General features: G+C 64.2%; 58 protein-coding genes (2 of these 58 only partly in view). 15 read left to right on the top strand and 43 right to left on the bottom strand.

What is annotated here, in order from left to right:
* The 20 genes from JJJ17_RS18120 to JJJ17_RS18025 form a co-directional block, all read right to left on the bottom strand.
* Positions 1 to 51, bottom strand: the beginning of a protein-coding gene (locus JJJ17_RS18120) for a C40 family peptidase (protein ID WP_200689002.1). 384 nt of this gene lie to the left of the window's left edge; 51 of the gene's 435 nt are visible here — the first part of the coding sequence; the start codon lies at positions 49 to 51; the stop codon falls past the left edge of the window.
* Positions 44 to 874: a DUF2163 domain-containing protein gene (locus JJJ17_RS18115; RefSeq protein ID WP_200689001.1), complete on the bottom strand. Its 831-nt coding sequence runs from the start codon at positions 872 to 874 to the stop codon at positions 44 to 46. The genes JJJ17_RS18120 and JJJ17_RS18115 overlap by 8 nt, the downstream gene beginning before the upstream one ends.
* Positions 871 to 1,503, bottom strand: a complete 633-nt coding sequence (locus JJJ17_RS18110) for a DUF2460 domain-containing protein (RefSeq protein ID WP_200689000.1) — start codon at positions 1,501 to 1,503, stop codon at positions 871 to 873. The genes JJJ17_RS18115 and JJJ17_RS18110 overlap by 4 nt, the downstream gene beginning before the upstream one ends.
* Positions 1,504 to 1,513: 10 nt before the next feature.
* Positions 1,514 to 2,164, bottom strand: a complete 651-nt coding sequence (locus JJJ17_RS18105) for a phage tail tape measure protein (protein ID WP_200688999.1) — start codon at positions 2,162 to 2,164, stop codon at positions 1,514 to 1,516.
* 12 nt (positions 2,165 to 2,176) lie between these two features.
* On the bottom strand, positions 2,177 to 2,380 hold the full coding sequence (locus JJJ17_RS18100) for a rcc01693 family protein (protein WP_200688998.1): 204 nt from the start codon (positions 2,378 to 2,380) through the stop codon (positions 2,177 to 2,179).
* The gene (locus JJJ17_RS18095) at positions 2,377 to 2,688 is read right to left on the bottom strand and encodes a gene transfer agent family protein (RefSeq protein ID WP_200688997.1); all 312 of its coding nucleotides are present in this window, start codon (positions 2,686 to 2,688) and stop codon (positions 2,377 to 2,379) included. Before JJJ17_RS18095 ends, JJJ17_RS18100 begins: the two co-directional genes overlap by 4 nt.
* A complete protein-coding gene (locus tag JJJ17_RS18090) occupies positions 2,688 to 3,116 on the bottom strand; it encodes a phage major tail protein, TP901-1 family (protein ID WP_200688996.1) in 429 nt (142 codons plus the stop codon). Before JJJ17_RS18090 ends, JJJ17_RS18095 begins: the two co-directional genes overlap by 1 nt.
* 13 nt (positions 3,117 to 3,129) lie before the next feature.
* Positions 3,130 to 3,549 carry a DUF3168 domain-containing protein gene (locus tag JJJ17_RS18085; protein WP_200688993.1) on the bottom strand — a complete coding sequence of 140 codons (420 nt, stop codon included), beginning with the start codon at positions 3,547 to 3,549 and terminating at the stop codon, positions 3,130 to 3,132.
* Positions 3,546 to 3,881, bottom strand: a complete 336-nt coding sequence (locus tag JJJ17_RS18080; protein WP_200688992.1) for a head-tail adaptor protein — start codon at positions 3,879 to 3,881, stop codon at positions 3,546 to 3,548. The genes JJJ17_RS18085 and JJJ17_RS18080 overlap by 4 nt, the downstream gene beginning before the upstream one ends.
* Positions 3,881 to 4,492 (bottom strand): head-tail connector protein, encoded by a 612-nt coding sequence (locus JJJ17_RS18075; protein WP_200688991.1) that lies wholly within the window; start codon positions 4,490 to 4,492, stop codon positions 3,881 to 3,883. Before JJJ17_RS18075 ends, JJJ17_RS18080 begins: the two co-directional genes overlap by 1 nt.
* Before the next feature lie 149 nt (positions 4,493 to 4,641).
* Positions 4,642 to 5,805, bottom strand: a complete 1,164-nt coding sequence (locus JJJ17_RS18070) for a phage major capsid protein (RefSeq protein ID WP_200688990.1) — start codon at positions 5,803 to 5,805, stop codon at positions 4,642 to 4,644.
* A 53-nt stretch (positions 5,806 to 5,858) separates the two neighbouring features.
* A complete protein-coding gene (locus JJJ17_RS18065; protein WP_234464185.1) occupies positions 5,859 to 6,386 on the bottom strand; it encodes an HK97 family phage prohead protease in 528 nt (175 codons plus the stop codon).
* Between the two features lies 1 nt (position 6,387).
* Entirely contained in the window at positions 6,388 to 6,612 is a 225-nt protein-coding gene (locus JJJ17_RS18060; RefSeq protein WP_200688988.1) for a GTA head formation protein, RCAP_rcc01685 family, read from the bottom strand.
* Positions 6,612 to 7,790, bottom strand: a complete 1,179-nt coding sequence (locus JJJ17_RS18055) for a phage portal protein (protein WP_200688987.1) — start codon at positions 7,788 to 7,790, stop codon at positions 6,612 to 6,614. Before JJJ17_RS18055 ends, JJJ17_RS18060 begins: the two co-directional genes overlap by 1 nt.
* A 103-nt stretch (positions 7,791 to 7,893) precedes the next feature.
* Complete coding sequence (locus tag JJJ17_RS18050; RefSeq protein WP_200688986.1) at positions 7,894 to 9,234, bottom strand: DNA-packaging protein; 1,341 nt, start codon at positions 9,232 to 9,234, stop codon at positions 7,894 to 7,896.
* Positions 9,185 to 9,583, bottom strand: a complete 399-nt coding sequence (locus JJJ17_RS18045) for a permease (RefSeq protein ID WP_200688985.1) — start codon at positions 9,581 to 9,583, stop codon at positions 9,185 to 9,187. The genes JJJ17_RS18050 and JJJ17_RS18045 overlap by 50 nt, the downstream gene beginning before the upstream one ends.
* A gap of 309 nt (positions 9,584 to 9,892) precedes the next feature.
* Positions 9,893 to 10,333, bottom strand: coding sequence for a hypothetical protein (locus JJJ17_RS18040; RefSeq protein ID WP_200688984.1), 441 nt, complete (start codon positions 10,331 to 10,333; stop codon positions 9,893 to 9,895).
* 99 nt (positions 10,334 to 10,432) lie between these two features.
* The gene (locus JJJ17_RS18035; protein ID WP_200688983.1) at positions 10,433 to 10,882 is read right to left on the bottom strand and encodes a hypothetical protein; all 450 of its coding nucleotides are present in this window, start codon (positions 10,880 to 10,882) and stop codon (positions 10,433 to 10,435) included.
* 189 nt (positions 10,883 to 11,071) lie between these two features.
* Positions 11,072 to 13,480, bottom strand: coding sequence for a DUF3772 domain-containing protein (locus JJJ17_RS18030; RefSeq protein ID WP_200688981.1), 2,409 nt, complete (start codon positions 13,478 to 13,480; stop codon positions 11,072 to 11,074).
* Between the two features lie 7 nt (positions 13,481 to 13,487).
* Positions 13,488 to 14,519 (bottom strand): cysteine synthase A, encoded by a 1,032-nt coding sequence (locus JJJ17_RS18025; protein WP_200688979.1) that lies wholly within the window; start codon positions 14,517 to 14,519, stop codon positions 13,488 to 13,490.
* Between the two features lie 379 nt (positions 14,520 to 14,898).
* Between JJJ17_RS18025 and modA the strand changes: the two genes are divergently transcribed.
* Genes modA through modC form a run of 3 tightly spaced genes read left to right on the top strand, consistent with a single transcriptional unit; the run spans position 14,899 to position 17,433 of the window.
* Positions 14,899 to 15,648, top strand: coding sequence for a molybdate ABC transporter substrate-binding protein (gene modA / locus JJJ17_RS18020; RefSeq protein ID WP_200688977.1), 750 nt, complete (start codon positions 14,899 to 14,901; stop codon positions 15,646 to 15,648).
* Between the two features lies 1 nt (position 15,649).
* Positions 15,650 to 16,348: a molybdate ABC transporter permease subunit gene (gene modB, locus JJJ17_RS18015; RefSeq protein ID WP_200688975.1), complete on the top strand. Its 699-nt coding sequence runs from the start codon at positions 15,650 to 15,652 to the stop codon at positions 16,346 to 16,348.
* Positions 16,345 to 17,433, top strand: a complete 1,089-nt coding sequence (gene modC / locus JJJ17_RS18010; RefSeq protein WP_200689066.1) for a molybdenum ABC transporter ATP-binding protein — start codon at positions 16,345 to 16,347, stop codon at positions 17,431 to 17,433. Before modB ends, modC begins: the two co-directional genes overlap by 4 nt.
* Here modC and JJJ17_RS18005 read toward each other — a convergent pair.
* The 11 genes from JJJ17_RS18005 to JJJ17_RS17955 all read right to left on the bottom strand — a co-directional run bounded on the left by JJJ17_RS18005 (position 17,373) and on the right by JJJ17_RS17955 (position 31,145).
* Positions 17,373 to 18,224 (bottom strand): metallophosphoesterase family protein, encoded by an 852-nt coding sequence (locus JJJ17_RS18005; RefSeq protein ID WP_200688970.1) that lies wholly within the window; start codon positions 18,222 to 18,224, stop codon positions 17,373 to 17,375. The two genes, modC and JJJ17_RS18005, sit on opposite strands and share 61 nt — an antisense overlap.
* Positions 18,221 to 19,189 (bottom strand): diacylglycerol/lipid kinase family protein, encoded by a 969-nt coding sequence (locus JJJ17_RS18000; protein ID WP_200688968.1) that lies wholly within the window; start codon positions 19,187 to 19,189, stop codon positions 18,221 to 18,223. The genes JJJ17_RS18005 and JJJ17_RS18000 overlap by 4 nt, the downstream gene beginning before the upstream one ends.
* A 58-nt stretch (positions 19,190 to 19,247) precedes the next feature.
* Positions 19,248 to 19,448: a formate dehydrogenase subunit delta gene (locus JJJ17_RS17995; RefSeq protein WP_200688967.1), complete on the bottom strand. Its 201-nt coding sequence runs from the start codon at positions 19,446 to 19,448 to the stop codon at positions 19,248 to 19,250.
* Positions 19,438 to 20,262: a formate dehydrogenase accessory sulfurtransferase FdhD gene (gene fdhD, locus JJJ17_RS17990; RefSeq protein ID WP_200688966.1), complete on the bottom strand. Its 825-nt coding sequence runs from the start codon at positions 20,260 to 20,262 to the stop codon at positions 19,438 to 19,440. The genes JJJ17_RS17995 and fdhD overlap by 11 nt, the downstream gene beginning before the upstream one ends.
* Positions 20,263 to 20,266: 4 nt before the next feature.
* On the bottom strand, positions 20,267 to 23,173 hold the full coding sequence (gene fdhF / locus JJJ17_RS17985; protein ID WP_200688964.1) for a formate dehydrogenase subunit alpha: 2,907 nt from the start codon (positions 23,171 to 23,173) through the stop codon (positions 20,267 to 20,269).
* Between the two features lie 4 nt (positions 23,174 to 23,177).
* Positions 23,178 to 23,405, bottom strand: a complete 228-nt coding sequence (locus JJJ17_RS17980) for a DUF4287 domain-containing protein (RefSeq protein WP_200688962.1) — start codon at positions 23,403 to 23,405, stop codon at positions 23,178 to 23,180.
* Positions 23,402 to 24,919 carry a formate dehydrogenase beta subunit gene (locus tag JJJ17_RS17975; RefSeq protein ID WP_200688960.1) on the bottom strand — a complete coding sequence of 506 codons (1,518 nt, stop codon included), beginning with the start codon at positions 24,917 to 24,919 and terminating at the stop codon, positions 23,402 to 23,404. Before JJJ17_RS17975 ends, JJJ17_RS17980 begins: the two co-directional genes overlap by 4 nt.
* Positions 24,916 to 25,392, bottom strand: a complete 477-nt coding sequence (locus JJJ17_RS17970; protein WP_200688958.1) for a formate dehydrogenase subunit gamma — start codon at positions 25,390 to 25,392, stop codon at positions 24,916 to 24,918. Before JJJ17_RS17970 ends, JJJ17_RS17975 begins: the two co-directional genes overlap by 4 nt.
* A gap of 84 nt (positions 25,393 to 25,476) precedes the next feature.
* A complete protein-coding gene (locus JJJ17_RS17965; protein WP_200689064.1) occupies positions 25,477 to 26,364 on the bottom strand; it encodes a LysR family transcriptional regulator in 888 nt (295 codons plus the stop codon).
* 296 nt (positions 26,365 to 26,660) lie between these two features.
* Entirely contained in the window at positions 26,661 to 29,789 is a 3,129-nt protein-coding gene (locus JJJ17_RS17960; RefSeq protein ID WP_200688956.1) for an efflux RND transporter permease subunit, read from the bottom strand.
* 54 nt (positions 29,790 to 29,843) lie between these two features.
* Complete coding sequence (locus JJJ17_RS17955; RefSeq protein WP_200688954.1) at positions 29,844 to 31,145, bottom strand: efflux RND transporter periplasmic adaptor subunit; 1,302 nt, start codon at positions 31,143 to 31,145, stop codon at positions 29,844 to 29,846.
* 292 nt (positions 31,146 to 31,437) lie between these two features.
* On the opposite strand from JJJ17_RS17955, the gene JJJ17_RS17950 reads away from it, so the two are divergent.
* Positions 31,438 to 32,187, top strand: coding sequence for a WecB/TagA/CpsF family glycosyltransferase (locus JJJ17_RS17950; RefSeq protein ID WP_200688952.1), 750 nt, complete (start codon positions 31,438 to 31,440; stop codon positions 32,185 to 32,187).
* A gap of 96 nt (positions 32,188 to 32,283) precedes the next feature.
* On the opposite strand, the gene JJJ17_RS17945 is transcribed toward JJJ17_RS17950, so the two are convergent.
* Positions 32,284 to 32,964, bottom strand: coding sequence for a sugar transferase (locus JJJ17_RS17945; RefSeq protein WP_200688950.1), 681 nt, complete (start codon positions 32,962 to 32,964; stop codon positions 32,284 to 32,286).
* Positions 32,965 to 33,578: 614 nt separating this feature from the next.
* On the bottom strand, positions 33,579 to 35,027 hold the full coding sequence (guaB, locus tag JJJ17_RS17940) for an IMP dehydrogenase (protein ID WP_200688948.1): 1,449 nt from the start codon (positions 35,025 to 35,027) through the stop codon (positions 33,579 to 33,581).
* A gap of 287 nt (positions 35,028 to 35,314) precedes the next feature.
* On the opposite strand from guaB, the gene JJJ17_RS17935 reads away from it, so the two are divergent.
* From JJJ17_RS17935 to JJJ17_RS17925, 3 genes are all read left to right on the top strand, one after another.
* Complete coding sequence (locus JJJ17_RS17935; RefSeq protein WP_200688945.1) at positions 35,315 to 36,490, top strand: OmpP1/FadL family transporter; 1,176 nt, start codon at positions 35,315 to 35,317, stop codon at positions 36,488 to 36,490.
* A gap of 195 nt (positions 36,491 to 36,685) precedes the next feature.
* Complete coding sequence (locus tag JJJ17_RS17930; RefSeq protein ID WP_200688940.1) at positions 36,686 to 37,549, top strand: ATPase; 864 nt, start codon at positions 36,686 to 36,688, stop codon at positions 37,547 to 37,549.
* Between the two features lies 1 nt (position 37,550).
* A complete protein-coding gene (locus tag JJJ17_RS17925) occupies positions 37,551 to 38,474 on the top strand; it encodes a homoserine O-succinyltransferase (RefSeq protein ID WP_200688939.1) in 924 nt (307 codons plus the stop codon).
* A gap of 27 nt (positions 38,475 to 38,501) precedes the next feature.
* Here JJJ17_RS17925 and lepB read toward each other — a convergent pair whose 3' ends face one another.
* Positions 38,502 to 39,134, bottom strand: a complete 633-nt coding sequence (gene lepB / locus JJJ17_RS17920) for a signal peptidase I (RefSeq protein ID WP_200688938.1) — start codon at positions 39,132 to 39,134, stop codon at positions 38,502 to 38,504.
* Positions 39,135 to 39,202: 68 nt separating this feature from the next.
* Between lepB and ppk2 the strand changes: the two genes are divergently transcribed.
* The 4 genes from ppk2 to JJJ17_RS17900 all read left to right on the top strand — a co-directional run bounded on the left by ppk2 (position 39,203) and on the right by JJJ17_RS17900 (position 42,853).
* Entirely contained in the window at positions 39,203 to 40,093 is an 891-nt protein-coding gene (gene ppk2 / locus JJJ17_RS17915; RefSeq protein WP_325168835.1) for a polyphosphate kinase 2, read from the top strand.
* The gene (locus JJJ17_RS17910; protein ID WP_200688937.1) at positions 40,090 to 40,950 is read left to right on the top strand and encodes a TPM domain-containing protein; all 861 of its coding nucleotides are present in this window, start codon (positions 40,090 to 40,092) and stop codon (positions 40,948 to 40,950) included. Before ppk2 ends, JJJ17_RS17910 begins: the two co-directional genes overlap by 4 nt.
* A gap of 14 nt (positions 40,951 to 40,964) precedes the next feature.
* A complete protein-coding gene (locus JJJ17_RS17905; protein WP_200688936.1) occupies positions 40,965 to 41,708 on the top strand; it encodes an SDR family oxidoreductase in 744 nt (247 codons plus the stop codon).
* Between the two features lie 104 nt (positions 41,709 to 41,812).
* Positions 41,813 to 42,853, top strand: coding sequence for an ABC transporter substrate-binding protein (locus tag JJJ17_RS17900; protein WP_200688935.1), 1,041 nt, complete (start codon positions 41,813 to 41,815; stop codon positions 42,851 to 42,853).
* Positions 42,854 to 42,945: 92 nt separating this feature from the next.
* On the opposite strand, the gene JJJ17_RS17895 is transcribed toward JJJ17_RS17900, so the two are convergent.
* The 5 genes from JJJ17_RS17895 to JJJ17_RS17875 all read right to left on the bottom strand — a co-directional run bounded on the left by JJJ17_RS17895 (position 42,946) and on the right by JJJ17_RS17875 (position 47,805).
* Positions 42,946 to 43,659 carry an ABC transporter ATP-binding protein gene (locus tag JJJ17_RS17895; protein WP_200688934.1) on the bottom strand — a complete coding sequence of 238 codons (714 nt, stop codon included), beginning with the start codon at positions 43,657 to 43,659 and terminating at the stop codon, positions 42,946 to 42,948.
* Positions 43,656 to 44,420, bottom strand: coding sequence for an MlaE family ABC transporter permease (locus JJJ17_RS17890; protein WP_200688930.1), 765 nt, complete (start codon positions 44,418 to 44,420; stop codon positions 43,656 to 43,658). The genes JJJ17_RS17895 and JJJ17_RS17890 overlap by 4 nt, the downstream gene beginning before the upstream one ends.
* Positions 44,417 to 45,433, bottom strand: a complete 1,017-nt coding sequence (gene alr, locus JJJ17_RS17885; protein ID WP_200688929.1) for an alanine racemase — start codon at positions 45,431 to 45,433, stop codon at positions 44,417 to 44,419. Before alr ends, JJJ17_RS17890 begins: the two co-directional genes overlap by 4 nt.
* 341 nt (positions 45,434 to 45,774) lie before the next feature.
* Complete coding sequence (locus JJJ17_RS17880) at positions 45,775 to 46,641, bottom strand: glycosyltransferase family 25 protein (protein ID WP_200688928.1); 867 nt, start codon at positions 46,639 to 46,641, stop codon at positions 45,775 to 45,777.
* Between the two features lie 93 nt (positions 46,642 to 46,734).
* Positions 46,735 to 47,805, bottom strand: a complete 1,071-nt coding sequence (locus JJJ17_RS17875) for an AbrB family transcriptional regulator (RefSeq protein WP_200688927.1) — start codon at positions 47,803 to 47,805, stop codon at positions 46,735 to 46,737.
* A 196-nt stretch (positions 47,806 to 48,001) separates the two neighbouring features.
* On the opposite strand from JJJ17_RS17875, the gene JJJ17_RS17870 reads away from it, so the two are divergent.
* Entirely contained in the window at positions 48,002 to 49,102 is a 1,101-nt protein-coding gene (locus tag JJJ17_RS17870; protein ID WP_200688926.1) for an NADH:flavin oxidoreductase/NADH oxidase, read from the top strand.
* 6 nt (positions 49,103 to 49,108) lie between these two features.
* Here JJJ17_RS17870 and JJJ17_RS17865 read toward each other — a convergent pair whose 3' ends face one another.
* A complete protein-coding gene (locus JJJ17_RS17865) occupies positions 49,109 to 50,017 on the bottom strand; it encodes a hydrogen peroxide-inducible genes activator (RefSeq protein ID WP_200688924.1) in 909 nt (302 codons plus the stop codon).
* Positions 50,018 to 50,112: 95 nt separating this feature from the next.
* On the bottom strand, positions 50,113 to 50,397 hold the full coding sequence (locus tag JJJ17_RS17860; RefSeq protein WP_234464183.1) for an ArsR/SmtB family transcription factor: 285 nt from the start codon (positions 50,395 to 50,397) through the stop codon (positions 50,113 to 50,115).
* Positions 50,398 to 50,490: 93 nt separating this feature from the next.
* On the opposite strand from JJJ17_RS17860, the gene JJJ17_RS17855 reads away from it, so the two are divergent.
* Positions 50,491 to 51,309 (top strand): alpha/beta fold hydrolase, encoded by an 819-nt coding sequence (locus JJJ17_RS17855; protein ID WP_200688920.1) that lies wholly within the window; start codon positions 50,491 to 50,493, stop codon positions 51,307 to 51,309.
* Positions 51,310 to 51,361: 52 nt separating this feature from the next.
* Here the strand turns inward: JJJ17_RS17855 and JJJ17_RS17850 are convergent, their stop codons facing one another.
* A complete protein-coding gene (locus JJJ17_RS17850; protein ID WP_234464182.1) occupies positions 51,362 to 52,477 on the bottom strand; it encodes a DUF6456 domain-containing protein in 1,116 nt (371 codons plus the stop codon).
* A gap of 216 nt (positions 52,478 to 52,693) precedes the next feature.
* Here JJJ17_RS17850 and JJJ17_RS17845 point away from each other — a divergent pair, with 216 nt between their 5' ends.
* Entirely contained in the window at positions 52,694 to 53,020 is a 327-nt protein-coding gene (locus tag JJJ17_RS17845; protein ID WP_200688918.1) for a DUF6477 family protein, read from the top strand.
* Positions 53,021 to 53,029: 9 nt separating this feature from the next.
* Here JJJ17_RS17845 and JJJ17_RS17840 read toward each other — a convergent pair whose 3' ends face one another.
* Positions 53,030 to 54,604, bottom strand: a complete 1,575-nt coding sequence (locus JJJ17_RS17840; RefSeq protein ID WP_200688916.1) for a helicase HerA-like domain-containing protein — start codon at positions 54,602 to 54,604, stop codon at positions 53,030 to 53,032.
* A 497-nt stretch (positions 54,605 to 55,101) separates the two neighbouring features.
* Between JJJ17_RS17840 and JJJ17_RS17835 the strand changes: the two genes are divergently transcribed.
* Positions 55,102 to 55,654, top strand: the 5' portion of a protein-coding gene (locus JJJ17_RS17835) for an invasion associated locus B family protein (protein WP_200688914.1). It continues 329 nt past the right edge of the window; the window shows 553 of its 882 coding nt (coding positions 1-553); the start codon lies at positions 55,102 to 55,104; the stop codon falls past the right edge of the window.

The raw sequence follows: 55,654 nt of genomic DNA, 5'->3' as shown, positions 1-55,654 counted from the left end.
CAGATAGGGCGTGCCCAGCCAGCCGCGCGCCAGTTCGACCACATCAGCCATTGCGACCCGCCCCCGGAGCCATCAGCCAATCTTCGTTCGGCAAATGAGGAAAGCCACGAAAGTTCATGAAATTGTTAAACTTCAACCGACAGGTCGCAGCCCGTTTGTCGCACCCCGCCGTGATCGCCACCACGTCGCCCACGACCGGCGCGATGCCAAAAGACTGCCACAACTCGATCTCGCGCTGCCCGCCGGGCAAGGCACGGTCGTTCTTCACCGCTGCCGAAAGCCCCTCGGCCCCGCCGTCCAGCACTGACATCACACCACGCTCAAACCAGCCTTGCTCATAGGCCGGGAAAGAGGCAAACCGGAACACCCGCCCGTCCTCGACCTCTTCCACCGCGATCTCGGCCCGGTAATCCTCGCCGACCAGCGCAAATCGACATTTCCCGTCGCCCAGCCGCGCCGAGCAGCGCGGATGAAACACCCGCCCCCGCGCCGCATTCAGCGGCTCGGCCAGCCCGCGCAACTCGGCCCGGAACGCACCATTCGCGCGCGAGACTTCAGCCAGACTCCCCGCAAAGACCAATCGCCTTTGCGCCACATCACGCCAGTCCACGTCCCACAGCTTCAGCTCGGCCCCATCCCAACGCCCGGCCAGAATGTCCCGCTCGCTGATTGCATCGGCCGACAGCGCGCCCACTGCTTCGGAATTGTCCACCGACAGCCCGGTCCCCTGCACCAACACCCGCGCCGTCATCCCGTATTCCGGCGCAAATTCTACACCGCCGAAACGCAACGCCCGGTCGTGATCGGTAAAGCCCAGACACAGACCATCCGCGCGCCGGACCATCCATGCCCGCGCAATCGTCGTGGCGCTCATATCCGCACCTCGACCACCGGGATTTGCGGAACCTCGCCCGCCTGAAAGGTCGCGACCGAAACCGCGATCCGATCCGTGTCAAACCGCACCGGCACGTCGAATTCATAGCCCGCCGTCACCTCGGCCCCAACAGCCGGAGGCTCGGCAAACGTCACCAGCCCCGTCTGATGGTCCACACTGAAGCCGCCATCGGGAAACAGCTCGACCCCGCCGATCCCGGCCCGCACGCTATCCTTCACCGGCTTCTCGACAGGCCGCGCATAGATCTCGGCACCGGATCGGTAATTTTTCAGCAGCGGAAAGCTGACCCGCAGACCGTCCCCCCGCCCAATCTCCTGATCGTCAAAGGCAGGCGCGCGCGACGGCAGACAGCTTTTGAAATCCGCCCAGTCTTTCCAGCGAAAACCGTGCAACTGCCCGGCCCGCGCCTCGAAAAACGCGATCAGCGCCGCCAGATCGTCCAGTGACCTTAGCCCCATCCCCGCATCATAACGCCGCCGCGCATGTGCCCAGGGCGTATTCCGCTCTTCGAACCCGCTGGCCAGAGTGACGATCTCGGTGCGCCGCTCGGGTCCGCCAATGGCGCCGAAGGACAGATTGGCCGGAAACCGGACCTCGTGAAATGCCATTGCCCTCTCCTCAGGAATTGCGCTCGCCGCGCGCCAGCACCCGGCCAAGCTGCGCCGCGATCTGCGACTGACTGCGCTGGAACCCGGCCACATCCGGCGTGGACACGTTGATGGTGACGTTCACCGCCCGCCCGCCGCCACTGGCCGCCACGCCCAGCCGACCATCGGCCCCGCGTTGCAGCGGCATGATCGCCTCTGGCCCGGCCTCGCCCATCAGCCCGGTCCCACCGCGCATCGGAAACGTCACCGGCTGACTGACCACACCACCCTTGGCAAAGGCCGTCACCCGCCCGGACGAGAACGCCCCGCCTTTCGCAAAGGGCGCAGCCCCCGACAAAGCCTCGCTCATCCCGTTCGCCAGACCGCCCGCCAAAGCCTGCGTCACCGGCCGCATCGCGATCGCATAGACCGTATCCGCGATGCTCTGCCCGATCCCTTTCAGCGCATCCGACAGCTTCGCCCCGTCAAAGATCAGCCCGTCAAAGGCCCGCCTCAGCCCCGAGCCGATGCCGTTCGACAGCGTCCCCACCTCGCGCGAGGTGAAGACCATCGATTGCCGCAGCCGCGCCAGCTCTGCCTCGAACTCGGCGGTCATGCGGCTGCTTGCGCCCATACCCTCGTCCAGCCGGTCCAGCGCGCTGAACCCGTCCTTCTCTGCCATGATCCTGCCCCTTCATTCGCCCCCGACCGCCGCCCGGTCGGGATAAAGCGCCGACAACTCGGCCAGCCGCCCCCGCGTCATCGCGGGCAGGCCCGGCTCGATCCCCAGCATCAGCGCCAGCTCTGCCGGGGTCAGCGCCCAGAACTGATCCGGCGTCAGCCGCAGCCCGTTTAGCCCCGCTCGCATCAGCCCCGGCCAATCAAGCCCGCCGCTCATCCGACCCGAAACGCCCGGGCCAGCAACTCGGCGGCGGCACGCCCGGCCGCCACCGGCCCGCCGCCGATCTCGACCGTCATCAGATCGCCCGCAACGCCCTGCCAGCCGCCACCCTGCAGCCCCGCGACGAGCACTGCCAGAACATCACGACTGCTGAACTGCCCGGCCTCGAACCGCTCGGCCAGCGCGATCAACGATCCCGCCCCAAGCGTCTCTTCCAGCCCCGCCAGCGCACCCAAGGTCAGCCGCGCCACATGCGGCACGCCGTCCAAGCTCACCTGCACCTCGCCCCGCATCGGATTCACCATCACGGCTCGACCGGAGCATGCGCGACAAAGGACAGTGCCCCGGCCGAGGCCAGCGTCATCTCATATGTCGCCTCGCCATTATGGCTGCCCGCATATTCCAGCGCGGTCAGTTGAAACCGCCCCTCGACAACGCCGAAATCCGGGATCACCACCTGAAACCGCGGCACCTCGCCACTGAAAAACACCTGCCGCGCCCGCGCATCGGTATCCGCATCGCGAAACACCCCCGACCCAGAGATCGAGGCACTTCTGACACCCGCCCCGCCCAGCAATTCGCGCCAGCCCCCCTCGCTTTCCAGCGAGGTCACATCAACCGTCTCGGCATTGAAGGCCAGCCGTGTCGCCCTTAGACCCGCCACGGTCTCGAACGATCCGTCGCCCGTCATGTCCATCTTGATCAGCAGATCGCGCCCGTTCTGTGCCGCCATGACTTTTCCCCTTTTAGCCCAGATCAATCCGCGCCCGGAAGGTCAAATCGACCCGCCGCGCCGCGCCATTTTCCACTCGCCGCGCCCGCGCACGCAGGAACCACAACCCCACCAGCCGACCGCGATCCAGCGCCAGTGCCGCACCCTCCAGCGCATCGCTGACCGCCCCCGCCGCCGCCTTCACCGCCGCAAAACCGCCGCCATCCTCAGCCCCCGCCAGAACCGAGACGACGAAATCATGCAGCGATCCCGCCGCCGTCGCATCGCCCGCATCCCGCATTTCCTCGGGCCCAAGTGCCACATGCACCCCCGCCGGAGCCGTCACCGGCATCGCATCGAAGACCGCATCGCCCACCAGATCGGCCAGAACGGCATCGCCGCGCAGATGCTGATAAACCGCGCCCTGAAGCGCCAAAGCCGCCCCATAGCTCATGCCCGCTCCTCCTCTCGCGCCACGCAGACCAGCCAGCGCCCGGAAGCATCCGCCTCCGCCACCGCCTCGATCCGAAACACCCGCTCGCCCAGACGAAACCTTTGGCCCGCCACAGGTCGCCGCGGATCACCCACAGTCGCCGCCCTGACGGTAATCCGCCACGGCAACACGCTTTCCGCCGCAACCTCGCCTGAGCGTTCGCGCCCCGGCCCCGCCGCCATCCCGGCCCAAAGAACACCGATCTCACGCCAGATTGTTCGAAAGCCGCCAAAGCCATCCGCCTGCCGCTCACCCGTCTCCAGCACCAGCCGGACATTCAACCGGGGCCGCATCACCGCATCCCCCGGCCACCGCGCCCGGCCAGCACCCGCACCTGCCGCCACCGCTCGATCAGCGCAGCGACACCAAAGGGCATCGCCTTCGAGCCTTCGAAGCTGCGATCCTCGTAATATCCCGCCGCCAGCATGATCACCGCCTGCGCCAGATCGGCGGGCACATCAGCCCAATCCGCTCCAAAGCCCGCCGTGAACGTGACCGCGACCGAGCCCAGCCTCGGCACATGCGGCAGGATCACCCCCGCAGGCAGGATCACCGGCCTTTGCCCATCCGGCACCAACCGCCAGGCCTCAGGGCCAAGCTCGGTCACGATTCCCGCCCCGTCATCGATCTCGATCTTCTCGACCGCGATCACCGGAGCCAGCGGCAAGGGCTGACCCAGCCGGTCGCGCCAATCGTCAAGCTGCATCCGAAACCGGCGCGTCAGCAGCACCTTGCCCGTCCGCGCCTCGACCGTCGCAATGGCCGCGCGCAGAAAACCCGCCAGCGCCGCATCCTCGGCCGCATCCGCCGCGATCTCGAAGCCCGAGCCCAGCCGCAAATGGTCGCGCAACGCCCCGACCGGCAGCGCCCCGGCCGGCGGCGCCGTCTCTTCTCTCAGCATCATTTCCCGAAACTCCCGTCCTGCCAGCGCCAACCGAAACACCGCCTGAAAAGGGTCGCGCTGCGCAGCAGGCCATCAGCACGCGCGGACAGTTGCAAAGCCGGCACGACCGGCAGCGACGCGACCCTTCCCCTCACCCGATCCTCAACGGATCAGGCAAAGCGCAACAGCTTCACGGCGCGGAAGTCGGTGACACCGCCGCCGACACGCTTGGTGGCATAGAACAGCACATGCGGCTTGGCGCTGAACGGATCGCGCAGCACGCGCAGATCCGGACGCTCAACAACGGTATAGGCAGCGCGGAAATCGCCGAAGGCGACCGAAAGCGTCTCCATATCGATATCGGGCATATCCTCGCTGATCATCACCGGATAGCCCAGCAATTGCGACACCTGCCCCGCCGTCAGCGCATCCGTCCAAAGATAGCGCCCCTCGGCATCCTTCATCTTGCGCACCAGCGCCGCCGTTTTCGAGTTCATCAGGAAGGTCGCATTGGCGCGGTATTCGGCACCAAGCGCATAGACCAGATCGATCAGCACATCGGCCGAGGTATCCTCATCGAATTCCCCGATGCTGCCGCTGCTGATCGTGCCGATCTGACCCGGACCTTCGGTGCCATGCGGCGCCACCGGATAGGACAGGATACCCTTCGGCTTCGAGACACCATCGCCATGGATGAACGCCGCCGCTTCCGAGCGGGCAAAGCGATCCGCGATCCGCTCGGCCAGCCATGCCTCGACATCGAAGGCCGCATCGTCCAGCAGACGTTGGCTGGCCTTGGGCATCGCCGACAGTTCATGCACCGGAATACTGATCCGCTCGATCCCGCCCGCCGTCGTCTCGGTCGAGGTCGCCTCGGTCGCCCAGCCCGCGCCCATATCGCCCTTATCGACCAGCACCTCATAGACAGAGCTTTCGACGCTCACCACATTCGCCAGCCTGCGCAGCGAGGTGCCGTTATGCAGCACGTTCTGCACCGTCTCGGCCACCACCGGCGCGGCCAGAAAGCCGCCATCGCTGGCCACGGTCAGCCCCTTTTCCTCGACAACCAGCCCGCGCAGCCCGTCATCGTCACCGCTGCGCAGATAGGCGTTGAACGCCTTCTGATGCGGCACGCCGACTTCGGCAGTCGTGGACAGGGGCGCGCGGCCCCGATTGGCAGTCTTGCGATCAAACATGTTCATGCGCTCATCCTGTGCTTGGAACTTCTTCTGAATATCTTCGCGGAAGCCTTTGAGTTCACTGACGAACCCAACCATCGCCCCCTTCAGATCGGCGGCCATATCCTGACCACCCGCGGCCTTCACCTCGGTCATTCCCCACTCCTCACGAAAAACCCCGTAGGGTGCGTGCTCCGCACGCACCGCCCTCACCCCCGCAAAGCCGCCGCAGCCTCCTGAAACACCGCCGCCACCTCGCGCAGATCATCGGCCTCTTTCCGGCCCACCTTTGCCTCGGGCAGCATCGGAAAGGTGACCAGCGACACCTCCCACAACTCCACCTCGGCCAGCATCCGGCGGCCCTTCCGATCCTTCTCGGCCCGGACCGTGCGATAGCCGATCGACAACCCATCGATCGCCCCGGCCTCAAGCAGCGCCGCAGCCTCGCGCGCCTGCGCCACCTCGGGCAGCAGGCGCCCCTTGACCCACAACCCCTTGCCGTCCTCGCGGATTTCGTCCCAGACACCGATGGGCCGCGCCGGATCGTGCTGCCACAGCATCCGCACCCGATCCCCCTTCGCCGCCAGCCGCGCCAAGGACGCGGCAAACGCCCCCGGCATGACCGCATCGCCGCCCTGATCGACCAGCCCGAACAGGCTCGCATAACCCTCGACCGCCAGCCCCTCGCCCAAGGCAAGACTGCCGCCCGCGAACTTCACTTCCAGACCCGGAACCATCTCAGCCCCCTTTCGGCGCATATTCCAGAATACCCTGCACCGCCTGCGTCAGGATCACGGCAACCACGCCGTAAACCGTCATCCACAAGCGCCGCTCCAACCCCTCCATCAGCGCCTCGATCCGCTCCAGCCGCTTTTCGACCGCGCCGAATTGCAGCGCCATGATCCGCTCCTGCGCCTCGAACCGCTGGTCATGCCACTGGCCCTGAAACCGCGACCCCTCCATCACGCCCCCTCAAGCGGCGGCAGCCCCAGCAAGGCCCGCTTCTCCGCATCGGTCAGAAACAGCGCCTCTCCGATCCGCTTCCACTGCTGATCCCGCTCTTCCGCCAGCGCCGGAACCCGATCCGGGTCCGGCCGCAACTCGACCTCCGCGCCCAGATGCTCGGACAACCACCACGCGACCGAGGCCAGAACCCGCGTCGCCAAGGGCAAGACCGTCAGCCGATAGAAGGCCCGATGCGCCTCGGCATATTTCGCATAGGTCGCATCCCCCGGTATCCCCAGCAGCATCGGCGGCACCCCAAAGGCCAAGGCGATCTCTCGCGCCGCCGCCATCTTGGTCTCATGAAACTCCATGTCAGAGGGCGAGAATCCCATCGGCTTCCAGTCAAGCCCACCTTCCAGCAGCATCGGCCGCCCGGCATTCCGCGCGCCCTGATGGTTCATCTCGATCTCGCCGACCAGCCGGTCATACTGATCCGGCGACAGAACCCCCTGCCCATCGCCGCCCTTATAGACAATCGCCCCCGAGGGCCGCGCCGCATTATCCAGCAGCGCCTTCGACCAGGCCGAGGCGCTGTTATGCACATCCAGCGCCACCGCCGCCGCCTGCATCGGCGACAAACCGTAATGGTCATCAACCGGATGAAAGCTCTTCACATGACAGATCGGATCGGGCGAACCTGCCATATCGAACCGATGCTTCCGCCCGCCGACCGCATATTCATAGGCCACCGGCCAGCCATCCGCCCCCGGCACAATCGCCATCCGGTCCGAGCGCAGAACATGCAATTCCTCCGGCAACCCCGACCCGGAAAGCCCTGCCGCCTCCAGATAACCGTTCCCCGACAACAGCATCTGCCCGAACAGGGCCTCGAACAACTCGGCCCGGCCCTGCCCGGCATTCGGTCGCCGCAACAGCTCCAGCACCGGATGCACGTCATAACGCCGCTCGCGATCCTCGCAGACCACCGGCACCGCAGCCGCCGCCTCGGCGATCAGCTTCACACAGCGAAACCCGACCGGATTGCCGACAAACCCGCCGCGCGTCAGACTGCCCAGATCCCGCGCCGACCAGACCACGCGCCCTCCCGCCAAAGCCACGATCCGCCCTGCGGCACTGGCCTTCCTCTCCTCGACGGGCGCCGCCTTCGCCTCCCGCCCAAACCACCCGAACGCCATACCCGCCTCCATGCCTCACCAAAGAAAAAAGCCGCCCCAAAGGAACGGCCCGCTTCTTCTTCATCCAAATATCCCGGGGTCCGGGGCAGAGCCCCGGTCTCGTTCACAACTGCCGCATCCGCGGCCTGCGCCACCCCGCCCCCGGCTCGATCACCAGTTCATGCAGCGCCCAGACCAACGCATCCAGCCGGTCCGGGCTACCCCGCCCCTCAAACCCGCCGACCGTCATCTGACACATCTGATCCTCCAACGCGCCAAGCCCGCGCAGATGCCGAACCCGCCCCTGCTCGTACAAGGCCGCCACCGGCTCGGCCCGCAAACCCTTGCCGCGCCCGGCCCGCAAAGCCCGGAACGGCACCAGCGGATCGACCTGCCGGATCACGCTCTCGACCAGATCGCCGCCCTGATTGACCTCGGCCACCAGCCGCTCGGCCCCGTGCCGGTCCATCGCCGCAATCGCCGCCCGCGCCCATTCGACCGGCGATCCCTTGACCGTCGCATCCTCCAGCACATAGGCGACCCAATCCTTCGGCTCGCCCTCGGCCACGACCCCGGCCACGACGATCCCGCATTCGTCACTTCCACGCCCCGAAGTCACCGCCGGATCAACCGCAACAACCACCCGGCTCAGCCTCGGCGCCACCTCGACCCGACACGCCTCCAGCGCCGATGAGGTCCACAACGCCCCCTCGACATCCTCCAGCAGCACGCCCTCAAGCTCCTGCCGCCCGGTCCGGGTGCCGCCATAACGCGCCTGAACCTCGGCCAGAAAGCTTTCAGCCAGATAGGCCCGGTTCGCCTCGGTCGGCGCATGCGTCACAACCGTGGACGCATTCCCCAGAATCCGCTTCAGCACACCGACATTCTTCGGCGTGGTGGTAACGACCTGCTGCGGATGCTCGCCCAGACGCAGCGCGAATTGCAGCATGTCCCAGGTATCCTCGGCCTTCTTCCACTTCGCCAGTTCATCCACCCAAGCCGCATCGAATTGCGGCCCGCGCAACGCCTCTGGCTCATGCGCCGAATAGCAGGTGGCGGTGGCACCATTGGCCCAGACCAGCCGCCGCCGCCCCGCCTCCCAGACCGGGCGCCGGTCTGGCGGAGAGCAGGCCAAAATCCCGCTCTCGCCCATCACCATCACCTCGCGCACCTGATCGAAGGTCTCGCCCACCAAGGCCACCCGGCTGCACCGTCCGGGTGCGGCGGTGGTCGCCCCCTCGACCATCCGCCGCACCCATTCGGACCCGGCGCGGGTCTTGCCCGCACCGCGCCCGCCCATGATCACCCAGGATTTCCAATCCCCCTCGGGCGGCAATTGATGCGGCAACGCCCAGAACTCGAACAGCCACGGCAAGGCCATCAACGCATTCTCGCCCAGCCCCCCCAGAAATTCGTCAACCTCCTGCGGCTCGGCGCAGGCAAGCCAGGCGGCGCCCGATTTCATCTCGTGCCGCGTCAAGGTCGAGCGCACCGCCTCCGACCCCGCCAGCGATCTCCCTGCGAAGTTTTTCAACTCTGTTCCTTTCCTCGAACAGCAGGGAGATCGCGTCGCGAACATCCCTTGCGGCCTTGACAGCGGCCTTCAGATCCTCGGCCTCGATCGCCCCGTCGATCCTCGCCTCCATCACTCCCCGGTGCCGCTCGAAGTCCTGCACATAGGACCAGAACAACCCGTGGACGACGGCCATCTCCTCTTCAGGATCCACCGCGACCCGCTTCGGCTGCGCCTCCTGCTGACCAGCCAAAAACGGCCCCTCGGCATCGCCGGAAGCACCCCATTCCATATCATTCATCAAGAACTGCCCCGCCTCGTGTCCTGTCCGCACGAGCCAGAAATGATAAAGCGGCCCAAGGGTCTTACCCCGGCCGCTTGCCCACCTCTCCCAGCATGTCTAATTTCTACTTCGGGGCGTTCGCCAAGTCAAAGAATAAACCGTAAATTGCGCCGTTCAGCTTTTATTACCCTTACCGAACAAAGCCTTAATCCACGCAACACCCGCAGCGCACGCATTGCGCAACACCCCGGAATCACCGCCGCCAGGCCATGAAAAATGCCCGCCGCAGCATGCTGCAACGGGCACCCGATTCCCTGAAAACGCGTCTCAGGCCTGAGTCTCGTTGGCGGCAGCGCGGGCTTCGGCGGCGGCGGCCACGGCCTTGTTCGCCTCTTCCTGCACCTGCTGGGCATAGGCGACCATGTTCGCGGCATAGGCCTCGGACCAGTCGGCCATGTCTTCCTTGCTCAGCTTGTCCGCTTCCGCCCGCCAGGCTTCGCCCTTGGCCTTGATCTTGGACACTTCGCTGTCCCAGTCGGTCTTGGCCTTCGACCACTGCGCCTTCACCTGATCACTGGCATCGTCGAAATACTGCTTGATCTGGGCGTCCAGTTCCTTCTCGCGCGCGGCGGCATTGTCCCACCATTCCTGCGCATTGGCCTTCATCTCGTCATTGCGGCTGCGCAAATCTTCCTGCCACTTCGACGCCCGTTTCTCGAAATCCTGTGCGCTGCGCGCCAGATTGGCCAGCATATCCGAAAGCTTCATCTGCAACTCTCCTGTGAAAAACCACTCTGTCCAACTTCCAACCACGCCGCCGCGTTCCCGCAGCGCCGTGGTCAAAATCATCCGCTTACTGAAAAAGGCTCAGCCCTTCTTGGTCTTCGACCCGCCCGAGCCAGAGCTACCCCGAGCCTCGGTCGCAGCCGCAATCGCATTCGCGGCCTCGTCCTGCATCTTCTGGGCAAAGGCCACCATCTGCGCGGCATAGGCTTCTGCCCAGTCCGGGAAATGCCCGCTCTTCAGCGCCGAGGCCCGCATTTCCTCGCCCTTTTCGCGCATCTGCTGGAACTGGTCCTCCCACGCGGTTTGCATGGTCTGCCATTGGCTGCGGACATTCTCGCCCGCATCCTCGAAATAGGTGCGAACCTGTTTGTTGACCTCTTCCTGACGCTGCAACGCAGTTTCCTGCCATTTGCGCGCCCCGGCCATCATATCTTCATTGCGCGAGGTCATCTCGCTCTGCCATTCGGTCGCACGCTGTTCGAAATTGCGGGCGTTCTCGGCCAGAGTAGAGAACATGTCGGACAGTTTCATGGCAATCTTCTCCCCTATTCGCGGGCAAACCCGGCACGAGAGACACGCACCATCCACAAAGCCCGCCCCGCCTCAGCCTGCGGTGCGAATTTCGCTTTGTCAAATCCTGCAACCAAAACGCCGCCCCAAAAGCCCACGAGATCCCGTAGGGTGCGTGCTCCGCACGCACCGCGCCCCACGTTCCGCGCACTACCGCCCGTCGTCGGCCTCATCCTGACGAAACTCCGGCGCGGTCGGGTCCGCCGGACCATGCTCGCCCGCTTCCGGCAGATCCGCCGCTTTCGACCAGTTGTCGCGGGTGGTGAACGGCACGCCGATCCCCTCGGCTTTGAACCGCTCGACGATCTGGTGATAGACCTCGGAGGTAACGCCCAGCCCCGAGCCGATATCGGACAGGAACGCCCGGATCTCGAAATTCAGCGTATCGACCGAGATCCCCCGGAACAGCACCGATGGCGCCGGATCAATGGTCACCAGCGGCTGATCCTCGATGATGTCGCGCAGTATCTGCGCCACCTTCCGCGTATCGGCATCATAGCTGACGCCCACCGGAATGATGATCCGCCCGATCTTGCTGTGCCGGGTCCAGTTCGTCACCGGCTGCGAGATCAAATCGCTGTTCGGAACGATCACCTCGGTCCGGTCGAAGGTCTCGATCTCGGTCGAGCGGACCGAGATCCGCTTGACGATCCCCTGCTGCCCGCCCGCATCGATCCAGTCGCCGACGCTGACCGGACGCTCGATCAGCAGGATGATCCCGGAGACAAAGTTCGACACGATATTCTGCAGGCCGAAACCGATACCGACCGACAGGGCACCGGCGACGATGGCGATCGACGACAGATCGATCCCCGCCGAGGTGACCGCCATCAGACCGGCAAGGAAAATCCCCACATAGCCGACACCCGAAACCACCGCGTTCTGCCCGCCTGCATCGATCCGGGTTTTCGGCAGGATCGAATTTTTCAGGCCACCCTGAATCCCGCGCGTCAGCATATAGCCGATGGTAAAGACGACCACGAAGGTCAGCACCGATCCCGGCGACAACCGGATGCCGCCAAAGCTCATCCCGGTCTGGATTCGGGTCCACAGCTCGCTCAGGTCGGTGCCGGTCGAGCCCCAGATGACCATGAACAGCGGGATCGACAGCAGCACCAGCAGGAAGCCGATCAGCAGCGGGATCAACCCGTCCCGCGCGCCCTCTTCGCCGCGCTTCAGCATGCTGAACAGATCGGCGGTGAAATCCTGCAGCAGGATCAGCACACCGATCAGCGCGATCGACAGCGCCCATGGCCATGTGAACAGATTGCCCAGATTGATAAACCCGGTCGCCGCGAACAGCAGCGCGATGACGATGACGATCCGCGTCAGCATCCCCGCCCATGACAGAATTCGGTGGCGCAGCGGCAGCGCGCTTGCATCGTCACGCTTGACCAGCGCCCGCAGCACCGTTCCCAGCCGGAACAGCGCCAGCCCGGCCACCAGGATCAGCGCGAAATGCCAGACCGAGGCCGACGCTTCCGTGATTTCCAGCGGCACCCGGTCCTGCGACGCGCCGTGAAGCTGATAGATCCCGGCGGGGGGCAGGATCGCATAGGCCAGAATGTAATGGACGGCATAGGTGACCGACAGCAGGATGGTCATCCGCCGCGCCTTGTTGCGGTCAGCCTCGCGCATCTGCAACGTGTCATAGGCAATCGCCCGACGCGGGAACAGCGTCCGCCCCAGCCACAGCCCCGAGAACAGGATCACCGCCGCCTGCGGCACCACGTCCAGCAGCGGCGTCGTCCACGGTCCGGGCAGCGCGGTTTCCTTCAGACCACGGATCAGCAGGAACACACCCAGCATCGGAATGGCGATCTGGCCCAGCGAGGTGATGAACGCCACCACCGCCCGCGAATGATCGGTCGCCCGTGCCGACAGCCGCGACGGCAGCGACCCGATCCAGCGGCGGCCCAGCGTCAGCAGCGCCAGCGCGCCGATGATATAGGCCAAAGCAGCGGGAAGCCGTTCACGCAATCCCTGCCATTTCTGTTCGCGCTCTTCGGTCGAGACCAGTTCCTTGCCAAACCCCTCGGCCAGTTCCAGCCCGGTCTTGCCCGCCTCGGACCAGCTTGAGGGCAGCAGAGGCGACGGCGCCAGCCGCGCCATTTCCTGCGCCTGACGCTCGGCCCGTTCCTCGTCCAGACGGCCGATCAGCGAATTGACCTGACTCAGCGCCTCGACCGCCGCCAGCCGTGGCGACTGCAGCTCGGATAGCTGTTTGTTCAGCTCGCCCCGGCGATTGGCGATTTCCTCGTCCTCGGAGGCGCCTTCCGCCGGCGGCGGGCCAAGCGCCTCGATCTGCTGGCGAATGGCCCCGATGCGGTCGCCATTGACGTTCTGCCCGTCCTGGAATCGGCCCCGCCACTGGACCAGCGCATCGCGCGTGCTGGACAAAGCCTCGTCACTGGCATCGCCGCCATCCAGCAGCCTCTCGGCCCGTTCGGAGACACGGTTCCAGGCGTCGTAATCAAGCGCTTGGCTTTCCTGCGCGACGACAGGGGTCACCAGCAGGGTAAAGACGGTCAGCAGAACCGCCAGCAGGGCACGTAGCATGTGTTATCTAGCCTTCGAAGACTTCCGGCAGTTCGGGCGCGGACCGGGTCAGCCAGTCGGGAACCGGCAACCCCTTGGCCCGCAGGAATTCGGGGTTGAACAGCTTCGTCTGATAGCGGGTTCCATAGTCACACAGGACCGTGACAATCGTATGGCCCGGTCCCATGTCCCGCGCCATGCGGATCGCACCCGCCACATTGATCCCCGAAGAGCCGCCAAGGCACAGCCCTTCTTCCTTCAACAGATCGAAGACTACCGGCAGCGCCTCGGCATCGGGGATGCGATAGTTGAAATCGGGGGTGAAGCCCTCAAGGTTCGCGGTGATCCGCCCCTGCCCGATGCCTTCGGTGATCGAGCTTCCGGGGCTGTCGAACTCGCCCGTCGTATAGAAGGAATAAAGCGCCGCCCCCTCGGGATCGGCCAGTCCGATCTTCACGCCCTTGGGTTGCAGCGCCATCGCCACCCCGGCCAGCGTCCCGCCCGAGCCGACCGCGCAGATGAAGCCGTCGACCTTGCCGTTCGTCTGTTCCCAGATCTCCGGCCCGGTGGTTTCCTCATGCGCCTGACGGTTCGCCACATTGTCGAACTGATTGGCCCAGATCGCGCCGTTCGGCTCGGTCCGCGCCAATGCCTCGGCCAGACGGCCTGAATAGCGGACATAGTTGTTGGGGTTCTTGTAGGGCGCTGCGGGCACTTCGACCAGCGTGGCACCAGCCAGCCGCAGCATGTCCTTCTTTTCCTGACTCTGCGTCTCGGGGATCACGATGACGCTGCGAAAGCCCATCGAGGCACCGACCAGCGCCAGACCGATCCCGGTATTGCCCGCCGTGCCCTCGACGATCGTGCCGCCGGGCTTCAGCGCGCCCCGCGCCACCGCGTCGCGGATGATATACAGCGCGGCGCGGTCCTTGACCGACTGGCCCGGATTCATGAATTCGGCCTTGCCAAGGATTTCGCAGCCCGTCTCCTCGCTGGCGCGGCGCAGCCGGATCAGAGGGGTGTTGCCGATCGCCTCGGCAAGGTCAGAGCAGATTCGCATGGCCTTCGACCTTCATTCGCAAGTGTTTCGAATACCTACACATGCCGGGCCGCGCGGCACAACCCCGCCCTGCCCGTGTTTATCGCTGGACACGAAAGCGCCCGCCCGGAATCAAGTCGCCCTTGGGCGACGCCGGGCAGTGCTCAGCCGCCCCCCGGCTGGGCACTTCGTCACCGTCCCGCGCCACAAATATGCTCGACGGGGTGGCACGATAAAGCGCGCAGAACGCCTGTTGCAGGTGCCCATCCACGGCTGTGCCCTGCCCTTGCTCTCTTTGGCCGATACCTTCCCCATCATGGATATGTTTCAACAGAAATAACCCTTGCCGCCCGCGCCGTTGCGACGATAGGCTTTCCCAAACATATCGAACGAGGTTCCCATGCTCCGTCCTGCCCTGATCGCCCTGCTGATCTCTGCCGCCCCCGCTTTTGCCGAGGATGTCAGTGTCTTCGCCGCCGCCTCGCTGAAAAATGCGCTGGACGAGGTTGCCGCCGGATATACCGAGGAAACCGGCAACACCGTCACCATCTCCTATGCCGGCTCCAACGCGCTGGCCAAGCAGATCATCGAGGGCGCGCCCGCCGATATCTTCATCTCGGCCAATACCGAATGGGTCGATGAGGTCGAAAAGGCCGACCTGATCGCCGACGGCCAGCGCACTGACCTGCTTGGCAATACGTTGGTCCTGATCGGCCACGGCACGGACGCCGCGCCGGTCGAGATCACGCCAGAGACCGATTTCACCGCACTCCTCGACGGCGGCAAACTGGCCATGGCACTGGTCGATTCCGTGCCTGCGGGCCAATATGGCAAGGCCGCGCTGGAAACGCTTGGCCAATGGGACGCGGTGTCGGCCGATGTCGCGCAATCCGACAATGTCCGCGCCGCCCTTGCACTGGTGGCGACCGGCGAGGCACCTTACGGCATCGTCTATGCCACCGATGCGGCGGCCGAGGATAACGTCACCATCGTCGGCACTTTCCCCGCCGACAGCTATCCGACCATCACCTATCCCGCCGCGCTGCTGACCAATGCCGCGGACGACGCCGACCGCGCCTTCTATGACGCCTTGTCGGGCGACGCCGCCGATGCGATCTTCGAGAAGCATGGGTTTACGGTAACGGATTGATTTGACGGACTGGCTGACACCGCAGGAATGGCAGGCCGTCGCACTGTCGCTGAAGGTTTCGACCGTGGCGGTGCTGGCGAGCCTGCCTTTCGGCATCTTCATCGCCTATGCGCTGGCCCGCTGGCGCTTTCCGGGGCATGGGCTGCTGAACGGGCTGGTGCATCTGCCGCTGGTCCTGCCGCCGGTGGTCACCGGCTATCTGTTGCTGCTGACCTTCGGACGCAGAGGCTCGGTCGGGCAGTTTCTTGATCAGTGGTTCGGCATCGTCTTTGCCTTCCGCTGGACCGGCGCGGTCTTGGCTGCCGCGATCATGGCCTTTCCGCTGCTGGTCCGCGCCATCCGCCTTGCCATCGAGGCGGTAGATCCGAAACTGGAACAGGCCGCCTCGACCCTTGGCGCATCACGCCTGTGGGTCTTTGCCACCGTCACGCTGCCGCTGATCATCCCCGGCATTCTTGCGGGCATGGTGCTGGCCTTCGCCAAGGCGATGGGCGAATTTGGCGCGACCATTACCTTCGTGTCGAACATCCCCGGCCAGACCCAAACCCTGCCCTCGGCCATCTATGCCTTCCTGCAGGTGCCGGGCGGCGAAAGCTCTGCCGGGCGGCTGGTGCTGATCGCGGTTGCCGTGGCGATGGGCGCGCTGTTCCTGTCGGAAGGGATCGCCCGCGCCGTCGCCCGCCGGATAAGGGGCGGCTGATGCTCAGCGTCGATATCCGCCACCACTTCCCCGGCTTCGAGCTTGACGCGCGGCTGGACGCCCCGGCCGGGCTGACCGCGCTTTTCGGGCAATCGGGATCGGGCAAGACCACCATCGTCAATGCCGTCGCCGGGCTGATGCGCCCCGATGCCGGGCGGATCAAGGTCGGCGGCACCACGCTTTCCGACAGCAATACCCGCACCTTCCTTGCCCCGCATCGTCGCGGCATCGGCTATGTCTTTCAGGATGCCCGCCTGTTCCCGCATCTGACCGTCCGCCAGAACCTGCTTTACGGTCGCTGGTTCGGCAAATCCCGCACCGATACCATTGATTTCGCGCGGATTATCGAGCTTCTGGGCATCGGCCACCTGCTGACCCGCCGCCCCGGCGCCCTGTCCGGGGGCGAAAGACAGCGCGTAGCCCTTGGCCGCGCCATGCTGTCGCGCCCGCGCATGCTGCTGATGGACGAACCGCTTGCCGCGCTGGACGAGGCGCGCAAGGCCGAGATCATGCCCTATCTCGAACGCCTGCGGGACGAGACGCGGCTGCCGATCCTCTACGTCACCCATTCCCCCGCCGAGGTCGCCCGCCTTGCCACCACCGTCGCCCTGATCCGCGATGGCCGCATCACCGCCTCGGGCCCCGCCGCCCAGATCCTCTCCGACCCCGCCACCGCGCCGCTTCTGGGACTGCGAGAGGCAGGGGCGATCCTGACCGCCCGCGTCGCCGGGCAAGAGGATGGCCTGACCCGCGTGGACAGCGCCGCAGGGCCGCTCTGGCTGGCCCGCACCGATCTGCCGCAGGGGCGCGATCTGCGGCTGCGGATTTTGGCGCAGGATGTGATGCTGGCCTTGCAGCGGCCCGAGGGGATTTCGGCGCTGAACATTCTTGCCGCCTCGGTCCGCGATCTGACGGCGACGGATGGCGGCATTCTGGTCAGGCTGGATGCTGGCCCCGAGGTGATCCTGTCGCGGATCACCACCCGCTCGGCCAATGCGCTGGCGCTGGCGCCGGGCAAGCCGGTCTATGCGGTGCTGAAGACCGTCTCGGTCGCGCCGGGCAGTATCGGAATGTCCGAATCCTGATCGAAGCCTTCCCAGATGCCACTGGCCCGGGAATAGCGCTGGATCAGCGGCGGCTGAAAATCGGGCTGGTCCATGGGCGCGATATGGCGTTCGACGGTTAATTCGGTGCCGTCGATATCCAGCACCGCAAATTCGTTCTGCCGGTCGTCCAGCCTTGCACAAAGCGCCGTACCTACCTGTATTTGCAGGACTTTCGGATGGGCGGTGCGGGCCAGCAAGGCATCCGAGGCCCAGACATGCAGATGCCCCGACAGCACAATATGCACGCCTGCCTGTTCCAGCCGCGCCAAGGCTTCGGGCGCGCGGCGGGACAGCTCCTTGTCCACCTGCGGCAATTGCTCCAACGGGTGATGCAGGGCGAGGATATTCGTGGAGAGCGGGTCAAGGCTGCCGATCACCCGCCCGATCTGCCCTTCGCGGATCACGCCGCGCTGGACCCGGAACGGATCGACGCTGTTCAGCCCCAGAACCCGCACCTGACCCGATTGCATGGTCGGTGCAAGCTCGGCGCTGATATTCTGTTTGTAGCCGGAATAGGGCAGCAGAAACCGCACCGGCACGTTATAAAGCGGCACATCATGATTGCCCGGAACGCACATGACCGGCGCGGTGATCCGCTCCAGAAACTCTGCCGCTTTCTCATATTGGCCGGGCCGCCCCCGATGGGTCAGATCGCCGGTCGCCACGACAATATCCGCCCGCGCCCGGTTGATCCGGTCCAGAAGCGGGCCGATCAGTTCCTTGCGATGAAAGCCGAAATGCAGGTCCGAAAGATGCAGTATCCGGGTCACGAAACCTTGTCCCCGGGCCGATTTTCGGTCTTGTCCTCGCCATCCGCGGGCAACAGCACCCGCAGGCCGTCATGCCAGACCTTCAGATTGAACGGGCTGGCCATCATGGTCTTTTCGCCGTCATGGGCGATCAATTGCTGGGCGCGGCCGGTCTCGATGGTCAGTTCGTCGGTAATCAGCAGATCGAAATCGCTGTCTTTGGCGCTTAGCCCCACCGCCAGCCGCAAGGCCGAACGCATCAGCGGAATGGGCTTTCTGGCCCGTGCGATCAGCACGGCGAAATTGCCGTCGCGAATGGCATCGGCCCCGTCCAGCCCGAAGCTGTCAAGCTGATAGGCGCTGCGGGCGATGAAGGCCAAGGCGGTGTTGAAATGGCGGGTCTCGCCATCGACGCGGGCGGTAAGGTTCATCGGATCGCGCAAGCGGCGGACCGCAACCATCACCGACCAATAGGCGGCGATGCGGGACCGGCCCCATCTTTTGTAAATCTTCTCGCGGGTTTTCAGGATATGCGGATAGGCACCCAGACTGACATTGTTCAGAAACACCAGATTTTCGATCTGGCCGATATCGACCGGCACCGGACGGGCATTGCGCAAGGTCGCCAATGCGTCCTCGATCGTCTCGCCCACGCCCAGATCGCGGGCGAAATAGTTGAAGGTGCCGCCGGGCAGAACCCCCATGATCGCGTCGCTGCCCGCGACCGCGCCTGCCACAGCGGATTGCGTGCCGTCACCGCCCGCCGCCACGATCACGTCAAAGCCGTCACGCACGGCCTCGGCTGCGATGTCGATCAGGCTTGCGCCATCATCGGTCTGGCGCATCTCGAAATGGGCGACATGGGGCTGCAAGCCATCGGTGATCGCCTTGATCTCGGCCTGATCGTCGGACTTGCCGGAGCCTTTGTTACGGATGACGCACAGTCTGGATCGGGACAGATCGAAAGGCGGTTCTTGATCCAACATGCTTGCAAATCCATGACTGAAGACTTCAGTCACGCAACCCGCGAGACGCGTTCGGGTTTCACAGTCTTGCGCTGGCCTCGGTCACAAGCGGATCAAGTCCCTGACCACCATCGGCGATATACTGCCGCAACTGATCGCGCATGCGCGGTTCCCAGTAATCGCGCAGGTGATCGGCCACCTTGTCAGCCCGGTCGCCGGGCTGGCTGTTGAAGAAAGTGGCAATCTGGTTCGCCATCATGATCATCTTCTCAGGCGACATGCGGAACCTTCCCGTCAAGTTTCGCCGTATGAGAAAAGAGATCGAAGCCCTCGCCCCGCGCAAAGGCGGCCAGCGTGATCCCGGCATCCTTGGCCAGCCGCAGCGCATGCAGCGTCGGCGCGGAAACCGCGATGATGATCCCGCAACCGGCCATCGCCGTCTTCTGCACCATCTCGGTAGAGACGCGGCTGGTCAGCACGAACGCGCCCTGCGACGGATCGACACCCGCCCGCGCCATCGCGCCAATCAGCTTGTCCAGCGCATTGTGGCGGCCCACATCCTCGCGCGCCATGACGATGCCCTGCCCCGGCAGCAGAAAACCCGCTGCGTGAACCGCCTTGCTGCGATCATGCAAAGGCTGCCATTTGCGCAAAGCATCGGTCGCCTGACTGATCTCATCCACGGTCAGGATCGGGCCGACGCCGGTCAGATCGGGCAAAGGGCGCATCGCCTCTTCCAAGGAATCGATCCCGCACAGACCGCAGCCCACCGGCCCGGCCAAGGTGCGGCGGCGATGGGCCAGCGCGTCGGCGCGTTCATCGGTCAGCCACAGCCGCGCCTCGATACCCTTCGGATGCAGTTCCACCTCGGTCGAGGTGATCTGCGACAGGTCGGTCACGATGCCTTCGGTCAGCGAAAAGCCAATGGCGAAATCCTCGATATCGGCAGGGGTCGCCATCATCACCGCATGGGTGGTGCCGTTATAGACCATCGCAATCGCGGTCTCTTCCGGCAGCACGCGGGCCACGGCCAACGCGCGGTTCGAACGATGATGATCGGCCCTGACCGAGCCAAGGGGTTTGGGAAGATGCATTCGGTTACTCCGCCGCTGGTAGGATTCGACGCGACAATTCTGCCTGCTCGTTATAGCGTTCCTGCCAGTCCGTCGGTCCGTTCGACGGGCTGACCTGCACCGCCGTCACCTTGAATTCCGGGCAATTGGTGGCCCAGTCCGAGAAATCGGTGGTGACGACATTGGCCTGCGTGGCCGGGTGGTGGAAGGTGGTATAGACAACGCCGGTCGCCACCCGGTCCGTCAGCCGGGCGCGCAAGGTGGTCTCCCCGGCGCGAGAGGCCAGACGGACCCAATCCCCCTCTTTCACGCCACGCTGTTCGGCGTCATGGGGATGGATTTCCAGCATATCCTCGGGGTGCCAGACCACGTTATCGGTGCGGCGGGTCTGCGCGCCGACATTGTAATGCGTCAGGATCCGGCCGGTGGTCAGCAGCAGCGGGAAGCGCGGGCCGGTGCGTTCATCGGTCGCCACATATTCGGTGACCATGAAATGCCCCTTGCCGGACACGAAACCGTCCACATGCATCAGCGGCGTGCCTTCGGGCGCATCCTCGTTGCAGGGCCACTGGACCGAGCCCGCGACCTCCAGCATCTCGTAATTCACCCCGGCAAAGCTGGGCGTGGTCGCGGCGATTTCGTCCATGATCTGCGACGGATGGGTATAGGTCCAGTTCGCGCCAAGGGCATTGGCCAGCAACTGGGTGACTTCCCAATCCTCATAGCCGTTTTTCGGCGCCATCACCTTGCGGACCATGTTGATCCGCCGCTCGGCATTGGTGAAGGTGCCGTTCTTTTCAAGGAAGGACGAGCCCGGCAGGAAGACATGGGCGTAATTCGCGGTCTCGTTCAGGAAAAGATCGTGAACGATCACGCATTCCATCGCCGCAAGGCCAGAGGCCACGTGATGCGTATCCGGATCCGATTGCAGGATATCCTCGCCCTGGCAATAAAGGCCCTTGAAGGTGCCCTCGACCGCGGCATCCAGCATGTTCGGGATGCGCAGACCCGGTTCCGGGTCGATTTCCACGCCCCATGCGTTCTCAAAGATCGCGCGGACCTCGGGCAGTTTCACATGGCGATAGCCGGGCAATTCATGCGGGAAGCTGCCCATGTCGCAGGAACCCTGCACGTTGTTCTGACCGCGCAGCGGGTTCACGCCCACGCCGGGGCGACCGATATTGCCGGTCAGCATGGCAAGGTTGGCGATGCCGATCACCGTGGTCGAGCCTTGGCTGTGTTCGGTCACGCCCAGCCCGTAATAGATCGCGCCATTGCCGCCGGTCGCGTAAAGCCGGGCCGCCGCGCGAAGATCGGCTGCGGGAACGCCAGTCATCGCCTCGATCGCTTCGGGCGCATGGCGGGGATCTTTGACGAAATCGACGTAGAACTGGAACTCGTCCCAATCGCAGCGGGTGCGGATGAAATCCTCGTCGAACAGCCCCTCGGTCACGATCACATGCGCCATGGCGGTGACCACGGCGACATTGGTGCCGGGTTTCAGCGGCAGGTGATGGGACGCCTCGATATGGGCCGAGCGGACGATATCGGTGCGGCGCGGATCGACCACGATCAGCTTGGCCCCCTGACGCAGACGCTTTTTCAGGCGGCTGGCAAAGACCGGGTGCCCGTCGGTCGGGTTGGCGCCGATGATCATCACCACATCGGTCTCAGCAACGCTGTCGAAATCCTGCGTCCCGGCGGAGGTGCCATAGGTCTTGCCCAAGCCATAGCCGGTCGGCGAATGGCAGACCCGCGCGCAGGTATCGGTGTTGTTGTTCATGAACACCGCCCGCGTCAGCTTTTGCACCAGAAAGGTTTCCTCATTGGTGCAACGGCTGGAGGTGATCACGCCAACGGAACGGCGGCCATATTTCTGCTGAATACCGCGCAGCCGGTCGGCGGTGAATTGCAGCGCCTCGTCCCATTCGACCTCGCGCCACGGATCGCTGATCTGGTCACGGATCATCGGCTTCAGGATGCGGTCCTTGTGCTGGGCATAGCCATAGGCAAAGCGGCCCTTGACGCAGGAATGGCCCCGGTTCGCCTTGCCGTGCTTATAGGGCACCATGCGGACAAGCTGGTCGCCGTTCAGCTCCGCCTTGAAGCTGCAACCGACGCCGCAATAAGCGCAGGTGGTAATGACCGAGCGTTTGGGCGTGCCCATCTCGATCACCGATTTTTCCTGAAGGGTCGCCGTCGGGCAAGCCTGCACACAGGCACCGCAGGACACGCAATCCGATGTCAGGAAGCTGTCAAGGCTGGCGCCCGCGCTGACCCGGCTGTCAAAGCCCCGGCCTTCGATGGTCAGGGCGAATGTGCCCTGCACCTCTTCGCAGGCCCGCACGCAGCGCGAACAGACGATGCATTTCGACGGGTCGTAGCTGAAATAGGGGTTGCTGTCGTCCTTGGGCAGATACAGCGCATTCGGCTGATCGCCCTGACGGGTGGCAAAGTGATTGTCCAGCGCGCCGCCCTTGGGGGCCTCGTAACGGACATCGCGCAGGCCCACGGCCCCGGCCATGTCCTGCAATTCGCAATCGCCATTGGCCGAACAGGTCAGGCAGTCAAGCGGGTGGTCGCTGATGTAAAGCTCCATCACCCCGCGCCGCATCCGGCGCAGCTTGTCGGATTGGGTATGTACCACCATCCCCGGTGCAACCGGCGTGGTGCAGGAGGCGGGGGTGCCGCGCCGCCCCTCGATCTCGACCACGCAGAGGCGGCAGGAACCATAGGCTTCCATATTGTCGCTGGCGCAAAGTTTCGGCACCTCGACACCGACTTCGGCGGCGGCGCGCATGACCGAGGTGCCCTCGGGCACGGTGATCTCGATCCCGTCGATGGTCAGGCTGACCGGCGCGCCGGTCCGTGCAGGCGTGCCCATGTCGCGGTCATCGCCCGGAGCAAATTGCGGGATGATGAAATCCTTCATGGCGTTACCCTTTCTTCCCGGTCTTCGGCAGCGTATCGGCGACCAGCGCATTGGCATGGCCGTGGCCCAGCCCATGCGCTTCCTTCAGCCAACCCACGATCTGCATATGCGTCTTGCCGGTCTGTTCTTCGATCAGCGCCTTCCAATGCGCGATGGGCTGCCCGTATTTCGCCTCGATCGAGGGGAAATAGCTGGCCGGTCCCTTTACCTTGCCGCCGTTGTCATCGCTCATTCTGCGGCCTCCCTGTGGGTCGCGAAATCGTCGGGGAAATGGGTGACGGCGGACATGACCGGGAACGGGGTGAAGCCGCCAAGCGCGCAAAGCGAGCCGTCCTTCATCGTCTCGCAAAGATCGGTCAGCAGGTCGATTGCCCCCGGCGCACCTTCCGCGATGCGGTCGATGGTCTCGACGCCCCTGACCGCGCCGATCCGGCATGGCGTGCATTTGCCGCAGCTTTCGACGGCGCAGAATTCCATCGCGAAGCGGGCCATTTGCAGCATGTCCACGCTATCGTCAAAGACGACCAGCCCAGCATGGCCGATCAGCCCGCCATTCTGGTCCATCTCTTCATAGCCCAGCGGCGCATCGAACCGCGACACCGGCATATAGGCCCCCAAAGGCCCGCCCACCTGCACCGCCTTGACCGGACGGCCCGTCGCCGTGCCGCCACCGATATCATTGACGACCTCGCCAAGGCTGACGCCGAACGCGGTCTCGAACAGCCCGCCACGCTTGACATTGCCCGCGATCTGCAAGGTCACGGTGCCGCGCGACCGGCCAAGGCCGAAATCGGCGTAATGTTTCGCGCCCTTTTCAAAGATCACCGGGACAGTGGCCAGCGAGATGACATTGTTCACAATGGTCGGACGGCCCAGAAAACCCTCTAACGCGGGCAGCGGCGGTTTCGCCCGCACGGTGCCGCGCTTGCCCTCAAGGCTGTTCAGCAGGCTGGTTTCCTCGCCACAGACATAGGCTCCGGCCCCGGTCCTGACCTCCATATCGAAAGCCTGGCCCGAGCCAAGCACATCATGGCCCAGCATCCCGCGCTGACGGGCGATCTTCACCGCTTGGGTCAGAATGGCAATCGCATCGGGATATTCCGAGCGCAGATAGACATAGCCGCGCGTGGCGCCAACACCCAGACCGGCAATCGTCATACCCTCGATCAGGGTAAAGGGATCGCCCTCGATGATCATCCGGTCGGCAAAGGTGCCGCTGTCGCCCTCATCTGCATTGCAGACGATGTATTTCTGCGGTGCTGCCGCATCCATCACCGTCTTCCATTTGATGCCCGTCGGGAAACCCGCACCGCCGCGACCGCGAAGACCGCTGTCCAGCACCTCTTGCACGATGCCCGCGCGGTCCATGCTGATGGCGCGGCGCAAACCGGCCAGACCGCCATGAGCCGCGTATTCATCCAGATCCAGCGGATCGATCAGCCCGCAGCGGGCGAAGGTCAGCCGGGTCTGTCGCGCGAACCACGGAATCTCGTCGACCGGGCCAAGACTTGCCATCTTGCCGTCCAGCAGCGCCGGCACATCCTCGACCGAGACCGGGCCATAGCCGATCCGCCCTTCCGGCGTGGCGATTTCCACCAGCGGCTCCAGCCAGACCATGCCACGGCTGCCATTGCGCACGATCTGCACGTCAAGGCCACGCGCCGCAGCCTCGCGGCGGATCGCGTCGGCCACATCATCGGCGCCCAAAGCCTTGGCGGCGCTGTCCAAAGGAACATAGATTTTCATGCGCCCGCCTCATCCAGCAAACGCTGCATCCGCGCCTGATCGACCCGGCCCACGACGCGGCCATCGATCATCGCGGCGGGCGCGCAGGCGCACATGCCCAGACAATAGACCGGCTCGACCGTCACCGCGCCATTCGAGGTGGTGTCATGCCAGCCGATGCCCAGCTTTTTCAGTGTGGATTCCGCCAACGCATTCGCGCCCATCGACTGACAGGCCTCGGCCCGGCAGATCTTCAGCACATGCCGCCCGGTCGGGTGATCACGGAAATCGTGGTAGAAGCTGATGACGCCATGCACCTCGGCCCGGCCAAGGTTCAGCACATCGGCCAGCACCGGCACCGCAGCTTCGGGCACGAAGCCATAAATGCGCTGCAATTCGTGCAGCATCGGCAGAAGTGGCCCTTCGAGCGAGGTCATGGGCGCGACAATGGCCCGGATCTCGTCCTCGGCAGGGGCTGGCGCATTTGCATGCATGGCTGGCCTTTCGACGTTTCTATGAACGACGAGACCTTAATAACGATACGAAATCAATATCGTTGTTTCGTCAATCGATAGGAATTACCTATCGTTAACCATCCGACGCGACAGGCCGAGCAGCGCTTCAAGGACCGGCGTATGCGGTTCACGCCATGGCGCGACCAGACCGACGGCATGGCCGGTGCCCTCGGTTCGGATCGGAACAAGGCTCAGCGGCTTGGCGGCGGTCAGAAAATGGGCCACGTCTTCGGACAGGATGGTGATCCAGCCGCCCTCCATCACCTGCGCGATCAGCACGACGGTCGAGTTCGATTCCATCATGATCTGCGGCGAAGCGCCTGCATTTGAAAGGTTTCTGTTGATGATCCGGCGGTTCTGCATGTCCGAAGTCAGCAGGCACAACCGCTGCCCGGCCAGATCGGACCAATCGACGCTGTCCCGGCCCGCGAAGGGCGAAGACGCCTCGCAGACCATCATATAGCGTTCTTCGTAAAGCGGAACGGTGCTGACCTTGCCCAACGGCTCGTTATCCAGATACGAGATACCGGCATCGATTTCGAGATCGTCGATCATTTGCAGGATCTCGATCGAGGTGCGTGACAGGATCGTGAAGGCGACATTCGGGTGAATGCGGCCAAATTCGGTCGAAAGCCGGGCGGCCCATGTCAGCGCGGTGGGAATCACCGCAATCCGCAGACGCCCGGTCAGGCCGTGCCGCGTCGCCCGCATTTCCTCGCGCAACTGCCGACTGTCGCCAACGATCCGTCGCGCCCAGATCAGCGCGGTCTGCCCTTCCGGCGTCAACCCGCCAAAGCGCGAGCCGCGAAAGATCAGCAGGACACCAAGCTGATCCTCAAGCTGCTTGATCCCGGCGGAAAGCGTCGGCTGGGTAATGCCAAGACTGGTGGCGGCGCGACCGAAATGCTTTTCCTTGGCGACGGCAAGGAACATTTCCAGCTTGTCGATCACGCGATACCCTCCTGCCCCGGCTTGCGACGACAACACCTGCATCGCTGCGGATCGTCAACACCAGATCGGCAGAGCGAAGGGCAGTGTCCGACCGCGGGTGGGCACTGCAACGGTCGCTCTGGACACTTTATGGCGCCATCCCGTCGAACATTTCTGCAGCGCGCGACATCACCGAAGTGCCCGCCCTCCCGGGCGGTCGGGCACTGCCCGGCGTCGCCCAAGGGCGACTTGATTCCGGGCGGGCGCCTCACGTTCACCCGCGTAGGGTGCGTGCTCTGCACGCACCGAAGGCCCCCCTACCGCACGGCAGGTTCGGCGTCGGTTTCCTCGAACTTGTCCTTGCGGCCCAAAAGCCGCCGCATCAGCACATAGAACAGCGGCGCGAACAGGATGCCAAAGGCCGTCGCGGCCAAAGTCCCGCCCAGCACCGTCGCGCCGATGGCGTTGCGGCCATTGGCGCCCGCGCCCGAGGACAGGACCAGCGGCGTCACGCCCAGCGAGAAGGCGATCGAGGTCATGATGATCGGGCGGAAACGCTGCCGCGCGGCCTCGACCACCGCCTTGAACAGCGGCACGCCCGCGACCGATTGCTCTCGGGCGAATTCGACGATCAGAATGGCGTTCTTGCCGGTCAGACCGATCACCGTCAGCAGGCCCACCTGGAAGAAGACGCCATTGTCGAACTTGCCAAGGAAGGCCCCCAGCAACGCGCCCAAAATCCCGATGGGCATGACCAGAATGACCGCCAGCGGGATCGACCAGCTTTCATAAAGCGCCGCAAGACACAGGAACACCGCCGCCAGCGACAGCGCATAAAGCAGCGTCGTCTGATCGCCCGAGGCCTGCTCTTCCAGCGACAGCCCGGTCCATGCGATGGCGAAGCCCGGTGGCAATTCGCCGGCGATCCGCTCCATCTCGGCCATGCCGTCGCCAGAGCTGACGCCGGGCAAAGGACTGCCCTGAATCTGCATCGCCGGGATGCCGTTATAACGTGTCAGACCCTGCGGCCCGAAGGTCCATTCGCCTTCCGAGAAATTCGAGAACGGCACCAGACCACCGCTGGCATTCCTGACCCGCCATTTGTCGAAATCGCTGGGCGCGGCACGCGAATCCGCCTCGCCCTGCACATAGACCTTCTTGATCCGGCCCCGGTCGATGAAGTCGTTCACGTAAAGCCCGGTCCACGCGATCTGCAGCAGGTTCGACACATCGGTCGCGGTGACGCCCATCGCCCCCGCCTGCCGCCAATCGACGTTCAGCCGGTATTGCGCCGCATCCTCCAGCCCCGATGGCATGATCTGCGCGATCAGACCGCTGTCCTGACCCATGCCCAGCATCATGTTGCGCGCTTCCAGCAACTGCTCATGCGTCTGTCCGGCCCGCGCCTGCAGGTAGAAGTCGAAGCCCGAGACGTTGCCAAGCTCGATCACTGCGGGCGGCACGATGGGGAACACCATCGCATCGCGGATACCGCTGAGCGCGGGGAAGGCGCGGCCCGCAATGGCCTGCACCGATTGTTCGGGATTGGGACGGTCTTTCCAGTCCTTCAGCCGCACGAAGGCCATGCCGACGTTCTGCCCCTGCCCTGCGAAGCTGAACCCCGCCACGCCAAAGACCGAGTCGACCGAATCCTTTTCCTCGTTCAAGAAATAACTCTCGATCTGGTCGATGACGGCATTGGTCCGCTCGGTCGTGGCGCCGGTCGGGCCTTGCACCAGCACGAACATGATCCCCTGATCCTCATCGGGCAGGAAACCCTCGGGCGTATTGGTGAACAGCCAGACGACCGCCGCCCCCATGCCCGCATAGACCAACAGCGACCGCAGCGGACGCCGCACGATCCAGCCGACAGTGCCGGTATAACCATTGCTAAGCCGGTCGAAATTGCGGTTGAACAGGCCGAAGAAGCCCTTCTTGCTGCCATGCTGCTTAGCCTTCAGCATCGACGCGCAAAGCGCCGGGGTCAGCGTCAGCGCAACCACCACCGACAGGCCCATGGCCGAGACGATGGTGATGGCGAATTGCTGATAGATCACCCCGGTCGAGCCGCCGAAGAAGGCCATCGGCACGAACACCGCCGACAGGACCAGCGCGATACCGATCAGCGCGCCGGTGATCTGGCCCATGGATTTTCGGGTGGCCTCTCGCGGCTCCAGCCCCTCATCCTCCATGATCCGTTCGACGTTCTCGACGACGACGATGGCGTCATCGACCAGCAGACCGATGGCCAGCACCATGGCAAGCATGGTCAGCGTGTTAATGGTAAAGCCGAACATCGCCATGATCCCGAACGTGCCCAGCAGAACGATCGGCACCGCCAGCGTCGGGATCAGCGTCGCCCGCCAGTTCTGCAGGAACACATACATGACGATGAAGACCAGAATGATCGCCTCGACCAGGGTCTTCACCACCTCTTCAATCGAGATCTCGACGAAGGGCGAGGTATCGAAGGGGATCACATATTCGACGCCTTCGGGGAAGAACTGGGCGAATTCGTCCATCCGCTCTTTCACCCGCTCGGCCGTGTCCAGCGCGTTGGCTCCGGGCGACAGGCTCAGCGCCATCCCGGTCGCAGGACGCCCGTTATAGGTGCCGTCGGCGGCATAGCTTTCCGCCCCGATCTCGATCCGCGCCACATCGCGTAGCAGGACCAGCCCGCCATCTTCCTGCGCCCGCAGCACGACCTGCCGGAAATCCTCGGGCGTCGAAAGAAGCGATTGCGCCGTCACAGTGGCGTTCAACTGCTGCCCCGGCATCGCCGGTTGCGCGCCAAATGCGCCCGCCGAAATCTGGGTGTTCTGGGCCGAAACCGCCGCGACCACATCGGAGGGCGCAAGCTCGTAAGCGGCCAGCTTTGACGGGTCCAGCCAGATCCGCATCGCATATTGCGCGCCAAAGACCTGAACCGAGCCGATCCCCTCGATCCGGCTGAGGTCATCGACAAGGTTGGTGACCATATAATCGCTGAGGTCGGTCTGGTCGTATTCATCGGTCCCGATCAGACCGATGACCATCAGAAAGCCCGATGTGGCCTTTTCGACCTGCAATCCCTGCCGCTGCACGGGTTCGGGCAACAGCGCGGTCGCCTGCGACAGCTTGTTCTGGACCTGCACCTGCGCGATGTCGGGGTCGGTTCCGGTCTCAAAGGTCAGGGTCGTCGTCGCCGTCCCTGCCGAGGTGGAACTGGACGACATATAGCGCAGACCGTCCAGCCCGGTCATCTGCTGCTCGATCACCTGCGTCACGGTATTCGACACCGTATCGGCGGAAGCACCCGGATAGGTCGCGCGGATCGTGACCGAGGGCGGCGCGATCTGCGGATACTGGGCAACCGGCAACGTCATGATCGACAGGATGCCGATCCCCATGATCAGGATCGAGATCACCCAGGCAAAGACGGGTCTGTCGATGAAGAAGCGTGCCATGATCGGTCTCGTTCTGGTCGCGTGAGCGGATCGCGGGATGCGACGTTACGGGGATCAGTTACCGGAACCGGCCTGATCGTCGGATTGCTGTTCAGAAGCGCCATCGCCCTCTGCCGGGGCTTCGGCTTCTGCCGGAGCTTCGTCTTCGGCGGGGGCGGCATCAGGCGCGGCGGCATCTGCGGGCGCTTCACCTTCAGCAGGCGCCTCACCTTCGGCGGGCGCGGCATCGGCGGCGGTGGCTTCCTCGGGCGTCACGGGCATGCCCGCGCCGATCCGTTGCAGACCTTGCACGATGATCCGGTCACCATCGGCCAGCCCGTCGCGGACGATCCAGGTATTGCCCTGATCCTGCACGACATCCAGAAGCCGCTCTTCCACGATATTCTCGGCATTGACCACATAGGCGACGGGACGGCCACGGCGGTCGCGGGTCACGCCTTCCTGCGGCGCAAGGACCACGCCCTTCAACTGCCCCTGCGGAATATCGGCCAGCACATACATGCCGGGCAGCAGCACGCCTTCGGGATTGGCGAACTCCATCCGCAGGGTGACAACGCCGGTCGTTTCGTCCACATGCGGCTCGGCCCCGGTCAGAGTGCCGGTATGTTCAAAGGTGCTACCATCGGCCAGACGCAGGGTGACGGTGCGGTCAACGCCCTCGGGCAAGGCGGCATCGGGGCCCTGACGCTGCCAGCGGATGATCTCTGCCGCCGACTGGGTCACGTCCACACGCACCGGATCGATGCTGCGGATCACCGCCAGCGGATCGGGTTGCCCGGTCTGGACCAGCGCACCGGCGCTGGCCTGCGCCAGACCGATCACGCCGTCGATGGGCGCGGTCACCGTGGTCCGGTCAAGATCGATCTGCGCCGCCTGAACCTGCGCCTCGGCTGCCTTCACCGCAGCCACCGCGGCATCGCGGGCGGCAACGGCGGCATCCTGCGTCTGTTCGCTGGCGACGCGCCGGTCGCGAAGCGTCTCGACCCGCTCTGCCTCGCGGCGGGCGGCATCGGCCTGCGCCACTGCCTGCGCCAGCGCGGCTTCGGCCTGCGCCATCGCCGCTTCGTAGCTGCGGGCATCAATCCGATACAGCGGATCGCCCGCCGCAACGGCGCTGCCTTCGTCAAACAGTCGCTCGGTGATCAGACCGCTGACCTGCGGCCTCAGCTCGGCCTCGGCAGAAGCGACCACCCGCCCCGGCAGGGACGAGGTCAGCGTCGCGTCTTCAGCCTTCAGCGTGACCACGGTCACCTGCGGCGGAGGCGCCTCGCCACCTTCTTGCGCCATAACCTGCTGGGCAGGCAGCGACGCCGAAACCATACCGGCAAGAACAAGGATTCGTGTCAGCGTCGTCATGCTGTTCGCCCGTGAGGAGTGATAAAATCGATTGCTGCCGCATTCCGTGAGAAAACGGAGCATTGCTCGGCGCACGCTATCGTTAACGGGATGCGAGGACAACACCCTGTGAAACGAAAAACGAACTTGCGGAAAAAGTGCTATTTCACATGGCAGTAGCGATGCCGGATGGGCCGAAAAAACCGTCAATGGCATCACAGAACTGTTGCGGCAGGCCGCGTCTTGGGCCAGAGAAACGGAATATCCGCGGGCTTTGGCCTGCCTGTTGTTTTCCGCTTCATCCGGTTCCCCGATGCGCTTTTCCTATGACGGCCAGACAATCGACGTGAACATGCCCGACCAAGCGGCGCTGCTGACCGAGGTGTCGCGCCGCTTTGCCGCCCGGCAGGGCTTTGCGCTGGCGACGATCAATCTTGATCATCTGTTGAAGCTGCGCAGCGATCCGGCCTTTCGCAACGCCTATGCGCGGCAGGATCTGGTGGTGGCCGATGGTAACCCGATCGTCTGGCTGTCGCGGCTGGCGCGAAAGCCGGTGACGCTGGTGCCGGGCTCGGATCTGGTGATCCCGCTGGCGCGGCTGGCGGCGACGGGCGATGTGTCGGTCGCACTGGTTGGAACGACAGCGGCGGCGCTGGATGCGGCGGCGGCTCATCTGCAATCCGTGGCCCCCGGCATCCGCATCGCGGCCCGGATCGCGCCGCCGATGGGCTTTGACCCCGACAGCGATGCCGCACGCGATCTGCTGCATCAGGTCAGGGATAGCGGCGCGGGCCTGTGCTTTCTGGCCCTTGGCGCCCCGAAACAGGAGCGGCTGGCAGCGCGCGGTTTGATCGAGGCACCGGCGACCGGCTTTGCCTCGGTCGGTGCTGGCCTTGATTTTCTGGCGGGCAACCAGACCCGCGCGCCGGAATGGGTGCGCCGGATCGCGATGGAATGGGCCTGGCGGATGCTGTCGGCACCGGGGCGGCTGGTGCCGCGCTATGCCCGATGCTTCGCGATCCTGCCGGGCGAGATGCTGGCCGCGATCAGACAGCGGTCCTGAAACGCCGCGATACCATATCCCGAAACGGAAACAGCGGCACCCAAGGGCACCGCTGTCTCTTGACATAACACTGTCACTCTTAAACTTCGACTAAACTCAGCAACCCGTGCGGCGCATCACGACCGAGACGGTCGCAACCAGAATGCCCAGATCACGGCTGAAGCTGACATCACGCTCGTAACGGTCGTCATACCAGGCGCGGGCCGCGAAAGAGGTGCGGTTGCGACCGGCGACCTGCCAGAAGCCGGTAATGCCCGGACGGACCCTGTAATAGCCGTTGCCGGCATAAAGGGCCTGCTGTTCGGGAAGCATCGGGCGCGGGCCGACAAGGCTCATCTCGCCCCGCACCACATTCCAAAGCTGCGGCAGCTCGTCCAGCGAGCAGGCGCGAAGCACCTTGCCCACAACGGTCACCCGCGGATCGCTGCGCAGTTTCTGGGTCAGTTCCCATTCGCGGCGAATATCGGGATCGCTGTCCAGATAGTCCTGCAGCCGCTTGTCCGCGTCCACAACCATCGAGCGCAGCTTCCACATCCGGTAGCTGCGACCGCCCATGCCGATACGGTGTTGCGTGAAAAAGGGATTGCCGCCATCGCGCAGCATCACCAGCAGCGCGAGGACGAGGATCAGCGGCACGACAACAGGGCTGGCCAGAAGCACCAGCGCGACCTCGAAAGGCCGCTTGAACAGGCTGCGATACAGCCAGGGCCGCGTATTCGTCGGAGAAACAACGGGAGTCGCCTGAACCAAGGCAACGGATCGGGATTCAACAGCCATAATGCCTACACTCTTAACAAAACACACTACACCGCCGAGCCAGGGGGTTGGTTCTAACCCTGTTGTTCAAGCTCGAGACAAGTCACCTGACCGGAAATTACACTCCATCAAGGCCGACGGCGAAGTTCTTGGACTTCACCATCGTTCTTACCACTTCCGGCGTTCCCTCAGATACTGAAAATTTTAGTAAATTTGCGAATCTCCGCCTGTTCTGGCCAAAAAGACAGGCCGCCCACAATCGGTGCGTGGCATGCTTTTCGGCGCTAACAACCCACAGTGGTATCCCGGTTTTGGCTGGCTGCGGAATGGTCGCAATGGCCGCGAAACAATCTGTCTCGATTCGATATTCGGACGCGGAATCGGGTCAAGATGGCAGTGCTAACCGCTTACTTTACGCAAACGTCAGACATCTTTGCTCTCTGGATCAGGAAAATTGAAATGGGCGGTTTCCGGCCTGCGGGATCGCCCGTCAAGCGGTCAAAGCCGCGACAAAGCTGCAGGGGTCGCCATGGTTCAACCGGATGGCGAAACGCGCGCTGGATTGCGCCTTGTCCGGTGCACCTTGAAGAACCGATGCCGCAGAACGTGATCTGCGGCATCGGTCGAAGCGTCTGTCAGCCCAGCCGGTAATTCGGGCTTTCGCGGGTGATCTGGACATCGTGGACATGGCTTTCCTTCAGCCCTGCCCCGGTAATGCGGACGAATTGGCAGTTCTGGCGCATTTCCTCGACCGTGGCGCAGCCGGTATAGCCCATTGCCGCGCGCAGCCCGCCCACAAGCTGATGCAGCACCGTGCCTGCGGTGCCTTTATAGGGCACCTGCCCCTCGATCCCTTCGGGCACCAACTTGTCGGTCGCCGCATCCTTCTGGAAGTAGCGGTCGGCCGAGCCGCGCGCCATGGCGCCAAGGCTGCCCATGCCGCGATAGGATTTGAAGCTGCGGCCCTGATACAAGATCACCTCGCCGGGGCTTTCATCGGTGCCAGCAATCGCGCTGCCGACCATGGCGCAGCTTGCGCCCGCCGCAATCGCCTTGGCGAAATCGCCCGAGAACTTGATGCCGCCATCGGCAATCACCGGCGTATCGCCCGCAGTCGAGACCGCATCCATGATCGCCGTCAGTTGCGGCACGCCGACGCCCGCGACGATCCGGGTGGTGCAGATCGAGCCCGGCCCGATGCCGACCTTGACCGCATCCGCGCCCGCCTCGATCAGCGCCCGTGTGGCTTCTGCCGTGGCGACGTTGCCCGCGACCACCTGCACCTCGTTCGAGAAGGTCTTCACCCGCTCGACCGCCTTGGCGACGCCTGCCGAATGGCCATGCGCGGTGTCAATGACGACCATGTCCACGCCTGCCTCGATCAGCGCCCTGCTGCGCTCGAAACCCTCATCGCCGACGGTCGAGGCTGCGGCCACGCGCAGGCGGCCCAGATCGTCCTTGCAGGCCAGCGGGTTCAGCACCGATTGCTCGGTATCCTTCAGCGTCAGCAGCCCGGTCAGCTTGCCCTGCCCGTCGGTGACCAGCAGCTTTTCGATCCGGCGCTCCTTCATCAGGTCAATCGCCTTGTCGCGGTCGGCAGGCTCGGTCAGCATCGCAAGGTTGTCCGAGGTCATCACCGCGCGGACCGGCGTGCGGTCATCGCTGGCAAAGCGCATGTCGCGATTGGTGACGATGCCGACGACCCGGCCCGCCTCGTCCACGACCGGGAAGCCGGTGACGTTGTAGCGCGCCTGCAGCGCCTTGGCATCGCCCACCGTCTCATCGGCGCGCAAGGTGATCGGGTTATAGACGATCCCGCTTTCGAAGCGCTTGACGCGGCGCACCTCGTCGGCCTGCTGCTCGATGGTCAGGTTGCGGTGAATGACCCCCATGCCGCCCGCCTGCGCCATGGCAATCGCCATGCGGCTTTCGGTCACGGTATCCATGGCCGAGGACAAAAGCGGGATGTTCATGCGGATCGCGCGGGTCACGCGGGTCGTCACATCAGCGGTCGATGGCATCACCGTCGAAGCGGCGGGAACCAGAAGAACGTCATCGAAGGTAAGAGCCTCACGAATCTGCATGGCGGGTATCCTTGCGGCAATTTCGTTTGGCAGTTTCCCCTTTCACGCAAATCCGGAATTGTCCAGACCGTGCCGTTCGGAGCCATGACGAATCTGCATGGCACAGGCTGCAATCAGGGGATGAGCCCGAAAAAGCCGCTACATCCCGCGATCACGTTGCTTCAATGTCACGTTACAGCAACGTCAACTTGTCGAAACGCTGCGTCATCGGGTCGGGTGAATTGATTCGCGATTTCGGCGCGGTATCCTGCGCAAAGAGGATCAGAGGATCCCCGAGGGAGGAAATAATGAAAACACTTTTGAAAGGCAGCGCGGTCCTGCTGCTGAGCGCCTCGCCCCTGCTTGCAGGTGGCATCGAACGCGCACCCCAGTCTCTGGGCGTTCTCTTCGAAGAAGGCAATTATGCCGAGCTGAGCTTTGGCGGTGCGGATCCGACCGTTGAAGGCAGGGATATCGGCTCCGAGGCAATTGGCGGTCCCTACAATACCGGAGACGTCGCGCAGGGCTATGGCTTCGTCGGACTGGCCTATAAGCATCAGTTCAATGCGAACCTGTCTGGCGCTTTCATCGTAGAGCAGCCGTTCGGCGCGGACATCCGGTATCGCAGCCAACCTTTCCCGCCGACGCCCGGCACAGAAGCTTCACCGATGCTGGGCGGAACCAGCGCGAAAGTGGATTCGACCACCTTCACCGCTCTGGCTCGCTACAAGTTCGAAAACAACTTCTCGCTTCACGGCGGTTTGCGCGCCTCGCGAGCGAGTGGCGATGTGACGCTGGACGGTTGCGCCTACAGTAACCCGGAAACGCCCTGCATCGGCGGCGTCAGGGGCTACGAAGTGAATATGGATACTGACTGGGGCGTCGGTTACGTCGTCGGCGCGGCCTACGAGATCCCGGACATCGCGGCGCGGGTCTCGCTGACCTATAACTCGTCCATCAAACACGAATTCGACACGAAAGAGTCGATCAGTGGTAATCCGATCGGACCTGAAAGCACGACAGAGGTGAAAACGCCTCAGTCGCTGACACTGGAAGGCCAGACCGGGATTGCGCCCGACACGCTTCTGTTCGGATCCATCCGTTGGGTGAAATGGTCGGAATTCAAAGTCGATCCCGAAATGTTCACCGGCATCACCCGCGGCGGCTTGGTCGATCTGGAAAACACCACCACTTATACGATCGGCGTCGGTCGTAAGTTCACCGACAACTGGTCCGGCTCGGTCTCGTTCGTTTATGAACCGACGGGCGATGATCTGGTGTCGCCGCTGGCGCCGACCAATGGCCGCAAAGGCATCACGGTCGCGGCGATCTATACGATGGACAACATCAAGATCACCACGGGCATCAACTATTCCAAGCTGGGCGATGCTCGCCCGGAAACCGGCGCAGCAAATGATCCGCGCGCCCGGATGGAAGACAGCGACCTGTGGGGCATCGGCGTCCGCGTCGGTTACAGCTTCTGATATAGCCGAATCCAATGTTGAACCCCGCCCTCACTTTGGGCGGGGTTTTTCGTTGCGGGACCGAAAAAGGGGCGCTGCCCCGTCGCGCAGGCGCGACTCCCCGGGATATTTATGGACCAATGCAGGGCGCCGGATTGAGGCCTTTTCTAATTCAATCCGGGCCATTACCTATGCGGCAACAGCAAGGGGCACCCGATGATCTATGGCAGCGGCAGGGAATGGGCAGAGGCTCTGAACAAGCGCATCGTGCTGTTCGGCATGTCCGGTCTGGGCAAGACCCATCTGTCGAACATGCTGCGGGGCGCCGGCGACTGGTTTCATTACTCGGTCGATTACCGCATCGGCACCCGCTATATGGGCGAATTCATCGCCGATAACTTCAAGCGCGAGGCGATGAAGGTGCCGTTTCTGCGCGATCTGTTGATGTCGGACAGCGTCTATATTCAAAGCAATATCACCTTCGACAATCTCTCGCCGCTGTCCACCTATCTGGGCAAGCCCGGCTCGCTCAGCCGGGGTGGTCTGGCCTTTGACGAATACTGTCTGCGTCAGGACCAGCACCGTCAGGCCGAGATCGCCGCGCTGCTGGACACGCGGCTGTTCATGGATCGCGGCATCGGCATCTATGGCATTCCGCATTTCGTCTGCGATTCCGGCGGCTCGATCTGCGAGGTGGTGGAGCCCGAAAATCCCGACGATCCGGTTCTGGCTGCGCTGGAACGCGATCTGTTGATGATCTGGATCAAGGGCTCTGACGCGCATACCGCCGAACTGGTGCGCCGCTTTGACCGCGCGCCGAAGCCGATGTGCTATCAGGCCGCGTTTCTGGAAAAGGCGTGGATCGCCTACCGGGTCGAGAAGGGTCTGGAAGAGGATGAGGTCAATCCTGACGATTTCATCCGCTGGACCTATGCCCGCGCCCTCGCCCACCGGCAACCGCGCTACGAGGCGATGGCCCGGCGCGGTGTGACCATCACCGCCGAGGAAGTGGCCGAGGTGAAGACGCCCGACGATTTTACCGACCTGATCGCCCGTGCGATCGACCGCAAGGAAGACTGACATGCCCATTACCCTGAACGAGAACCTTCCCGCCTACCGCATCCTGTCGGATGAGGGCGTGATGGTCATGTCTCCGGGACGGGCAGCGATGCAGGATATTCGACCGCTGCGGATCGGGCTTCTGAACCTGATGCCGAAGAAGATCCAGACCGAGAACCAGTTCGCCCGGCTGATCGGCGCCACGCCGTTGCAGATCGATTTCCAACTGATCCGCATGTCGGATCATGAAAGCCGCAACACCGCCGCCGACCATATGGAAAGCTTCTACCGCCCCTTCCGCGAGGTCGAGGCGACCGGCGAGAAGTTCGACGGTCTGGTCATCACCGGCGCCCCCATCGAGCATCTGCCGTTCGAGGACGTGACCTATTGGGACGAGTTGCGCCGGGTCTTCGACTGGACCCAGACCCATGTGCATTCAACCTTCGGCGTCTGCTGGGGCGGGATGGCGATGGCGTGGCATTTCCATGGCCTGCCGAAGCACATCCTTGACGCCAAGGCCTTCGGCTGCTTCCGCCACCACAATCTTGCGCCTGCGGTGCCCTATCTGCGCGGCTTCTCGGACGATGTGCTGGTGCCGGTCAGCCGCTGGACCGAGGTGCGGCAACAGGATGTGGATCAACGCCCCGAGCTGCGCACGCTGCTGGCAAGCGACGAGGTCGGTCCCTGTCTGGTCGAGGATCAGGGGCATCGCGCGCTCTATATCTTCAACCATCTGGAATATGACAGCACGACGCTGAAGGACGAATATGACCGCGATTTCGCCAGCGGCAAGCCGGTCAATGTGCCGCTGAACTATTACCCGGATGACGATCCGTCGCGGACGCCCTCGAACCGCTGGCGCAGCCATGCGCATCTGCTTTACGGCAACTGGATCAATGAGCTGTATCAGACGACGTGGTATGACATGAGCAAGATCGGCAGCTAGTCAGGCGCTGCCAGCCACGGGGCCGCGTCAGGGCTTCACCACATCGGTGTGATCGACAATGCCGATGACATTGGCGACCGGCAGCATTCCGGGCCCGCCCATATCCGGCAGGATCCGGCTGTCCATCGCATTGTCGCGGTGATCGCCAAGAACGAAAATATGGCCTGGCGGCACGCTCTGCCGGGCCATATGGTCCGTTATGCTGTCCGGCACAGCATCCAGCACCGCATAGCTTGCCCCGCCCGGCAGCGTCTCGCGGAACCTTGGCACCTCACAATCCCCCGTCTGACCTTCAGGGCAGACAACAGCCCCCGTCATGGCCAATGGCGACAGCGGCTCGCGCGTGGCGGTCTTGCCATCGATGATCGGCACGCCGTCGCGGATTTCGATGCTTTGCCCCTCGGTCGCGATCAGGCGCATGACATGGTCAAAGCCGCTGCCCGGATGGCGATAGGCCACGATCTGCCCCGGTTTGATCGCATCCGTGCCCAGCTTCACCGTGAGGCAATCGCCCGGACGCAGACCGGGCGCCATGGATTCGCTGCTTTGCGCATAGGATTTATGGGTGCCAAGCAGGCAGAGCGGGCAAAAGCACAGGCCTTGCGCCGTCGCCGGAACCGCCCCTGTGGCAAGGAAAATCAGCGCCGTGATCACCCGCATCTCTGCCTCCTTGTCGGCACGCCGCTTTCACCGCAATATTCTGCAAAACCGCCAGAAGGAGCGCAAGCGTGGGCAAAACATCCGTGAAGCTGCCGGAACTGCCGTTGGTGGGCGCGATCAGCAAGGCGCTGAAGGACGCGCCGAAGGACATCCGCAAGGCCATCGAAAAGGGGGATGAGGACGAAATCCTTGATCCCGATTATCCCTACCGGAGCGAGATGTCGAAAAAGGAATACGAACCGCAGATGGAGCAGTTGCAGCTTCAACTGGTGCGGATGATGCATGACGTGGTGCAGACCGGCAAACGCGTGGCGGTTCTGTTCGAGGGGCGCGACGCCGCAGGCAAGGGCGGCACCATCGAGCGTATGCGCGAGAACCTGAACCCGCGTTCCGCCTATATCGTCGCCCTGCCGAAACCGACCGAGCGTGAGGCGGGCGAGTGGTATTTTCAGCGTTACGTGGACTGGCTTCCCGCCGCCGGGGAAATCGCGCTTTTCGACCGCAGTTGGTATAATCGCGGCGTTGTCGAACGGGTCTTCGGCTTCTCGACCGAGGCGCAGCGCGCCGCCTTTTTCCGGCAATTGCCGAGTTTTGAACAGATGCTGGTCGATGACGGTTTTACACTTGTGAAGCTGTGGCTGAATGTGGGCCGGGCCGAGCAGTTGCGCCGCTTTCTTCAGCGCGAAGATGATCCGCTGAAACAGTGGAAGCTGTCCTCGATCGATGTGGACGGGCTGGCGAAATGGGATGACTACACGGCGGCGATCCGCGACACGCTGCAGCAATCTCATTCCCCGGTCGCGCCATGGACGGTGATCCAGTCCGACGACAAGCGCCGCGCGCGGATCGCGGCGATCCAGACGGTGCTGAACGCGGTGGATTATGCGGGCAAGGATCCGAAGGCCATCGGCATCTGCGATCCCGCCATTACCGGCGGTCCGGAGAGCCTGCGCACATGATCCGGGCGGCGCTGATCTGGCTGATGCTGGCTTTGCCGGTCGCCGCACAGGAGCTGCCCGATTGGCAGCATACCAGCATCAACGATTTCGCCGGGGTGCTGACGGCTGACGATACGAGGGTGCTGGATCAGGCGCTGATCAAGCTGTTCGAGGAAACCGATATCGAGGGCACCGTCGTCACCCTGCCCGACCGCACGCGTTATGGCGGCAGCGACGGGCTGGAAGCCTTTGCCACGCGGCTTTTCAACCACTGGGGCGTCGGCGATGCGGAACGCAATGACGGCTTCATGGTGCTGGTTCTGGTGAAAGACCGGGAAGCGCGGATCGAGCTTGGCGCGGGCTATCCGCGCGAGGCCGATATTCTGGCGCAGGATGTGATGCGCAATGTGATGCTGCCCGAATTCCGCGAAGGCCGCATGTCCGAGGGTATTCGCAAGGGCACACTGGCGGTGATCGAAAGCATCGCTCGCCCGGTCGCAGCGGGTGACGAACTGCGTGAACCGAAAGGCAAAGGCATCCCGCTGGTGCCCGGCCTGATCGGCTTTGGCATGGCAGGTTTCATTCTTTTCCAGATCATTCGGAAACAGATACGCGGCATCGGCAAGATACCGTCGAAATGTCCGAAATGTGGTGGGACGGGGCTGATCGAAGACCAAGATCCGGCCACTCCTGAAAGGCCCGCGCAGGCGAATGAGACAACGTTCTGGATCCGCTGCCCGAATTGCGACTGGAAACAGAACCGCCCCCGCTCTGGTCGCGGACGTGGTTTCGGCCGGTCCGGTATTTCGGTCGGCGGCCGCAGCGGCGGATTTGGCGGGGGCAGATCATCGGGGGGCGGTGCCTCGGGGCGTTGGTGACAGGGGGACAGCAGATGGATCTGGCAACGGGACGGGCAATTATCACCGGCGGAGCCTCGGGTCTGGGCGAGGCGACGGCGCAGCATTTTCGGGATCGCGGGGCGCAGGTGTTCCTGCTGGATCTGGCTGAAAGCGGGGCCGAGGTCGCGGCAGGGATCGGTGCGGGCTTTGCGCGGACCGATGTGACCGATGAGGCCAGCGTGACCCACGCCATCGCGACGGCGGTGGCGGCGATGGGCGGCATCGACATCTGCGTGAATTGCGCAGGTATCGCCACCGGCGAAAAGACCGTGGGCCGCGACGGGCCGCATGGGCTTGCCAGCTTTCGCAAGACGGTCGAGATCAACCTGATCGGCACCTTTAACGTGTTACGGCTGGCGGCGACCCAGATGGCCGGGAACAGGCGGACGGAGAACGGGGTGATCGTCAACACCGCCTCGATTGCGGCCTTTGACGGGCAGAAGGGTCAGGCCGCCTATGCGGCGTCGAAAGCCGCGATTGCCGGGATGACCCTGCCCATCGCCCGCGATCTGGCCGGGAGCGGCATCCGCATCTGCGCCATCGCGCCGGGCATCTTCAGCACGCCGATGCTGCGTGGATTGCCGCAAGAGGTGCAGGACGGGCTGGCATCCGAGATCACCTACCCGAAGCGTCTGGGCGATCCGCTGGAATATGCCCGCACCGCCGCCTTCATCGTCGAGAACGACTATCTGAACGGCGAGGTCATCCGGCTGGACGGCGCATTGCGCATGCGTTGAGCAGGCCGGGCGGGCAGTTGGAGCGGCCACGGCGACAGGCTCTTGCGTGGTGGCAAGACGGCGGCTAGCGTCGTTGTCAAAGCCGCTGACAGGAAGGTTTCTACATGCGCTTGCTGACGACTACCGCCCTTGCAACTGCCATCGCCCTGCCAGCCATGGCGGCGGATGGTGAATTGACCGTTTTCGACTGGGCCGGGTTCGAGGAACCCTCGATCTTTCAGGCCTATGTGGATCAGCACGGCGACAGCCCGACCTATGCCTTCTACGGCGATGATGACGAGGCGTTCCAGAAGCTCGCCTCGGGGTTCAAGGCCGATGTGGCCCATCCCTGCAGCCAGATGGTCAGCAAATACCGCGATGCCGGGCTGATCGAGCCTTGGGACACCTCGAAGATCCCGAATTTCGATAAGCTGGCCCCGGAATTTCTGGCCTCGGACGTGTTCAAGGATGACGAGGGTGTCTGGTATATCCCGACCGACTGGGGCGCCGTCGGCATCGCCTATAACACCGAGACGGTCACCGCCGAGGACGTGGCCAGCCTGCAGGTTTTCGTGAACCCGGATTTCGCGGGCCGCACCTCGCTGCCGGACAGTGCCGACGATGTCTGGGCGCTGGCCTATCTGGCGACCGGCACCACCGACTGGGATGATGTGACCGACGAGGAATTCGACAAGGCCGCCGCCTGGCTGCGCGAGGCGCATCAGAACGTCGCCGCCTATTGGGCCGATCCGTCCGAACAGGCGCAACTGATGGCGTCGGGCGCGGTGGATGTGGCGTGGTCGTGGAATGACGGTGTCGTCTATCTGCAGGCCGACGATTATCCGGTCGGCTTCCAGCGCGAGGCGACCGAGGGCTCTTCGACCTTCTTCTGCGGCTTCGTCAATCTGAAGGACGGGCCGGGCAACGAAGACAAGGCCTATGATTTCATCAATGCCTGGCTGGAGCCTTCGGCGGGCAAGGCGCTGCTGGACACGATCGGCTACGGCCATACCTCGACCGAGGCGATGGCGACCATCGCGGACGAGCCTGCCGTGGCCGAAGGGCTGAGCGATATCGACGTGCCGATCCTGGCGCAGACCCCCAACGATCCGGCACAGCGCGAGAAGCAACTGGCCGAGTTCGAGAAGATCAAGGCCGGGTTCTGATACGATTGCGGGCGGCGGGGTTTTCCCTGCCGCCTTTGCCCTCCGGGGCGGCGTTGCCTTTTCGGTATTTAGGCAACGAAGAAGCTGCCGGGTCAGCTTCTGTTCTGCTGCCCCAGAAAGGCTGCAAGCGGCGCTGCGTCGTTCATCTGCGCGACCGGCCCATCCCACGCGATCCGCCCGTTTTCCAGCAAGGCCACGCGGTCGCCGATGGCACGGACCGAATCCATGTCATGGGTGATGGTGATCGCGGTGGCGCCGGTTTCGGTCACGATACCCCGGATCAGGTCATTGATGCGCCGCGCCCGGATCGGGTCTAGCCCGGTCGTCGGTTCGTCGAAGAAGATCACCGCCGGATCGTCGGCAATGGCGCGCGCCAGCCCGGCGCGTTTCGCCATCCCGCCCGAAAGTTCGGCGGGCATCAGATCGGCCGTTTCCGCGCCAAGCCCGACGCGAGCCAGTTTCTCGACCGCGATGGCGCGGGCCTTGGCATCGGGCATCCGCTGGCGCAGGCGGAAGGCGACGTTCTGCCAGACGCTGAGACTGTCGAACAAGGCCGCGCCCTGAAACAGCATGCCGAAGCGGTTCATGAAATCGGGCCGGGTGGTGCGGTCCAGCGCTTTGCCCTGCCAGAGGATGCGCCCGGCATCGGGGCGGGTCAGGCCGAGGATGCATTTCAGCAGCACCGATTTGCCGGTGCCCGACTGGCCGATGACGCAGAGGCTTTCGCCTTGGGTAACGCCAAGGCTGATCCCGTCGAGGACGGTTTTCTGACCGAAGGATTTATGCAGGGCGTCGATCTCGATCATTCGAAGAACATCCCCGTCAGCACGAAATTCGCGGCAAGGATGCCGACCGCCGCTGCGACCACGGCGGATTTGGTGGCACGCCCCACGCCCGCCGCGCCCCGGCCCGAATGCATGCCGAACCAGCAGCCGCTGACTGCGACGATCAGGCCAAAGACCGCGCCTTTCAGCAGTCCCGACACCACGTCCCAGCTTTGCAGATAGGCCGCCGAATTTGCCAGATAGCCGGTGGAATTGAAGCCAAGCGACTGCGTGCCGACGATCCAGCCGCCCATGATCCCGATGATATCGCCGACCCCGACCAGAACCGGCACGGTCAGCACCGCCGCCCACAGGCGCGGCGTCACCAGCCAGCGCATCGGGTCGGTGGACAGCGTCACCAGCGCGTCGATCTGTTCGGTCACCTTCATCGTGCCGATCTCGGCCGCGATGCTGCTGGCCACGCGGGCGGCCACCATCAGCCCGCCAAGGACCGGGCCAAGTTCGCGGACCATGCCGATGGCGACGATGGCCGGGACGACATCGCTGGCCTGAAACCGCGCGCCGCCGGAATGGATTTGCAACGCCAGAGCCGCTCCGGTGAACAGCGCCGTCAGCCCCACGACCGGCAGCGACAGCCAGCCGATCTGGATCAGTTGCGCCAGAAAGGCGCGCGGGTAGAAGGGTTGCAGCCGGAACAGACCGCGTAAGGTGAACAGCGTCAGCGCGCCGATCCCCCGCAGCGTCCAAAGCGTGCCGCGTCCCGTCAGCCGGACAGGGTTCACAGATAGGTCCGCGTGTAGCGCCCGCCAAGCGAGGTCAGGATCTCATAGCCAATCGTGCCCGCGAAATCCGCCAGCTTGTCGATGGGCTGCGCGGGGCAGATCAGATCCAGCGCGGGCGGCACCTCGGCAAGCCCGGTCACATCGGTGGTGATCAGGTCCATCGAGACGCGCCCGACGATGGGACATGCCGTCTCGCCCGCATAAAGCTGTGCCCCGCTGGAGGATAGCGACCGCAGGATGCCGTCGGCATAGCCCGCCGCGACGGTGGCGATGCGGCGCGGGGCGTTGGCGGTCCATGTGCCGCCATAGCCGACGATCTCGCCCGCCTTCACCTCGCGCGTCTGGATCACCGGCAAGGCGAGACGAAGAACCGGCTGCGCCTCGGTAAAGGGCAGACCGCCGTAAAGGCCGATGCCGGGGCGGATCAGATCGAAATGGAAATCCGGCCCCAGAAGGATGCCGCCGGTCGCGGAGAGGGAAAGTGGGACATTGCAGCCCGTTGTCATCTCACGGAAAGCGGCAAGCTGGGCGGCGTTGGCGGGGTGATCCGGCTCATCGGCGCAGGCCAGATGCGACATGATGAAAGCGGGGTTCGCGGCCAGCGCCTCGGCGCGCAGGCCCGCCCATTCGGCGGCTTCCATGCCCAGCCGGTTCATGCCGGTATCAAGCTGGATCGCGAAGGGTTTGCCGGGGCGCATGGTGCGGTCGCGGAAGAACTGTTCGGCGCTGTTCAGAACCGGGGTGAGGCCGGTCAGATCCTCGCCCTCCATATGGCCCGACAGGACATTGATCCGCGCATCATCGGGCAGCAACGGGCGCAGGATGCGACCCTCGCTTGCCAGCGCTACGAAGAAATCACGCGCGCCTGCATCGTAAAGCGCAGGCGCGACCCGGGTGGCGCCCAGACCATAGGCATCGGCCTTCACCACAGCCGCCGCCCGCGCGCCCGGAGCCTTGGCGGCCAGCGCCTTCCAGTTCGCCACGATGGCCTGAAGATCGATCTGCAAACTCATGGTTCCGCCACCCCGACGCCTGAAGGAATTGCCGTTCCTGTTAGCCCTTTGACCGGCAAAGTCAATCTTGCGCCCTGCCCCCATTGCCTGCGATCGGAACGAGATGATGCGGAAGATCGGTCGAAGGTTGGTGCGTAGGGCAGTGCCCGACCGCGGGTGGGCACCGGCCACAGTGGTTATACGCGCTTTATCGTGCCACCCCGTCGAACATCTCTGTTGCGCGCAGCCTCACCAAAGTGCCCGCCCGTCCGGGCGGTCGGGCACTGCCCGGCGTCGCCCAAGGGCGACTTGATTCCGGGCGGGCGCCTTGTCGTGGGGCGAAACGGATCAACGCCCCCGGCTCAATGATCGAAAAACACCTCGTCCACGCCAAGGATCACCGCAAGCACCGTCGGCACCGCACGCAGCAAGGCCCGGCGCGGCTCGTAGCGGAATGAGAAGCGCGTATAGCACCAGAAGCGCATGGCAAGGCGGCTGGTCTCGAGCCAGAGGCGATAGGGCAGCACCGTCAGGTAGCGCGTTGGCGGATATTTGGCCGCGCGGATGTTCACCTGTATCTGCGAGACCGGCTCGTCCCGCTGACCGACCGGAACCGGATCGATGAAGGATGCCCGCAGCCCGTCAAGATATTCCAGATCAAAAGCGATGTCGTAGGACAACCGCATCGGCATCAGCTTGGCCACGATCCATTCGGCGGCGGCGCGATTGATCAGATAGGCCCCTGCCCCTTTCTCGCGCGTGAAGGCGATGGCAAGGCTGCGGCCATCTGGCAGGCGCTTATAGGGAAATTTCGGCCCCCTGTTGACCGAACTGAGCCGCAGGATGTCCCAATCCTCGGCATTCTCCAGCGCATTCGCCAGCAGGCGGCGGAAATCCTCGGGGAAGGTCACGTCGTCTTCGAGGATCAGCGCATGGCTCGCCTTGCTTTCCAGCAGGCGGCGGGCGCATTCGACATGGCTGAAATAGCAGCCAAGCTCTGCCGGGATGGCGCGGCGGCCATGCAGATAGCGATAGGCGCGGGCATCGAAATCGGGATGAGGCAGCGTCAGGGTCGCGCCATCTACGGCGGCGACGCGCTCATGATCCAGACCGGCCTCGGCCAGTTTGGTCTGCATATGGGCAAGACGCTCTTCGGCCCGGTCGAGATTGATGAGATAGATCTTCAGGCTGTCGGTCTTCGGGCTCTCGGGCATTAACGGCTGAGACATGGAACGCTCTTGCTGATCTGACCCGGGCCGGGCGGTGTCTCTTCATATGCTGCGGCCTTTCGTCTGTCATCTGCGATTTTCGGCCAAAGCCCGCTAGAGATCCGGGCCGCCGCGATCCCGCTGCGCGCGGCGCAGATACCATCTTGCGACCAGCGGCGCGCCAAGGATCACCAGAACCAGCCGGGTCAGGTGATGGACGACGACAAAACCCAGATCCGCGCCGACAATGATCGCCAGCATCGACATTTCGGCCTGCCCGCCGGGCGCGAAGGCCAGAAAGCCCTCGACCGGGGGCGCAAGGCCGGTCAGCGTCACCGTTTCGGTGGCAATCGCCGCCAGCACGGCAAGGATCACCACAAAGGCCGCGCCGCCCGCGATGGTGTCGCGCAATTCCCGCAAGGTGACGCCGACATAGCTGACGCCGATGCCAAGCCCGATCAGAAATTGCGCCGCCCACAGCGCCTCTCGCGGTGGGCGCATATGCAGGATGCCGCAGACCGACAGCAGCCCCGCCACAATCATCGGCCCAAGGATCGGCGCACCGAAAAGGCCCAGCCGTTTGGCCGCGATCCAGCCGAAGATCGCCGAGGCGACCATCAGCGCCAGCTCGTAAAGCGGCAGATCGGTGGCGGGCGGGCCGACCGGGTGGCGCAGGCTGGTGCCGTAGAATTGCACCAGAATCAACGGGACCAGCACCATGATCACCATCAGCCGGGTGACATGGACCAGCGACAATTGCCGCACATTCGCCCCGGCCTCTTGCCCGAACACGGTCATGTCGGCGGCGCCTCCGGGCATGGCGGCGTAGAAGGCCGTCACCGGATCAAAGCCGCAGACACGGCGAAAAAACGGCACACCGATCAGACCGATCACCGCGATATAGATCGGCACGATGGCGACCGAGGCCAGCATCGAGGGCACCTGCCCCAGAACCGCAGGCGTGATCGAGGCGCCAACCGCGACGCCCAGCACCGTCCGCGCCGCGACCGAGATACGCCCCGGCCCGACCAGCGGCATCCGCAACAGCGAGGCGGCAAGGCAGGCCATCATCGGCCCGAAAAGGAACGGGACCGGCAGGTTCAGGAGATAGAAGACCAGCACGCCGAAAAGCCCGATCAGCACGGTCAGGCACCTGCGGATGAAAACGGTCTCAAAGATCGGCATCTGGTCCGAACGACGGGCTGATAAAGGTGGTTAACGACCCGCTAGCATTCGCCATTCGGAAAGGCCAGCCGGTCGGGGCGGCCACGGGCCTGCGGTTAGCGGCTATGCGCTGACCGGGCTTTCGGCGGCGCGGGTGATCCAATAGCGTTGCGGGCGAAAGCACCTCTGCTGCAACCTGACCAGATGGACCCGGACCATGAGCAAGCTGTTCACCCCTATCGGCATCGGCGATCTGACCCTGAAAAACCGCATCGTCATCGCGCCGATGTGTCAATATTCCGCCGAAGATGGCCGGATGACCGACTGGCACATGATCCATCTGGGCCAGCTTGCCCTGTCCGGCGCGGGGCTTCTGACCATCGAGGCGGCGGCGGTCACGCCCGAGGGTCGCATCACCTATGCCGATGTCGGGCTGTGGGATGACGAGACCGAGGCGGCGATGGCCCGGGTGCTGAAGGCGATCCGCGACTGGTCCGATATTCCGGTCGCCATTCAGCTTGCCCATGCCGGGCGCAAGGCCTCGACCGACAAGCCATGGCTGGGCGGGGCACAGATTGCGCCGGATCACCCGAATGGCTGGCAGACCGTCGCGCCCACGGCAGAGCCGTTCACGCCGGGCAGTCATGCCCCGCTGGCGCTGGATCGTGCCGGGCTCGACCATATCCGCGACGGTTTCGTTCAGGCGGCGCGGCGCAGTGTCCGGCTTGGGCTGGATGCGATCCAGTTGCACGGGGCGCATGGCTATCTGCTGCATCAGTTCCTGTCGCCGCTGTCGAACCGCCGCGATGATGATTATGGCGGCAGTCTGGAAAACCGGATGCGCTTCCCGCTTGAGGTGTTCGAGGCGGTGAAGGCCGCGGTTCCGGCGAATTACCCGGTCTCGGTGCGGGTTTCCGGCACCGATTGGGTCGAAGGTGGATGGGACGCCGAACAGACCGTGGCGTTCTCGGTCGCGCTGGAACAGCGGGGCGCGTCGGCGGTGCATGTGTCCAGCGGCGGGCTGGACCCGCGTCAGGCGATCCCGCTATCGCCGGGATATCAGGTGCCGCTGGCCCGCGCGGTCAAGGCGGCGGTGGGGATTCCGGTGGTCGCGGTCGGGCTGATCACCGATTTCGACCATGCCGAGGCAATCGTCGCAACCGGCGATGCCGACATGATCGCCATTGCGCGCGGCGCGCTTTACGATCCGCGCTGGCCCTGGCACGCCGCCGCCCATCTGGGCGCACAGGTCGATGCCGCGCCGCAATATCTGCGCAGCCAGCCGCGCAACTACCGGGATCTGTTCTACAGCAAATAAGGCGTGTCAGGCGTCCTGAACCAGCCGCTGCCCTGCCTGCCGCAGCGTCTCGGCCAGTTCGGGGAACCAGCCGCCATCCGGGGTGGTCGCGCGCCTGACAAGCTGGATCTGCCGCAGCGGCTGCGGATCGGGAAAGCGGATCGTGGCCAGCCCCGGCGCCGCTGCGATCTCTTGCCGCCGGGCCAGTTCCGGCAGAAAGGTCAGCCCCATGCCCTGCGCCGCCAGACGGCACAGTGTCGATAACGACGCCGCCCCCAGATCCAGCTTGGCGCTGCGCCGGTTCAGCCCGCAAACCTCAAGCGCCTGATCGCCAAGACAATGCCCTTCGTCCAGCAGCAGCAACTGCCCCGGATCAAGCTCTTGCGGCGGGGTGGCGGTGCCACGAAGCTGGGCGATACGGGCGGCGCTGCCCGCCAGCAGGAAGTGATCGGTGAAAAGCGGGATCGAGACCATATCCGCGCCATCGGCGGGCGAAGCGATGACGGCAGCATCAAGACGGCCCCGCGCAAGTTCCTCCATCAGGCGGTCGGTCTGCGCCTCGCGAAGATGCAGGTCGCGCCCGATATCGCCGGCGCGCAGGACCGGCAGCACCTCGGGCAGAAGATAGGGCGCGACGGTCGGGATCATGCCCAGCACCAGACGCCCGCCATGACCCGGCCCGCGCATCCCCTGCTGCAGCCCGTTCATCGCCTCCATCACCTTCCGCGCATGCTTTTCCAGCGCCCTGCCCTGCGGCGTCAGCACGATCCCCGCCGCCGTCCGTTCCACCAGACGCGCGCCAACGGCATCCTCCAGCGCCCGGATCTGCATCGACAGCGCCGGTTGGGTGACATGGATCGTCTCAGCCGCGCGGGTGAAATGCCCCTGCTCGGCCAAAGCGAGGAAATAGCGAAGCTGGCGGAGGGAGATATTCATAAGCTGACCTGATCGGCTGGCACGGTTGTGGGCGGGGGTTTATTATGACCGCAGATGTGGTGGAGGCAAGCGTCTGCTTCGGGAATGATGCGTTCTCAGTCCTGACCGCTGGCCACTTCCGCCGAGATTTCTTGGTTCAACCAATCCAGATAACCGCTGATCGCGGCCTCGTCCCGTTTGCAATAGGACCATTTCGCGTGTTTTCGCACCGTGATGAACCCGGCCTGCCGAAGAAGTTCCAGATGCCTGCTGACAGTGGGCTGAGAGACAGAAAGTGCCTCCGCGATCAGCGTCATGCACACGCCGAACTCTGCCGGATCGGCAGACCACTGCTGTCCGAAATGCTTCTTGGGCGCGGCAAGCAACTGCAGGATCCGCATTCGCGGCTCACTCGCCATGGCCCTGATCTGGGTTGATCTGTCCATAACGTTATCATATCGTCACTTAGCTAAATGACAATATGAGATATCGAGATGTTGGAGCTTCCAAATACCGCGATTGTCGAGGGGAACGCCGTCCGATGGGGTCGTATCGGAAACGGGCCGCCGCTGGTCGCGATCCATGGAACGCCCTTTTCCTCGCAGGTCTGGCGCAGGATCGTGCCGGAAATTGCGGATCGAAGAACGGTCTATTACTTCGATCTGGTTGGCTACGGGCTGTCAGAGATGCGCGACGGGCAGGACGTATCGCTTGGCGTGCAGAACCGCGTGCTTGCGGCCCTGTTCGCGGAATGGGGTATCGAGCGGCCGGACGTTCTGGCGCATGATTTCGGCGGCGCGACCGCCTTGCGCGGCTGGTATCTGGATGGTCTGCGCTACGCTTCGCTGACGATTTTCGATGCCGTCGCCCTTGCGCCTTGGGGATCGCCATTCGTCCAACATGTGCGCAGCCATGAAGCGGCCTTTGCCGGGATGCCCGACTATATGCATCGCGCGCTGCTGAACGCCTATCTGCAGACGGCAGCATATAAGCCTCTGTCCGAAGAGGTATTGCATATCTATGCCGCGCCCTGGCTTGGCCCGGTCGGTCAGGCGGCATTCTATCGGCAGATCGCGCAGATGGATCAGCGTTTTACTGACGAGGTCGAACCACTCTATGCCCGGATGGACTGTCCGGTGACCGTACTCTGGGGACAAAACGACGAGTGGATTCCGTTCGAGAAAGGCAAGGCTCTGGCCGCGTTGATCGCTGACCGGCCCATCATCGCGGTGCCGGAGGCCGGGCATCTGGTCCAGGAGGATCGCCCGGAGGTGATCGTGGCGGCTGTTCTGAAAAATCTTGCAGATCGGTGACGCCCCCAAAAAAAGAGCGCCCGAAGGCGCCCGCTTTCCCTCATTCTGCCAATCACCCGATCAGTCGCGCCCCGCTGCCATAGGCGTTCTGATAAAACCGCTCCAGCCGCATCAACGCCAGACGCAGGACGATCTTGCCAGAGCGGGCCGACCAGCCCAGACGACGCTCGGTCTGTTCGATCCCTTCAAGGAAACAGCAGACCCTGAGGACGATATCGCCCATCCCCGGCCCAAGATCGCGCAACGCCGCCGCAACCCGGTCGCGGGCGCTGTCCGAGCCGACGTGAATACCGTCACCCGCACGGCGCTTGTCGATGCCAGAGGTGAGGAAGCCATCCCAGTTCTGGGTCACGCGCGGGCCCATCTGCGCCAGTTCGAAATCCTCACGCAGTCTTTCGCCCGCCGTGACCATGCCGGGGGTCAGGAAGGTCTGCCCGCTTGAATCGCGCCGACGCGACAGCAGCAAAAGCGGGCTTTCGGCGATATTGACGCGCATGGTGCGACGGCGGCCATCTTCGGGATCTTTCATCACCTTGGCCTGCCAGACGCGATGCTGATCGGCGAAACCGTTCGGCTGATCGTCGGCAAGCTGGTCCCCGACCGGACTGGCATCGCTGAAATCCGCGGCCAGCGGCAGCGCCTTGCGCTTGCGACCGATGATGCTGCGCAACATCTCGCGCCCCGCCGGAGCGATGACATAGCGGCGCAGGCGGCGGTTGTCGGGGATGTGGATCACCCAACCGCGCAGCGCCATTGCCTCGGCCAGATGCCGGTCAAGGATGGCGGTGCGGATGTCGTTGCGGGTGACGATGGCCTTTTCCATCACCTCGCTGGTTGCCATGATCGCGCCCGGCTCGGCCAGACGACGCAGAATGCGCAGCGCCTGTCTTTCATCGAAAGCGCGGCGACGGTCGATCACGGCGGCGACGGCGCCGTCGATCAGCGGGTCGTCGCGCCGCGCCTCGAAACGGCGGATGCGGCGCAGGATGGTCGAGGCGTGGCAATCGGCCTCGCGCGCAAGGGCGCGGATCGACAGGCCCTTTTCGATATGGCGAAGATACAGTTGGGCGTCATCGGGCAGATCCGCCTCGCCGTCCGGATCGGACGGGCCGGACACGGCTGTCGCTTCGCTGGCATCGATGGCGAAATCCCCGGTCAGAATTGTCATGAATGGTCCCTTGTCGGCCTTGGCAGCTCGGCGCAATAAATACCGTGCAGGTTGAGTAAAACCTCGTCGAAAGACGGGCATGCGTTCACATAGCGACAACATTCCCTAAGAATTCCTAAAGAATCCTTCGTGCAACGCGCGCTGCATGCCGCGTTCCGGCAACACCCGTTATGGTTGTGCAACACTCTGTCATCGCAACGAATGGACCTGACGCCGATGACCTTCATGACCAATGTGATCGACTTCCCCGCCCGCCCTTCGACTGTCGGTCTGCGGCGGCCCGGTCTGCTGATCCGCGCGGCGCGCGAGGGCCAGTCGGGCTGGCGTCGCAGCCGCGATCTGCCGCGCCTGCTGCATCAGGAAGGCTGCCCGCCGGTCGGCGCCTGCCTGCCCCGCCTGCGCGCCGAGGAAGAGGTTCAGAACCACGCCCGACTGACCCGGCAGGCGGGCTATGACATGCACCGCCATGTCATGCTGATGATCGCGATTCTGGCCGAGATGCGCGCCACGGTCGCCCTAACCCCGGCGCGGCTGCGCGGCTAAGGCCCGGGGTCAGCGCCCCCGGAACAGCGAGCCCAGAACCCCGCGCACCAGCGCCTGACCGGATTTCGTGCCAAGCTGACGCGCCAGACTTTTGCCGAAGGTCTCCATGATCGTGTCGCTGCTGCGACTGCGCTGTTGGTTCGGCTTTTCTTCCCGGGCCGTCGGCTCGTATCGGCGGGCGCTTTTATATTCTTCGTTCTTCATGTCGAAGAGGTCGTCGGCACCTTTGGTATCGGTCTCCGCCGCCGCGGTCGCCTTGGCCGCGTCTTCGGCCCGCTTCGCCAGAAGCTCCTGCGCTGATTCCCGGTCCAGCGGCTTGTCGTATTTCACCCCCATGGGCGATGCGGCCAGCGTCTCGGCCCGCTCGGCATCGGTGACCGGCCCAAGCCTGCTATAGGGCGGCCGGACCAGCGTCTTCTGCGCAATTCCCGGCACGCCCTTCGCTTCCAGAAGCGAGGTGACAGCCTCGCCGGTGCCGACATTCTGAATCGCCTCGGCAATGTCGAAATCGGGATTGGTGCGGTAATTTTCGGCCGCCATCCGCAAGGCCTTCTGATCCTTGGCGGTAAAGGCGCGCAAGGCGTGCTGCACCCGGTTGCCCAACTGGCCCAGCACCGCTTCGGGAATGTCGGCGGGGTTCTGGCTGATGAACCAGACGCTGACCCCTTTCGAGCGGATCAGCCGCGCCACCTGTTCCACCTTGTCGATCAGCGCTTTCGGCGCGTCGTCGAACAGCAGATGCGCCTCGTCAAAGAAAAAGGCGGCGCGGGGACGGTCGGGATCGCCGACTTCGGGCAGTTGCTCGAAGAGTTCCGACAACAGCCACAGAAGGAAGGTCGCATAAAGCCGCGGCGAGTTCATCAGCCGGTCGGCGGCAAGGATATTGACCACGCCCTTGCCCGACGAATCCTGCCGCAGAATGTCCGAAAGCTCTAGCGCCGGTTCACCGAACAGGTTCAGCCCGCCCTGATTCTCCAGCACCAGCAAGGCCCGCTGAATGGCTCCGACGCTGGCGGGGCTGATATTGCCGTATTGCAGCGACAGTTCGGACGCGTTCTGCCCGACCCAGACCAGCATCGCCTGCAAATCCTTCAGATCCAGCAGCGCCAGACCCTGTTCATCGGCGACACGAAAGGCGATGTTCATCACCCCTTCCTGCGCATCTGTCAGCGACATCAGGCGCGACAGCAGCAGCGGCCCCATCTCGGCAGGGGTGGTGCGGACGGGATGGCCCTTTTCGCCCCAGACATCCCAAAAGGTGACCGGGAAGGCTTGATATTCAAGATCGACGCCGATCTGGGTCGCGCGGGTCTGGAACGGCTCGTGCAGCTTGCCCGCAGGATCGCCGGGACGCGACAGACCGGCAAGATCGCCCTTCACATCGGCCAGAAAGACCGGCACCCCCGCCAGCGACAGGGTTTCGGCAAGGGTCTGCAAGGTCACGGTCTTGCCGGTGCCGGTCGCGCCCGCGATCAGCCCGTGTCGGTTGGCGTATTTCAGCAGCAGGTGCTGGGCCTCGCCATGATCCGCGCCGCCACCGCCTACAAAGACCGTGTTCGCTTCGTCATCGATTACCTTCGCCATCCTGTCCCCGCTTTTTCGCCGATCATTGGCGCAACACTGTTCTGCGCGCGCCCCGACAATACAATCTTAAAACTCCTGTGCCAGTATCCGAATCGTCCAAGGGTTCATGTCATGTCCCTTGGGTCTTCCTCCCTGTTGGACTGCCGCGCCCTCGGGCGCGGCTTTTTTTTGTGATCGAAAGGTAACGTTTGGCCTGTTGACGGATCACGATGGCGAGATTAGCGTGCGCGCAATAAAGACCGGCCAGTCCGGCAGGGAGACTTCGCATATGCGGACAAGGGTCGTGGCATCGCTGCGGCCCTTGCTTATTTTCTGCAGGTCGCGACAGGATGACCCCGGTCCGGGCCGGGCCAGCAATTGCTGGGCACGGCGGGCGGAACCCTGCCGGTCGGGGTCTGTAAAGCCAAGGTGAAGCAGCTTGATCGCGATGCCGCCTGACAAAGCCTTCGGGACATGCTAGGCCGCGTCAACGCATTGAGCAAAGGGAAGAAACGACCATGCCAATCAAACACTCGCAGGCACTTCTTGCAGCGCTGGCGCTGATCGCCGCTCCTGCCTTCGCGCAGGACACGACGACGCCCGCCCCCGCACCGGCGGAAACCGCGGCGCCGGAAGCGTCCGCGCCCGCCGCTGACGCGCCCGCGACCGAAGAGGCACCCGCCACCACCACCGAAGCACCGGCAGCACCCGCCGCCGATGGTGCCGAAGCCGCCCCGGCAGAGGCAGCGCCTGCCGAGGCCGCTCCTGCTGACGCCGCTCCTGCTGACGCGGCACCCGCCGCCGGAACGCCTGCACCTGATGCGGCCCCCGCCGATGCTGCGGAAGCCGCCAGCGAGGGCGAGGCGCAGATCGGTCAGTATTACGTCAAAGCGACCGACAACGACTGGACGACTCGCTGCATTCGCACCAATCAGTCGAAAGATCCGTGCGAGCTGTATCAGCTGATGAAGGACGAACAGGGCAATTCGGTCGCCGAAATGACCCTGATCCCGCTGACCAATGGTGAAGTCGCCGCCGGTGCCACGCTGGTCGCGCCGCTGGAGACTGACC

It is taken from the genome of Paracoccus caeni (genome assembly GCF_016629665.1).
In the GTDB taxonomy this organism is placed as follows: domain Bacteria; phylum Pseudomonadota; class Alphaproteobacteria; order Rhodobacterales; family Rhodobacteraceae; genus Paracoccus; species Paracoccus caeni.
This window is presented reverse-complemented; position numbering and strand designations above follow the sequence as displayed.

Excerpts from the sequence above, each read along its gene's own strand:
- JJJ17_RS18115 (WP_200689001.1), bottom strand. The coding sequence starts at position 874 with ATGAGCGCCACGACGATTGCGCGGGCATGGATGGTCCGGCGCGCGGAT.
- JJJ17_RS18110 (WP_200689000.1), bottom strand. The coding sequence starts at position 1,503 with ATGGCATTTCACGAGGTCCGGTTTCCGGCCAATCTGTCCTTCGGCGCC.
- JJJ17_RS18105 (WP_200688999.1), bottom strand. The coding sequence starts at position 2,164 with ATGGCAGAGAAGGACGGGTTCAGCGCGCTGGACCGGCTGGACGAGGGT.
- JJJ17_RS18100 (WP_200688998.1), bottom strand. The coding sequence starts at position 2,380 with ATGAGCGGCGGGCTTGATTGGCCGGGGCTGATGCGAGCGGGGCTAAAC.
- JJJ17_RS18095 (WP_200688997.1), bottom strand. The coding sequence starts at position 2,688 with ATGGTGAATCCGATGCGGGGCGAGGTGCAGGTGAGCTTGGACGGCGTG.
- JJJ17_RS18090 (WP_200688996.1), bottom strand. The coding sequence starts at position 3,116 with ATGGCGGCACAGAACGGGCGCGATCTGCTGATCAAGATGGACATGACG.
- JJJ17_RS18085 (WP_200688993.1), bottom strand. The coding sequence starts at position 3,549 with ATGAGCTATGGGGCGGCTTTGGCGCTTCAGGGCGCGGTTTATCAGCAT.
- JJJ17_RS18080 (WP_200688992.1), bottom strand. The coding sequence starts at position 3,881 with ATGCGGCCCCGGTTGAATGTCCGGCTGGTGCTGGAGACGGGTGAGCGG.
- JJJ17_RS18075 (WP_200688991.1), bottom strand. The coding sequence starts at position 4,492 with ATGATGCTGAGAGAAGAGACGGCGCCGCCGGCCGGGGCGCTGCCGGTC.
- JJJ17_RS18070 (WP_200688990.1), bottom strand. The coding sequence starts at position 5,805 with ATGACCGAGGTGAAGGCCGCGGGTGGTCAGGATATGGCCGCCGATCTG.
- JJJ17_RS18065 (WP_234464185.1), bottom strand. The coding sequence starts at position 6,386 with ATGGTTCCGGGTCTGGAAGTGAAGTTCGCGGGCGGCAGTCTTGCCTTG.
- JJJ17_RS18060 (WP_200688988.1), bottom strand. The coding sequence starts at position 6,612 with ATGGAGGGGTCGCGGTTTCAGGGCCAGTGGCATGACCAGCGGTTCGAG.
- JJJ17_RS18055 (WP_200688987.1), bottom strand. The coding sequence starts at position 7,790 with ATGGCGTTCGGGTGGTTTGGGCGGGAGGCGAAGGCGGCGCCCGTCGAG.
- JJJ17_RS18050 (WP_200688986.1), bottom strand. The coding sequence starts at position 9,234 with ATGAAATCGGGCGCCGCCTGGCTTGCCTGCGCCGAGCCGCAGGAGGTT.
- JJJ17_RS18045 (WP_200688985.1), bottom strand. The coding sequence starts at position 9,583 with ATGAATGATATGGAATGGGGTGCTTCCGGCGATGCCGAGGGGCCGTTT.
- JJJ17_RS18040 (WP_200688984.1), bottom strand. The coding sequence starts at position 10,333 with ATGAAGCTTTCGGATATGCTGGCCAATCTGGCGCGCAGCGCACAGGAT.
- JJJ17_RS18035 (WP_200688983.1), bottom strand. The coding sequence starts at position 10,882 with ATGAAACTGTCCGACATGTTCTCTACTCTGGCCGAGAACGCCCGCAAT.
- JJJ17_RS18030 (WP_200688981.1), bottom strand. The coding sequence starts at position 13,480 with ATGCTACGTGCCCTGCTGGCGGTTCTGCTGACCGTCTTTACCCTGCTG.
- JJJ17_RS18025 (WP_200688979.1), bottom strand. The coding sequence starts at position 14,519 with ATGCGAATCTGCTCTGACCTTGCCGAGGCGATCGGCAACACCCCTCTG.
- modA (WP_200688977.1), top strand. The coding sequence starts at position 14,899 with ATGCTCCGTCCTGCCCTGATCGCCCTGCTGATCTCTGCCGCCCCCGCT.
- JJJ17_RS18000 (WP_200688968.1), bottom strand. The coding sequence starts at position 19,189 with ATGTTGGATCAAGAACCGCCTTTCGATCTGTCCCGATCCAGACTGTGC.
- JJJ17_RS17995 (WP_200688967.1), bottom strand. The coding sequence starts at position 19,448 with ATGTCGCCTGAGAAGATGATCATGATGGCGAACCAGATTGCCACTTTC.
- fdhD (WP_200688966.1), bottom strand. The coding sequence starts at position 20,262 with ATGCATCTTCCCAAACCCCTTGGCTCGGTCAGGGCCGATCATCATCGT.
- fdhF (WP_200688964.1), bottom strand. The coding sequence starts at position 23,173 with ATGAAGGATTTCATCATCCCGCAATTTGCTCCGGGCGATGACCGCGAC.
- JJJ17_RS17980 (WP_200688962.1), bottom strand. The coding sequence starts at position 23,405 with ATGAGCGATGACAACGGCGGCAAGGTAAAGGGACCGGCCAGCTATTTC.
- JJJ17_RS17975 (WP_200688960.1), bottom strand. The coding sequence starts at position 24,919 with ATGAAAATCTATGTTCCTTTGGACAGCGCCGCCAAGGCTTTGGGCGCC.
- JJJ17_RS17970 (WP_200688958.1), bottom strand. The coding sequence starts at position 25,392 with ATGCATGCAAATGCGCCAGCCCCTGCCGAGGACGAGATCCGGGCCATT.
- JJJ17_RS17960 (WP_200688956.1), bottom strand. The coding sequence starts at position 29,789 with ATGGCACGCTTCTTCATCGACAGACCCGTCTTTGCCTGGGTGATCTCG.
- JJJ17_RS17955 (WP_200688954.1), bottom strand. The coding sequence starts at position 31,145 with ATGACGACGCTGACACGAATCCTTGTTCTTGCCGGTATGGTTTCGGCG.
- JJJ17_RS17950 (WP_200688952.1), top strand. The coding sequence starts at position 31,438 with ATGCGCTTTTCCTATGACGGCCAGACAATCGACGTGAACATGCCCGAC.
- JJJ17_RS17945 (WP_200688950.1), bottom strand. The coding sequence starts at position 32,964 with ATGGCTGTTGAATCCCGATCCGTTGCCTTGGTTCAGGCGACTCCCGTT.
- guaB (WP_200688948.1), bottom strand. The coding sequence starts at position 35,027 with ATGCAGATTCGTGAGGCTCTTACCTTCGATGACGTTCTTCTGGTTCCC.
- JJJ17_RS17935 (WP_200688945.1), top strand. The coding sequence starts at position 35,315 with ATGAAAACACTTTTGAAAGGCAGCGCGGTCCTGCTGCTGAGCGCCTCG.
- JJJ17_RS17930 (WP_200688940.1), top strand. The coding sequence starts at position 36,686 with ATGATCTATGGCAGCGGCAGGGAATGGGCAGAGGCTCTGAACAAGCGC.
- JJJ17_RS17925 (WP_200688939.1), top strand. The coding sequence starts at position 37,551 with ATGCCCATTACCCTGAACGAGAACCTTCCCGCCTACCGCATCCTGTCG.
- lepB (WP_200688938.1), bottom strand. The coding sequence starts at position 39,134 with ATGCGGGTGATCACGGCGCTGATTTTCCTTGCCACAGGGGCGGTTCCG.
- JJJ17_RS17910 (WP_200688937.1), top strand. The coding sequence starts at position 40,090 with ATGATCCGGGCGGCGCTGATCTGGCTGATGCTGGCTTTGCCGGTCGCC.
- JJJ17_RS17905 (WP_200688936.1), top strand. The coding sequence starts at position 40,965 with ATGGATCTGGCAACGGGACGGGCAATTATCACCGGCGGAGCCTCGGGT.
- JJJ17_RS17900 (WP_200688935.1), top strand. The coding sequence starts at position 41,813 with ATGCGCTTGCTGACGACTACCGCCCTTGCAACTGCCATCGCCCTGCCA.
- JJJ17_RS17895 (WP_200688934.1), bottom strand. The coding sequence starts at position 43,659 with ATGATCGAGATCGACGCCCTGCATAAATCCTTCGGTCAGAAAACCGTC.
- alr (WP_200688929.1), bottom strand. The coding sequence starts at position 45,433 with ATGAGTTTGCAGATCGATCTTCAGGCCATCGTGGCGAACTGGAAGGCG.
- JJJ17_RS17880 (WP_200688928.1), bottom strand. The coding sequence starts at position 46,641 with ATGTCTCAGCCGTTAATGCCCGAGAGCCCGAAGACCGACAGCCTGAAG.
- JJJ17_RS17875 (WP_200688927.1), bottom strand. The coding sequence starts at position 47,805 with ATGCCGATCTTTGAGACCGTTTTCATCCGCAGGTGCCTGACCGTGCTG.
- JJJ17_RS17870 (WP_200688926.1), top strand. The coding sequence starts at position 48,002 with ATGAGCAAGCTGTTCACCCCTATCGGCATCGGCGATCTGACCCTGAAA.
- JJJ17_RS17865 (WP_200688924.1), bottom strand. The coding sequence starts at position 50,017 with ATGAATATCTCCCTCCGCCAGCTTCGCTATTTCCTCGCTTTGGCCGAG.
- JJJ17_RS17860 (WP_234464183.1), bottom strand. The coding sequence starts at position 50,397 with ATGCGGATCCTGCAGTTGCTTGCCGCGCCCAAGAAGCATTTCGGACAG.
- JJJ17_RS17855 (WP_200688920.1), top strand. The coding sequence starts at position 50,491 with ATGTTGGAGCTTCCAAATACCGCGATTGTCGAGGGGAACGCCGTCCGA.
- JJJ17_RS17850 (WP_234464182.1), bottom strand. The coding sequence starts at position 52,477 with ATGACAATTCTGACCGGGGATTTCGCCATCGATGCCAGCGAAGCGACA.
- JJJ17_RS17845 (WP_200688918.1), top strand. The coding sequence starts at position 52,694 with ATGACCTTCATGACCAATGTGATCGACTTCCCCGCCCGCCCTTCGACT.
- JJJ17_RS17840 (WP_200688916.1), bottom strand. The coding sequence starts at position 54,604 with ATGGCGAAGGTAATCGATGACGAAGCGAACACGGTCTTTGTAGGCGGT.